We start from the raw sequence: 55,933 nt of genomic DNA on the forward strand, positions 1-55,933 counted from the left end.
CAACCGGATGGGCTTCCGTTTCGTACGTCACCTCGAGGGCTGGCCTTTTATCGACGCGGCCGGCAAGCCGACCACCCTGTCGATCATCGGAAATACGCTGGTCAGCGACGGCGAGGCGATGCGGCTGGTGGCGCTCTCTGGGGCGGGCATCGCCCGGCTGGCACGTTGGCACGTGGAAGCCGACATTGCCGCCGGCCGGCTTCTGCCGCTGCTGGAAGAGTTCAACCCCGGCGACGAGGAACTCACCCACGCCGTCTATGTCGGCCAAGGCAAGCATCTGCCGGCGCGGGTGCGGGCCTTTTTGGACTTTTTGGTCGAGACTGTCCGGCTGACCTGAGCCCAAAACGATCGGGAGCCTGCCGGCTCCCGAAGCATCAAATCGAAAGTAAGATTAACTACTTTTTCGGCACAAAGGGCGCCGGATGCCGACCGGCCGCATGACGCTCCAGCATCCAGCCGGGGTATTCGGCGGGCAGGGCACTGACTTCGTCGAGCCGAACAAGGTCATCGGCATCGAGCTGCAACTCGGTGGCCGCAAGGTTCTGTTCCAGCTGCTCCATGCGGCTGGCGCCGATGATGACGCTCATCACGAATGGCTTGGCCAGGACATAGCCGAGCGCCACCGTGGCGACGCTGACGCCGTGCTTGGCGGCGATCTCGCGCATGACGGCGACCGCTGCCCAGGCCCGGTCCTCGTTGACCGGCGGGAAATTGAAGCTGGCGCGGCGGCCCTCGCCATTGCCGGGGGCGCCCGGTCCGTATTTGCCGGAGAGCAGGCCGCCAGCCATCGGCGACCAGACCATCAACCCGAGCTTCTCCTCGTTGAGCAGCGGCACGATCTCGCGCTCGAGATCGCGGCCGGCAATCGAGTAATACGACTGGACGGTCTCGAAGCGGGCAAAGCCCTTGCGCTCGGCAATACCCAGCGCCTTGGCAATGCGCCAGGCCTGCCAGTTCGAGACGCCGACATAGCGGACCTTGCCGGCGGCAACCAGGTCGTCGAGCGCCCGCAGTGTCTCGTCGATCGGCGTCACTGTGTCGGTGCCGTGCAGTTGGTAGAGATCGATGTGATCGAGCTGTAGCCGCTCGAGGCTGCTCTCGACCGAATCCATGATGTGGCCGCGCGAGGAACCGCGCTGGTTCGGGCCGCCGCCCATGGCGCCATGAACCTTGGTGGCGATGATCACGTCCTGTCGGTTGACGCCAAGGTTCCTGAGCGACTGGCCGAGAAGCCGTTCCGAGGCGCCGAAGGAATAGACATCCGCCGTGTCGAAGAAATTGACGCCGGCGGCGAGCGAGCGGGCGACGATCTCGTCGACGCCCTTCTGGTCGAGGCTGGCGATCAGGCCCCATTGGGCATTCTCGCCAGCGGCGCCGAACGTCATCGTGCCGAGGCAAAGTTCGGAGACGAACATCCCGGTATTTCCAAGTTGATTGTAACGCATGGTGGCTCCAGACGGGTTGAGAATAACTCGACCCATATAGGAACGAAACGTTCCGTTTCTATACGCTGGCTTAGTCAATGTCGGTCTGTGGCCTAAGGCCGGCTGCGCCTCATCTGGCGCCGAAAATCGCCGATCCAACCCTGACACTGGTCGCGCCGAAGGCGATCGCGGTCTCGTAGTCGCCGGACATGCCCATCGAGAGCTTGTCGACGCCGGCCTCGGTGCTGAGCTTCTCCAGCAGCGCGAAATGTGGGCCGGGGTTCTCGTCGGCCGGTGGGATGCACATCAGGCCCTCGACGGAGAGACCATGGACATCGCGGCAGCGGGCGACGAACGCGACGGCCTCGCGCGGCTCTATGCCGGCCTTTTGCGGCTCGGAGCCGGTGTTGACCTGGACATAGAGCCTTGGTGACCGGCCCTGCCTGGCGATTTCCTTGGCGAGTTCGGCGGCGATCTTTTCCCGGTCGACGGTTTCGATGACGTCGAACAGCGCGACCGCTTCCTTTGCCTTGTTCGATTGCAGCGGACCGATCAGATGTAGCTCGATGTCGGGAAACACCGCCCTCAGGGCCGGCCATTTGGCTTGTGCTTCCTGGACGCGGTTTTCGCCGAAGACGCGCTGGCCGGCCTCGATAACCGGGCGGATATCGGTGGCATCGAAGGTCTTCGAGACCGCGACCAGTGCCACAGCTCCGGCGTCGCGTCCGGCCTCGCGCTCGGCGGCAGCGATCCTTGCCTTGATGGTGAAAAGCTGTTCGACGGCGCTCGCCATGCCTATATCCTGCCTGTGTTTGGCTTTTCGCCGGATCGCCGCAGTTGACGGGTCCGGTAATCCATGGTGAACACCGCGACGACATTTTGAGCCGCACGGGCATTGTCCGGCGGCTCGTGCATGCTTTTAAGTGAAAAACACCCGATGGCAACCGAACGATACAATCCGCGCGCGTCAGAGCCCAAATGGCAGAAGGCCTGGGACGCCAAGAAGCTGTTCGAAGCCGACAACGACGACCCGCGCCCGAAATACTACGTGCTGGAGATGTTCCCCTATCCGTCGGGGCGCATCCATATCGGCCATACCCGGAACTATACGATGGGCGACGTGGTGGCACGTTACAAGCGGGCCAAGGGTTTCAACGTGCTGCACCCGATGGGCTGGGACGCCTTTGGCATGCCAGCCGAAAACGCGGCGATGCAGAACAAGGTCCACCCCAAGGACTGGACCTATCAGAACATTGCCGCCATGCGCGAGCAGCTCAAGGTCATGGGCCTGTCGCTCGATTGGGCGCGAGAATTCGCCACCTGCGATGTCGACTATTACCACCGCCAGCAGATGCTGTTCCTCGATTTCGTCGAGAAGGGGCTGGTGACGCGAAAATCCTCCAAGGTCAACTGGGATCCGGAGGACATGACGGTGCTTGCCAACGAGCAGGTCATCGACGGTCGCGGCTGGCGCTCGGGCGCGCTGGTGGAACAGCGCGAGCTGACGCAGTGGTTTTTCAAGATCTCCGACTACGCGCAGGATCTGCTGGATTCGCTCGATCAACTCGACGACTGGCCGGAAAAAGTGAAGCTGATGCAGGCGAACTGGATCGGCCGTTCGGAAGGCCTGCTGATCCGCTGGCCGCTGGCCAAGCCAGTCGCCGGCGAGCATGAGCTCGAAGTCTATACGACCAGGCCCGACACCATCTTCGGCGCCTCCTTCATGGCGATTGCGGCCGACCATCCGCTAGCCAAAAAGGCCGCCGAAGACAATCCGGCGCTGGCAAAGTTCATCGACGAGGTCCGCCATATGGCCACCTCGGTGGCGGCATTGGAGACGGCCGAGAAGAAGGGTTTCGATACCGGCATCCGCGTCATCCATCCGTTCGACGAGAACTGGACGCTGCACGTCTACGTCGCCAATTTCGTGCTGATGGACTACGGCACCGGTGCCATTTTCGGCTGCCCGTCCGGTGACCAGCGCGACCTCGACTTCGCCAACAAATACGGCCTGCCGGTCATTCCGGTGGTGATGCCGGAAGGCGAGAATCAAGGAAGCTTCCAGATCATCGACGAGGCCTATGTCGGCGACGGCGTGATGATCAATTCGCGCTTCCTCGACGGCATGAAGCCGGATCAGGCATTCGACGAGGTGGCGAAGCTGCTCGAACAGAAGACCATCGGCAACCGGCCGATGGCCGAGCGCAAGGTGAATTTCCGCCTGCGCGACTGGGGCATTTCGCGCCAGCGCTATTGGGGCTGCCCGATCCCGATGATCCATTGCGAGGATTGCGGCGTGGTGCCGGTGCCGAAAGCCGACCTGCCGGTCAAGCTGCCGGATGACATCGAGTTCGACCGGCCTGGCAATCCGCTCGATCGCCATCCGACATGGCGGCACGTCAAATGCCCGCGTTGCGGCAAGGATGCGCGGCGCGAAACCGACACGATGGACACATTTGTCGATTCTTCGTGGTATTTCGCGCGCTTCACCGCGCCCTGGGCCAACGATCCGACCGATCCCAAGGCCGCGACTGAATGGCTGCCGGTCGACCAGTATATTGGCGGCATCGAGCACGCGATCCTGCATTTGCTCTATTCGCGCTTTTTCACCCGCGCCATGCGCGAGACCGGCCATGTCGATCTCGCCGAGCCGTTCAGGGGCCTGTTCACGCAAGGCATGGTGGTGCACGAGACCTATCGGGTCGGTGGCGCCTCGAACGGCCGCTGGCTTGCGCCAAGCGAGGTCAGGCTGGAAGACGCCGACTGCAAGCGCCGCGCCTTCGAAATCGCCACCGGCGAAGAGGCGGTGATCGGTCCGCTCGAAAAAATGTCGAAGTCGAAGAAGAATACGGTGAGCCCGGAAGAGATCACCGACGGCTACGGCGCCGATACGGCGCGCTGGTTCATGCTGTCGGACTCGCCGCCCGAGCGCGATGTCGAATGGACCGACGAGGGCGCCGCCGGCGCGCACCGCTTCATCCAGCGCATCTGGCGCCTGGTGTCGACGGCTGCCGAATCGCTCGCCGGAGTTCGGCCAGAGGCGGCGAAGGACGGCGAGGCTGGGACAGTGTCCAAGGCGGCGCACAAGATCCTGAAATCGGTCGGCGAGGATATCGAAAAGCTCGCCTTCAACCGCGCCATCGCGCGCATCTACGAGCTCGCCAATGCCTTGACCGTGCCGCTCAACGAGGCGGCAGAGGGCAAGGCCGGTCCGGCGCTGCAAGCGGCCTGCCGTGAGGCCGTCGAGATCCTGGTGCACCTGATCGCGCCGGTCATGCCGCATCTGTCCGAAGAGTGCTGGCAGACGCTCGGCGGCACCGACCTTGTCGCCGAACGGCCCTGGCCGGACTACGATCCGTCGCTTGTCGTCGACGCCGAGATCGTGCTGCCGGTCCAGGTCAACGGCAAGAAGCGCGGCGATTTGACAATTGCCCGCGACGCGGACCAAGGTGCGGTCGAAAAAGCGGTTCTGGCCCTCGACTTCGTGCAGAAAGCGCTCGAAGGTAAGGCGCCGCGCAAGGTGATCATCGTGCCGCAGAGGATCGTCAATGTTGTTGCCTGATCCGAAAAAAGCGGAGCTGACGCTGCGCCGTGTCGTGCTTTGCGGGCTGCTCGCGTCGGTGGCGCTGGTTTCCGCCTGCACGGTGCGGCCGCTCTATTCAAGCGCGCCGCTGGTCGCCGGCTCGCAGGTCGGCGCTGCTGCCGAACTGGCATCGATCTCGGTCAAGCCGGTCAAGACCCGCTACGCCCAGCAGGTCCGCAACAATTTGATCTTCGCGCTCGGCCAGGGCGCCGGCGAGCCGGCTTCGCCGGTCTATTCGCTTGATCTCGGCGTCTCCGAACTCGTCGAATCGGCGGCAATCGAGCAGGTCACGACCGACGAGGACGAGCCGACCGCCGGCACAGTGACGCTGACCGCGAACTATGTGCTCAGCGATGCCAAGACGGGCACGGTCATAGCGAGGGGCAAGCGCTCGATTCCGTCGTCGTACGACAGGCCGCGCCAGGAATTCGCGTCATACCGGGCGCAGATCGACGCCGAGAACCGTGCGGCGCGCGAACTGGCAGATGTGCTGCGGCTGTCGATCGCCCAGGATCTGATCAAGCACGGCAAAACAGTGGCGGGTTAGAACCTCGGCACGGCGGTCGTCGATAAATCTTTCAGCGGCAAGCCTTCGACATTGGCCGAAACATCTTTCGCTTCGTCATCCCAGGGTCTGCGCTCCGCTTCGCGTTCGCTTCGCCCCGGGAATGACGAAGGCGTTATGGCCGCCGCCGACCTTCGCTTCAGCCGATCGTCTGGCCAGTCTTTGCCCAATCGGCGAGGAACAGCTCCAGGCCCTTGTCGGTCAGCGGGTGCTTGACCAGCGCCTTGAGCGTCGCTGGCGGGGCGGTGATGACATCGGCACCGATCAGCGCCGCCTGCTTGACATGGTTCACAGTACGCACAGAAGCGGTCAGGATCTCGGTCTGGAAATCATAATTGTCGTAGATGGTGCGGATATCGGCAATCAGCTCCATGCCGTCCCAGCCGCTGTCGTCGATGCGGCCGACGAAGGGCGAGATGAAGGAGGCGCCGGCCTTGGCGGCGAGCAGCGCCTGGGTGGCCGAGAAGCACAGCGTGACGTTGACCATGCGGCCGTCCGACCGGATGTCCTTGCAGGCTCTCAGGCCGTCGAGCGTCAGCGGCACCTTGATGCAGACATTGTCGGCGATTCTGGCCAGGATCTTGGCCTCCGCCATCATGTCCTTGTATTCGGTGGCGACGACTTCGGCCGAGACCGGGCCCTTGACGATCTCGCAGATCTCTCTTGTGACGTCGGCGATCTTGCCGCCGGATTTCAGGATAAGCGACGGATTGGTGGTTACGCCGTCGAGCAGCCCCAAATCGTTCAGCTCGCGGATTTCCTTGACATCGGCGGTGTCGACAAAAAATTTCATGGCGGTCTCCTGAAGATTTTTCATGTGCACGTCATGCACATTTGGGGTCGGACTTTGATCTAGACCAAAGTCGGGGCAAGGTCACGCCTCATGATCGAAGATTCGCCCTTTGTCGCGGCCGCACCGGTGCTGGTGCCGATGCCCGCCGAGCGCCCCTACACCTATGCCGTGCCGGCTGGCATGCGCGTGGTGCCGGGCTCGATCGTGCGCGTTCCGCTTGGGCCCCGCCAGGTCGCCGGCATCGTCTGGGACGGCGCCGTCGAAAAGGTCGACGCGAAGAAATTGCGACCGATCGAGCAGGTTTTCGACTGCCCGCCGATCGACCGCGCGATGCGGCGTTTTGTCGATTGGGTGGCGCAATACACGCTGTCGCCGCCCGGCATGGTGGCGCGCATGCTGCTCAGGGCACCGGAGGCGTTCGACCCGGAACCGTGGATCGAAGGGCTGCAGCGCACCTTCGCCAAGCCCGACCGGATGACGGAGGCGAGGACGCGCGTGCTGGAAACGGCCGAAGGCGGCCTTGCCTGGACGCGGTCCGGCCTGGCGCATGCGGCAGGCGTGTCGTCGACGGTGGTGGACGGGCTGCGGGCGCAGGGCGTATTCGAGACGGTGATGATCCCGCCGCGGCCGGTGGTCGCAGCACCCGATCCCGGCTACGCCGTGCCGGCACTGATGCCCGACCAGAGCGATGCCGCCGAGACGCTGCGCGTCAATGTCGCGGCCGGCACATTCGGTGTCACCCTGCTCGACGGTGTGACCGGATCCGGCAAGACGGAGGTCTATTTCGAGGCGGTCGCGGCCGCGCTCGACCGTGGCACGCAGGTGTTGATCCTGCTGCCGGAAATTGCGCTGACCCACGCCTTCCTCGAACGTTTCCAGGAGCGGTTCGGCGCTAAGCCGGCGGAGTGGCACTCGGACCTGCCGCCAAGGATGCGCGAAAAGGTTTGGCGGCAAGTAACGGAAGGCGGCGTGCGGGTCGTCGCCGGCGCACGTTCGGCGCTGTTCCTGCCGTTCAGGGAACTTGGACTGATCATCGTCGACGAAGAGCACGATCCCGCCTACAAGCAGGAGGATCGCGTCTTTTACAACGCCCGCGACATGGCCGTGGTGCGCGGCCATATCGGCGGCTTTCCGGTCGTGCTCGCCTCTGCGACGCCGTCAGTCGAAAGCCGGGTCAATGCCAGCCAGGGCCGCTACAGCAGGGCGGTGCTTTCGGGGCGCTTTGCCGAGGCGGCACTTCCCGATCTCAAGACGGTCGACATGCGCCGCGCGGCGCCGGCACGCGGCGGCTTCCTGTCGCCTGTACTGCTCGGCCATATGCGGCAGACGCTGGAAAGAAAGGAACAGTCACTGCTGTTCCTCAACCGGCGCGGCTATGCGCCGCTGACGCTCTGCCGGGTCTGCGGCCACCGCTTTGGCTGTCCGGTCTGCTCGGCCTGGCTGGTCGAGCACCGCTTTCGCGGCCAGCTCGTCTGCCACCACTGCGGGCACAATGAACGCCGGCCAGAGGCCTGCCCCGAATGCGGCACGCTCGACCATCTGGTCGCCTGCGGGCCGGGCGTCGAGCGCATCGCCGAGGAGGTCGTCGCGCAGTTCCCCGATGCCCGCACCATCGTACTGTCGTCCGACCTGATGGGCGGCGTGCGGCGGCTGCGGCTCGAGCTCGAAGCCATCGCCAATGGCGAGGCCGACATCGTCATCGGCACGCAACTCGTCGCCAAGGGCCATAATTTCCCCAACATGACGCTGGTCGGTGTGGTCGATGCCGATCTCGGCCTTGCCAATGGCGATCCGCGCGCCGCCGAGCGCACGTTCCAACTGCTCAGCCAGGTGACCGGCCGCGCCGGCCGCACCGGCAAGAAGAGCCTCGGCCTGCTGCAGACCTTCCAGCCGGACCATCCGGTGATGCGCGCGATCGTCTCCGGCGATGCCGAGGCCTTCTACGAGCGCGAGATCGTCGAGCGCGAGCGGGCGGGGCTACCGCCCTTCGGCAGGCTCGCCGGCGTCATCGTCAGCGCGGCGACACGGGCCGAAGCCGAAGGGCACGCCCGTGGCCTGCGTCGCGCCGCGCCGCAAGCCACCGACCTGTTCGTGCTCGGCCCGGCCGAGGCGCCGCTGTCATTGATCGGCGGCCGCCATCGCTTTCGCCTGCTGATCCAAGGCGAACGGCGCGCCGACATGCAAGGGTTCATTCGCACCATGCTGGCCGAGGGGCCGAAGATAAGGGGTTCGGTGCGGGTCCAGGTCGATATCGACCCGCAAAGCTTTTTGTAAGGTGTCGAATTACCCTTTCGAGACGCGTTCGGTGAATGGGTTCAGGTAAGGCACGTCGAGAATCGCAAAATGCCGGGTGTTGGCCGTCAAAACTGACAGGCCGTGCAAACGGGCAGTAGCTGCGATCAGAACGTCCGCCAGCCCCGGATTGGCACCTCTGGCGATAGTGGCGTCTTCCAGTTTTCCGGCTTCTCGCGCGATTGCTAAATCGATGGGAAGGATGCGCTGGTTGAACTCTAGAAGCAACCTTTCGAACCACTCATTGATGCGCTCTGCCTTCATATGCCCGCCCGCCCGCTTCAGTTTCGCGATTCCTCGTTCCAACTCCAAGATGACGATCGATGAGAGCTGCCAAGAGCCGCGTTCTCCTTGTTCGGCAACCCAGTTCTGCACGTGTGACGGAAGCAGAGGCCGACCAGGTGCAAATGCCGAGAGAAAAGACGTATCAAGCAGATAGCCGGTCAAAACTCCACTTCCCGCGACGGCGTTTCGTTTCGCTCAAGCTCGATGCCGCCTGGATACTGAAGCAGGAAATCCACGAAGTCTTTTTGGCTGTTCTGCGGATAAAGTTTCCGTCCCTCACCGATTGGCACCACCATGACCGCGGGCTTGCCGTGCTTGGTGATAACCGTGGGCTCACCGTTCTCAGCAGCCTCCACGAGCGCGGAAAGGCTGGCCTTTGCCTCTCGTAGTTGCATCGTCTTCATGCGCGGAACCTCTTGTGGTCTCATGTAGTCACAATATAGGAATTGTGCAGAAAAAAACAGCCCGTTGTGTAACGTCCTGTTAGCCCGGTCGAGACAACGGTCGCGCTCGCGTTGGGCTGACGCGCCCTGCAAATTGCCGGCGGCCCATCTGGCGCATGTCAGTTGCTTCGCTAGAATGCCCGAAATTTTGAATATGCATTTAAGAGGGGACAAGATGGAATTTGCGTTTCCGTGGCCGATGAGCCAGGGCGAGTGGCTGGCATGGTCGAGCGCCGTGGTGACCCTGCTGTTCGGCCTGCTGCTGTTCCTGGCGCCAGGACTGGCGTTCCGGATCCTGCGGCTGCAGGTCAGACCGGAGAAGGCAGCGGCGATCGCCGAGGGGCGCGGCCGGATGTCGGGCTTCTATCTCGGCGTCAGCTTGTGCTGCATCCTCCTGGCGCAGCCGCTGCTCTACATGGCGCTCGGCTTCTCCTGGCTTTTCACCGCCTTCGGCCGGCTGCTGTCAATGATGTCGGACGGCGCCAACACGCCGTTCAACTGGGCTTCCATTGTCGTCGAGCTGGTGCTGGCAGCGCTGCCGCTTGCCTTCGCCTTCGGCTTTTTGCCCTGAATCAGGGATCAATCCGGGGTTGGTTGCTGAACTCGGCCAGCGGATGCGACAATAGTGCCTGAAAACCATGCCGGACGACGCATTGCGGTCTGAAAATGCCTGTGCTAGACGGCAATCGACTTTCGACCGGGGATAGCGGAAGCCCCGCCTCCGTGCTTGGAAAAATGCAGTAAGGTCAAAGATTTAGCCAGAGTTTTTGCTCGCGCCAACAATCTGCGGCCTGTCAGACAAAGAGAAAAGACGGTCCGTGGCCCAATCGTCATCGCCAATCTCAGGTGTCGCAGAACGCTATGCGGGTTCGCTGTTCGAACTCGCGCTGCAGACCAATTCGGTCGCCAGCGTCGAGGCCGACCTCAACAGGTTCGAAACGATGCTCGAAGGCAGCGCTGACCTTTCGCGGCTGATCAGGAGCCCTGTCTTCTCCAGCGAGGACCAGGCCAAGGCGATCGCCGCGATCGCCGACAAAGCGGGGATAACCGGCCTCACCGGCAATTTCCTGCGCGTCGTTGCCCAGAATCGCCGGCTGTTTGCCGTGCCCGGCATGATCAAGGCGTTCCGCCAGATCGCCGCCGAACACCGTGGCGAGACTGCCGCCGAGGTCACCTCGGCGCATGCGCTGACGCCTGCCCAGGAAACCGAGCTGAAAGCAGCGCTGAAAAGCGTCGCCGGCAAGGACGTTGCGATCACGGTCACCGTCGATCCGTCGCTGCTCGGCGGACTGGTGGTCAAGATCGGCTCGCGCCAGATCGATACGTCGCTCAAAACCAAACTCAATTCGCTCAAGCTTGCACTGAAAGAGGTCGGCTGATGGACATCCGCGCCGCGGAAATTTCCGCAATTCTGAAAGACCAGATCAAGAATTTCGGCAAGGAGGCCGAGGTCTCCGAAGTCGGCCAGGTGCTGTCCGTCGGTGACGGTATCGCCCGCGTCTACGGCCTCGACAATGTCCAGGCCGGCGAGATGGTCGAGTTCCCCGGCGGCATCCGCGGCATGGCGCTCAACCTCGAAGCCGACAATGTCGGCGTCGTCATCTTCGGCGCCGACCGCGACATCAAGGAAGGCGACACCGTCAAGCGCACCGGCGCCATCGTCGATGCGCCCGTCGGCATGGGCTTGCTCGGCCGCGTCGTCGACGCGCTCGGCAACCCGATCGACGGCAAGGGCCCGATCCAGGCCACCGAACGCAAGCGCGTCGACGTCAAGGCGCCCGGCATCATTCCGCGCAAATCGGTGAACGAGCCGATGTCGACCGGCCTCAAGGCCATCGACGCGCTGATCCCGGTCGGCCGCGGTCAGCGCGAGCTGGTCATCGGCGACCGCCAGACCGGCAAGACCGCGATCATCCTCGACACCATGCTCAACCAGAAATCGGTGCACGACAACGGCCCTGAGAAGGAAAAGCTGTACTGCGTCTATGTCGCCGTCGGCCAGAAGCGCTCGACGGTGGCGCAGTTCGTCAAGGTCCTGGAAGAGCGCGGCGCGCTCGACTATTCGATCATCATCGCCGCGACCGCCTCCGATCCGGCGCCAATGCAGTTCCTGGCGCCGTTCACCGCCTGCACCATGGGCGAATATTTCCGCGACAACGGCATGCACGCGCTGATCAGCTACGACGATCTATCGAAGCAGGCCGTCGCTTACCGCCAGATGTCGCTGCTGCTGCGCCGCCCGCCGGGCCGCGAAGCCTATCCCGGCGACGTTTTCTACCTGCACTCGCGCCTGCTCGAGCGCGCCGCCAAGCTCAATGACGAAAACGGCGGCGGGTCTCTGACGGCCCTGCCGATCATTGAGACGCAGGCCAACGACGTTTCGGCCTACATCCCGACCAACGTCATCTCGATCACCGACGGCCAGATCTTCCTGGAAACCAATCTGTTCTTCCAGGGCGTCCGTCCGGCGGTCAATGTCGGCCTGTCGGTGTCGCGCGTCGGCTCCTCGGCGCAGATCAAGGCGATGAAGCAGGTTGCCGGGTCGATCAAGGGCGAGCTCGCGCAGTACCGCGAAATGGCTGCTTTCGCGCAGTTCGGCTCCGATCTCGATGCCGCCACGCAACGCCTGCTCAACCGCGGCTCGCGCCTGACCGAGCTGTTGAAGCAGCCGCAATTCTCGCCGCTCAAGGTCGAGGAGCAGGTCGCGGTGATCTTCGCCGGCGTCAACGGCTATCTCGACAAGCTGGCGATCAACCAGGTCGGCAAGTTCGAGCATGGTCTGTTGTCGCATATGCGCTCGGCCGGCAAGGACGTGCTCGACGGCATCCGCAAGGAGAAGGCGCTGTCCGACGATCTGCGCGCCAGGCTAAAGGCAGAGATTGACGCCTTCGCCAAGACCTTTGCTTGAGCAGGACGGACGGGATCAGGTTTGAAGCATGCCTTCGTTAAAAGACCTTCGTAACCGTATCGCCTCGGTCAAGGCGACGCAGAAGATCACCAAGGCGATGCAGATGGTCGCCGCGGCGAAGCTGCGTCGCGCGCAGGAAGCGGCGGAAGCGGCGCGTCCCTATTCGGAGCGCATGGGCGCGGTGCTGGCCAACATCACCCAGGCGATCGGTGGCGGCGGCGACGCCCCGGCGCTGATGACCGGCACCGGCAAAGACGACGTGCATCTGCTTGTCGTCTGCACGGCCGAACGCGGCTTGTGCGGCGGCTTCAATTCGCAGATCGCCCGTTTTGCCCGCGACCACATCCGCAAGCTTCTGGCCGACGGCAAGCAGGTCAAGATCATCTGCGTCGGCAAGAAGGGATTCGACATATTGCGCCGCGACTACGGGGCGCTGATCATCGAGCGTGTCGACCTGCGCGAGGTCAAGACGCTGGGCTTCGTCAATGCCGACGCCATCGCCAAGAAGTTGATCCACCTGTTCAACGAAGGCGGCTTCGACATCTGCACGCTGTTCTATTCGCAGTTCAAGTCGGTGATCAGCCAGATCCCGACGGCGCAGCAAATTGTCCCGGCGGGCGCGCCTTCGGCTGCCGCAGAAGTGAAGGACGGCGGCAGCGCCGTCTACGAATACGAGCCGGAGCCGGGCGAAATCCTCTCCGATCTCATCCCGCGCAACATTTCCGTGCAGGTTTTTCGCGCGCTGCTCGAGAATGCTGCCGGCGAGATGGGTGCCAAGATGAGCGCCATGGACAATGCGACGCGCAACGCCGGCGACATGATCAACAAATTGTCGATCACCTACAACCGCCAGCGGCAGGCGCAGATCACCAAGGAATTGATCGAAATCATTTCGGGCGCCGAGGCGCTCTAGGCACGCTCACAAGGAGGTCATCGACCTCAAGCGTGTGAGAAACAAAGAGACGAAAAGGGTAAAGACGATGGCGAAAGCAGCGACCCCCAAGACGGCAGCCCCTAAGGCCGCGGCACCAGCGAAGGCTCCGGCGGCAGCAAAGGCCGCTCCGGCCAAGAAGGCGGCAGCAACCAAGGCCGCCGCTGTGAATACGCCGGCCGTTACCATCAAGAAAACCGGCCTGGCAGGCAAGGTTCGCCAGGTCATCGGCGCCGTTGTCGACGTCCAGTTCGGCGAACATCTGCCGGCGATCCTGAACGCGCTTGAGACGATCAATGTCGGCAATCGCCTGGTGCTCGAGGTTGCCCAGCATCTGGGTGAGAACACCGTGCGCTGCATCGCCATGGACTCGACCGAAGGTCTGGTCCGCGGCCAGGATGTCTATGATACCGGTGCACCGATTACCGTGCCGGTCGGTCCGGGCATGCTCGGCCGCATCATCAACGTCATCGGCGAGCCGGTCGACGAGGCAGGCCCGGTCAACGGCATCGAAATGCGCTCGATCCACCAGCCGGCGCCGACCTATGTCGAGCAGTCGACGGAAGCGCAGATCCTGGTCACCGGCATCAAGGTGCTCGACCTGCTGGCCCCCTATGCCCGTGGCGGCAAGATCGGCCTGTTCGGCGGCGCCGGCGTCGGCAAGACGGTGCTGATCCAGGAACTGATCAACAACGTCGCCAAGGCGCATGGCGGCTTCTCGGTGTTCGCCGGCGTCGGCGAGCGCACCCGCGAAGGCAACGACCTCTATCACGAGTTCATCGAGTCCGGCGTCAACAAGAAGGGCGGCGGCGAAGGCTCCAAGGCGGCGCTCGTCTATGGCCAGATGAACGAGCCGCCGGGCGCCCGCGCCCGCGTCGGCCTGACCGGCCTGACGGTTGCCGAATACTTCCGCGATCAGGGCCAGGACGTGCTGTTCTTCGTCGATAACATCTTCCGCTTCACGCAGGCGGGCTCGGAAGTGTCGGCGCTGCTCGGCCGCATTCCTTCGGCCGTGGGCTACCAGCCGACGCTGGCCACCGACATGGGCGCCCTGCAGGAGCGTATCACCACGACGACCAAGGGCTCGATCACCTCGGTGCAGGCGATCTATGTGCCAGCCGACGACCTGACCGACCCGGCACCGGCGACCTCGTTCGCCCACCTCGACGCGACGACCGTGCTCAACCGCGCGATTTCGGAGAAGGGCATCTATCCGGCGGTCGATCCGCTCGATTCGACTTCGCGCATGCTCGACCCGATGGTCGTCGGCGAAGAGCACTATCAGGTCGCCCGCCAGGTGCAGTCGATCCTTCAGCGCTACAAGTCGCTGCAGGATATCATCGCCATCCTGGGCATGGACGAGCTGTCGGAAGAGGACAAGCAGACGGTTGCCCGCGCCCGCAAGATCGAGCGCTTCCTGTCGCAGCCCTTCTTCGTCGCCGAAGTGTTCACCGGCGCACCGGGCAAGCTGGTCGACCTCGCCGACACCATCAAGGGCTTCAAGGGCCTTTGCAACGGCGACTACGACCATCTGCCGGAAGCCGCCTTCTACATGGTCGGCGGCATCGAGGAAGCGGTCGAGAAGGCGCAGCGCCTGGCCGCCGAAGCGGCCTGATGGTGAATGGTCAATAGTGAATTTGTGAATGGGGAGTAGCGGATAGGAAATCGGGGCTGAGTGAAGGTCATTCTTTCTGACCATTCACCATTCACCATTCACCAGTCGCTAAACTGATCATGCCTGAAGCTTTCAAATTCGAACTGGTCTCGCCGGAGCGCCTCTTGGTTTCCGAGCAGGTCGAATCCGTCGTCATTCCGGGCGCCGAGGGCGAAATGACTGTCATGGCGCATCACGCGCCGGTCATGACCACAATCAAGCCGGGCGTCGTTACGCTGAAGACCGCGCAAGGCAAGGAAGAGCGCTATGTGGTGTTCGGCGGCTTTGCCGACATCGTTCCGGCCGGTTGCACGCTGCTGGCGGAATCGGCTGTGGCCGTCGGCGACATCGATCGCGCCGACCTTGCCCGCCGCATCCAGGAGGCGAGGGAAGACGCCGCCGACGCCAAGGACGACCAGACCCGCAGCAAGGCCGAGCAGTTCCTTAGCCAACTCACCACGCTAGAAGGCGCCATCCTGCCGGCTTGAGGTTCGCTCAAATGACTGACTGAAAAAGCGGGCTTGCCCCGCTTTTTTGTTTGGTGGACAGTCTGGCTGCCTTGGCGTGGGGGTGGCCGATGACAGAACAAGCAGTGCAACAAGAAACTATCTCGCGATCCAGATGGTCGACGGCCCTGGTGTCGGCCTTTGGCGGCCCGTTTGGCGGGTTCCTCTGGATCGGCAGCGGCAAACTGGCGGTTGCCAGCCTGCTAGTGATCGGCGCCGTCGTTTTCGCGCTTGTCTATATCGGATTTCCGGTGTTACCCGGCGTCGATCTTGCCTGGCTGGCCGATCTTTCAAGTATCGGCTTGATGATCCTGTGGGCAGCGCTTGTCGTGCCGTTCGCGCGCCGATTTAAGCCGGACAGATGGTATGCGCACGGGCTTTGGGTGCTGGTGCTCGTCTTTCTGACCACGTATCCGGCCGCATTTGCCACGCGCGCGTTCCTATTCCAGCCGTTTTCGATTCCCTCCGGCAGCATGGTGCCGACGTTGCAGGAGGGCGACTATCTCTTCGTTTCCAAATCCGCATACGGTTACAGTCGCTACAGCGTGCCCTTCAACGTTCTTTCATTTGACGGGCGGCTGTTCGGCGCGGAACCCAAAAGGGGAGATGTGGTTGTCTTCAAGTTCCCGCCCGATCCGAGCGTGGACTACATCCAGCGGATCGTCGGCTTTCCGGGCGAAAGGATCCAGATCATCGACGGGGTGCTTCACATCAACGATGTCGCGGTGGGACTCGACGATATCGGCACTTTTTCGTCCGAAGAGTTCTCGAAAGCCAAACTTCAACGCGAAACTCTGCCGGGGGGCGTCACCCATTCCGTCCTCGACCTTACCGACAACTCGATTGGTGACAATACGCGCGTGTTTGAGGTGCCCGAAGGCCACTACTTCGTGCTTGGTGACAATCGCGACAATGCCTCCGACAGCCGGTTCAGTGTCGGGTTTGTTCCCTATGAAAATCTGGTCGGCAAGGCTGTGCGGTTGTTCTGGAATTCCAAGGGCACCGATTATTCATCTCGACAGACGCTGAACGGCCAGGCGAGCAGATAGCCTCAGCTCGTCAGCATTTCTACTGCGCGCATGACGCCGCGCAGTTCGGCGAGGCCCTTCAGGCGGCCGATGCAGGAATAGCCGGGGTTCACCTTCTTGCCGATGTCGTCGACAATGGCATGGCCATGGTCCGGACGCATCGGAATCTGCCAGTCCGCCCTGCCTGCCGCCTTGCGCCGCCGCTCTTCGCCAATCAGCGCCGACACGACCGCCACCATGTCGGTGTCGCCGTCGAGGTGCTCGGCTTCGTGGAAGGAGCCGTCCGGCTCCTTGGTGACATTGCGCAGATGGGCGAAATGGATGTTCTCGGCGAAAGCCTTCGCCATTGCCGGCAGATCGTTCTGCGCGCCCGCGCCATAGGAGCCGGTGCACAGCGTCAACCCGTTAGCCGGCGAAGCGATAGCGTCGAGCAGCGCGCGGGCATCATTGGCGCTGGAAACGATGCGCGGCAGGCCGAACAACGAAAAGGGCGGATCGTCGGGGTGGATCGCTATCCTGACGCCGGCCTCTTCGGCCACCGGCACGATCTCGCGCAGGAAGGCAAACAGGTTTTCGCGCAGGCCTTCGGTGGAGACGTCCTTGTAGAGGTCGAGGGCGCGGCGGAAGCTTGCCCGGTCGAAGATGAATTCGCGCGCCGGCACCCAGCCGATCAGGTTGCGCTCCAGCCTTGCCTTGTCACTTTCGCTCATCCCTTGCAGCCGCGCCCGCGCGGCCTCGACGCGGGCCGGCGGGTGATCGGCCTCCGCCCCTTCTCGCTCGAGGATGAAGACGTCATAGGCGCAGAGCTCGACGACATCGAAGCGCAGCGCCGTGCCGCCATGCGGCATCGGATAATCGAGGTCGGTTCGCGTCCAGTCGGTGATCGCCATGAAATTATAGCAGACGGTGTTGATGCCGGCGGCGGCGACGGCGCGGATCGAGGCCTTGTAATTGTCGATCAGGGTCCGCCAGTCGCCGCTGCGGGTCTTGATGTCCTCATGGACGACGATGCTCTCGACCACGTCCCAGGTCAGGCCTGCTGCCTCGATCTCGGCTTTGCGCCTGGCGATCTCGTCCGCCGGCCAGGCGCGGCCGTCATTGAGGTGATGCAGCGCGCTGACGATGCCAACGGCGCCGGCCTGATGGACATGGGCGAGCGTCACCGGATCGTCGGGCCCGAACCAGCGCCAGGTCTGTCTCATGGCTTCTCACTCCCTATGCCAAGCGCCGCGAAGGCGGCGGCAGGCCCGCCCCGCCGCAGGCGCTCGAGATGGGCTGCCGTCAGATCGATCAGTGTCATGCGATGTGAATGGTCCTTGGCGAAGCCGGCGAGATCGAACATCGCCGTCACCGTTTCGACAGCCGGCCGGCTGCCGAGCTCCGTAAGCCGAGTGTCGATCGGGTCGGTGAAATGGGCTTCCGGCAAGGTTTTGCCGCGCGCTTCGCAAGCGGCGATCCAGGCGGCCACTACCGCCATGAGATGGGCGGGCGGGTCACCGGCACCCAGCCGCTCGAGGGCCGAGGCGACGATGCGCTGCGGTAGCTTCTGGCTGCCGTCATTGGCGATCTGCGCCGTGCGATGGGCGAGCGCGGTGTTCGAGTAGCGTTCGGCGAGCTGGGCCGTGTAGCCGGCCGTATCGAGCCCGGCGTCCTGCGGCAGCGTCGGGATGGCCTCGGCCCATAGCCCGTCGACGAATTGCCGGATCGCCGGATCGGCGAAGGCGCGGTCGACCGTGTCGTAGCCGCTGAGCAGGCCTAGATAGGCGATTGCGGAATGCGAGCCGTTGAGCAGCCGCAGCTTCATGTCCTCGAAGGGCCCGACGTCGCCGACCATGGTGACGCCGAACTTTTCCCAGGCCGGCCTGCCAGCCGGGAAATCGTCTTCGACCACCCATTGGCAGAACGGCTCGGTCATCACCGGCCAGGCATCCTCGACGCCGAGCTCGACGGCGATACGCGCCCGGTCGGCATCGGTGGTCGCCGGTACGATTCGGTCGACCATGCTCGACGGAAAGGCGACGCCGTCGGCGATGTGCCCCGCGAGGCTCGGATCGCGCAGTGCTGCGAATTCGACCAGCAGGCGGTGCAGGGTGGCGCCATTGGCCGGAAGGTTGTCGCAGCAGAGCACGGTGAAAGGCTGGATGCCGGCGGCACGGCGGCGCGACAGCGCTTCGGTCAGGAAACCATGCGCCGTCCGTGGCATTTGTGGGTTAGCCAAATCATGGGCGATGTCCGGATGGGTGCTGTCCAGACCGCCGCCGGCTGCTCTCAGATAAGCCTTTTCGGTGATCGTGAGCGTGACGATGCGGGTGCGCTGATCGGTCAGGGCGGCGAGCACGGCAGCCGGATCTTCCGGCGCCACCAGCAGCGTCAGGATCGAACCGACGACGCGCAGCTCTTCGCCCATGCTGCTCCTGATCGCCAGCGTGTAGAGGCCATCCTGCGGCGCTAGTGCGTCGCGCGTGTCTGGACTGCGCAAGGACACGCCGACAATGCCCCAGTCCGCCTCTCCCGCCGCCAGGCAGTCATCGACATAGGCCGCCTGGTGGGCGCGATGGAACGCGCCGACGCCGAGATGGACGATGCCCGGTGCGATGCCGCTGCGGGCATAACGCGGAACCGCGACCGAAGCCGGCAGTGCCTTCAGCGTGCTGTTGGAAAGGCGTCTATTGGTCATTGCGCCACGCGTGTCTGACGAGATTGTTGGGTCGCTGCTGGCAGGCGGCGTAACACCCGATGCCGTCATGCACAATGGGCAATGACCGACGAAAAGTCATCATACAACAACCCAGTTTTTGTATGTTGACATTATTTCTTTCCAACCCTACCGATGTCCGGATTGGGAGGATTTACGTGGCCGCATTGACGGATCCGGATTTGCTGTTTCCCGCCGAGGCGCGCCCGCTTTCGCTGGCCCGCGATCTCTATGCCGCGGTCAAGGACCTGCCGATCGTCAGCCCGCACGGCCACACCGACCCGCGCTGGTATGCGCTCAACGAGGCGTTTCCGGATCCGGCGCAATTGCTGATCGTGCCGGACCACTACATTTTCCGCATGCTGTTCAGCCAGGGCGTTCGCCTTGAGGAGCTTGGCGTACCGACGCTTGATAGCTCGCCGGTGGAGACCGACGGCAGGACGATCTGGCGGCGCTTCGCCGAGCATTATTACCTGTTCCGCGGCACGCCGACCAGGCTGTGGTTCGACCATATTCTTGCCCATCTGTTCGGCATCGAAGAGCCGCTGACGGCCGCAACCGCCGACCGTCATTACGACACGATCTCGACCTTGCTGCAGTGGGAGAATTTTCGCCCCCGAGCGCTGTTCGAGCGCTTCAACATTGAGGTCATCGCGACGACCGAAGGTGCGCTCGACGATCTCAGATGGCACCAGATGATCCGCGACAGCGGCTGGGAGGGCCGCGTCGTCACCGCCTATCGGCCGGACGCGGTCGTCGATCCCGATTTCGAAGGGTTCTCGGCCAATCTCGACCGGCTTGGCGAGATAACCGGGTGCGATACCGGCAATTGGACCGGCTATCTCGAGGCGCACCGTCAGCGGCGCGCCTTCTTCAAGAGCTTTGGTGCGACTTCCTCCGATCACGGCCATCCGACGGCCGAAACCGCCAATCTCTCGGATGCCGCCGCCGAGGAGTTGTTCAACCGCATCCGCCGTGGCTCGGACGACGAGCGGGAGCGAAAACTGTTTCGCGCCCAGATGCTGACCGAGATGGCCAAGATGAGCCGCGACGACGGGCTGGTCCTGCAGATCCATCCCGGCTCCTGGCGCAATCATTCGCCGGCTATCTTTCAAAAGTTCGGCAGGGACAAAGGCTTCGATATTCCGACGCGGACCGATTATGTGACGGCGCTGAAGCCACTGCTCGACTGTGTCGGGCTGGAGCGCGACCTCACCATCATCCTCTTCACCCTCGACGAGACCAGCTATGCGCGCGAGCTAGCGCCGCTCGCCGGCGTCTACCCGGCATTGAAGCTCGGGCCGGCCTGGTGGTTCCACGACAGCCCCGAAGGGATGCGCCGGTTCCGTGAGATGACCACCGAAACGGCCGGTTTCTACAACACCGTCGGTTTCAACGACGACACCCGCGCCTTTCCATCCATACCGGCCCGCCATGATGTGGCGCGCCGGGTCGATTGCGCATATCTGGCGCGTCTCGTCGCCGAGCATCGACTCGGCGAAGACGAGGCGCACGAGCTGGCGCAGGAACTTGCCTATACGCTCGCGAAAAAGGCGTACCGGCTCTAACGGCGCTTGCCGCCATCGTTCAAACGGGAGGAAACCAATGCTGCATTTTTCAAGACTGGCGGGAGCTACGCTACTTGCCGCCGCACTGCTGGCCGGAACGGCAAGCGCCCAGACGGTTCTGCGCTCGTCCGACACACACCCGGACGGCTATCCGACGGTCGAGGCGGTCAAATATTTCGGCGAGCTCGTGAAAGAGCGCACGGCCGGCCGCTATGTGGTCGAGATCTATCCTTCCGCGCAACTCGGCGAGGAAAAGGACACGATCGAGCAGGTGCGCACCGGCGTGATCGATCTCAACCGCGTCTCGATGGCGCCGTTCAACGGGCTCATCCCGGAGACCACCGTGCCCTCGCTGCCCTACATCTTCCGTTCTGAAGAGCATATGCACAAGGTCATGGACGGGGCGATCGGCGACCAGATCGCGGCGGCGTTCGACCAGGTCGGGCTGGTGCTGCTCGCCTTTTACGACGGCGGCTCGCGCTCCTTCTACAATTCGAAGAAGCCGATCAACACCGTCGCCGATATGGCCGGGATGAAGTTCCGCGTCATCCAGTCCGACATCTTCGTCGACATGGTGGCGGCACTCGGCGCCAACGCGACGCCGATGCCGTATGGCGAGGTGTATTCGGCGATCGAGACCGGGGTCATCGACGGCGCGGAGAACAATTTTCCGAGCTACGACACCGCCAAGCACGCGGAAGTCGCCAAGTACTATTCGCTCGACGAGCACACGATGGTGCCGGAAGCCTTCGTCATGGCGAAGTCGAGCTGGGACAAGCTGACGCCGGAAGACCAGGCGATCTTCAAGGCGGCCGCCAAGGAAAGCGTCGCCAAGCAGCGCGAGCTGTGGACCGCCAAGGTCAAGGAATCGCGCGCCAAGGTCGAGGCGGCCGGTTCGCAGATCACGACGCCGGACAAGCAGCCCTTCATCGACGCGATGGGGCCAGTCTACGACAAGCACGTCAAGGACGACAAGCTGAAGGCCATGGTCGAAGCCATCAAGGCCGTGCAGTGATCAAGCGGCGGCGCGGACATTCCGCGCCGCCATCCTCCTGGGGAGAAAACCGGTGACTTCCAGCCCAAAACCAACACCGCTCCTGTCCGGCGTCGCGCAAGTGATGTCGCGCGTCAGCACGGCGGCACTGTCGATCGCCGGCATCGGGCTGGTGCTGATGACCGCCTTCGTCGCCTGGCAGGTGTTCGGCCGCTATGTTCTGAACCGCTCGCCGAGCTGGACCGAGCCGGGCTCGGTGATGCTGATGAGCTGGTTCATTTTCCTCGGCGCGGCCGTCGGTGTGCGCGAGAACTACCATCTTGGCTTCGACGTCCTGCTCTACGTGCTGCCGAAAGGCGGCAAGCGCTGGCTGCGGATGATTTCGGACCTCGTCGCGCTCGCCTTCGGCATCGGCATGATCTGGTATGGCAGCCAGCTGGTCGCATTGACGTGGGGCTCCGTCTTGCCGTCACTCGGCATATCGGGGGGCTGGGATTACGTCCCGCTTGTCGCCGGAGGCGCGCTCATCGTGCTCTTCACGCTGGAGCGCATCGTGCTTCGCCTCTCCGGCGCGCCGATCGACGATGCCCTCGATGAATTGCCGCCGGCCGAAGTAGCAGCCGAACTCGACACTGCCAACGTGAAGGTCTGACGCCCATGGAACTGTGGATTCTCTTCGGCGTCTTCACCCTGCTGATGCTTATCGGCACGCCGATCGCTTTCTGCCTCGGCGTCGCAAGCCTTGCCACCGTCCTCTATATGGGCCTGCCTCCGCTCATCGTATTCCAGCGCCTGAATTCCGGCATGAGCGTCTTTTCGCTGCTGGCCATTCCGTTTTTCATCTATGCCGGCGACTTGATGGTGCGCGGCGGCATCGCCAGCAAGATCGTTGCCTTCGCCGGCTCGCTCGTCGGCCATTTGCGCGGCGGCCTCGGCCAGGTCAACATCGCGACCGCTACACTGTTCGGCGGCATCTCCGGCTCAGCCGTTGCGGAGGCGGCGGCGGTAGGCGGCCTGATGATCCCGCAGATGAAGGCGCGTGGATATGGAGCGGACTACGCCGTCAACGTCACGTCGATGGCGGCACTGATCGCACTGCTGCTGCCGCCGTCGCACAACATGATCATCTACTCGATCTCGGCAGGCGGAAAGATCTCCATCGCCGATCTGTTCACGGCCGGTATCATCCCGGGCCTGCTACTGGCCCTGTCGCTGATGGTCACCGCCTATATCGTGGCGCGCTCCCGCGGCTATCCGACAGAGGCGTTTCCGGGCTTCACCGCCGTCGCGCATCTTTTCGCCGTTGCGGTGCCCGGCCTGCTGCTGATCGCGATCATCTTCGGCGGCGTGCGATCGGGCGTCTTCACCGCCACCGAGAGTTCCTGTATCGCCGTCATCTATGCGTTGCTCGTGACCGTCTTCGTTTACCGGCAGATGACCTGGGAAGGGTTCGTTCATGCCACCCATGGCGCCGTGCGCACCACGGCCATGGTGCTGCTCATCATCGGCATGGCGGCGGCGTTCTCGTGGCTGATGGCCTTCCTGAAAGTGCCGGCAGCGCTCATCGCCTCCATGAACGCGATCTCGGACGATCCGCTGGTCGTGCTTCTCCTGCTCAACCTCTTGATGCTGTTCCTCGGCACGTTCATGGACATGGGGCCGACGATCATCATTTGCACGCCGATCTTCCTGCCCGTGGCGCAGGCCTACGGCGTCGACCCGGTGCATTTCGGTGTCATCATGATCCTCAATTTCGGCATCGGGCTGAACACGCCGCCGGTGGGCGCAGTGCAGTTCGTGGCGTGTGCAGTGGGCAAGATATCCGTCTGGGAATCGATGCGCTCGATCTGGCCGTTCTATGCGGCAGGTCTCGTTGTGCTTGCGCTCGTCACTTACATTCCGGCCATTTCGCTATGGCTGCCGAGCGTCTTCAAATAGGGGGTGCGACATGGCCTCGGACACCGCAGTCGACCTCCGTGTCGAACGAAGACCGAAGCTTTCGGAAGTCGTCGTCGCGGCGATCCGCAAACAGCTGCAGGCGGGCGAGATCCAGCCGGGGCAAAAGCTGCCGACCGAGGGTCAGTTGACCGAGACCTTCGGGGTTAGCCGCACCGTAATACGCGAGGCGCTGGCCAAGCTTGCCGCGGACGGCCTGGTCGAACCGCGCCAAGGCGCGGGCGTCTTCGTCACCGAGCATATCTCGACAGCGTTCGGTGCGCTGGCAGCAGAGATGGGCAGCAAGGATTCGATCGCCCTCAACGTGCTCGAAGTCAGGTTGGCGATCGAGATCGAATCCGCCGGGCTCGCTGCCATCCGCCGCAACGCCGCGCAGGAAGCGGCGATCCAGGAAGCCTTCTTCGAATTCGAACGGCTGCTCCTCAACAGCGAGCCGACAGGACCGGCCGACCTTGCCTTCCACCGCGCAATCGCCAGCGCCACCAACAATCCATTCTATGTCGAGATGCTCGACGTGCTCGGCCGCCGCGCCATCCCTTGCGATGTGACCTCGCCCTGGTCGACCGAGATCGCCCAATCGGACGCCTATCAGCGCGGCCTGCAGCGTGAGCATCTGGTGATCCTCAATGCCATCTCGGCAGGCGATGCCGAGGCGGCCCGGGAGGCGATGCGCGCGCATCTCGGTGCCAGCCAGCAGCGCTATCGCGAGCGCCTGCACGCGCGCCAGGTTTTTTATGCCGACTCGGTCAAGGCCGCGGCAACTGAATAAGCAATTGAGGCAGCCCCATGGGACAGCAATGAATCACACTGACAATCATACGGATTTCACCTCCCGGTTCGCCGTCGATCCTGTTTCTGCCGCAGCTATGGGAACGGACGAACTGCGTCACAATTTCCTGATCGAGGACTTGTTCCAGCCCGGCCGCATCAGCCTGACCTACACCCATTACGACCGCATGATCGTCGGCGGCGCCATGCCCGCCGGCACACCGCTGCCGCTGCAGGCGATCAAGCCGACCGGGACCAAGAATTTTCTCGACCGCCGTGAGATGATCATCGTCAACATCGGCGGCGCGGGCATCGTGACAGCCGGCGGTCAATCCTACGAGCTGCAGGCGCGCGACATGCTCTATTTCGGCATGGGCACGGATGAGGTATCGTTCGCTGCGACCGATCCGGATGAGCCGGCTAAATTCTACCTGCTCAGCGCGCCGGCGCATCAGAGCCATCCCAACCGGCTGATCCGCATCGGCGATGCCAAGCGGCTCGATCTCGGCAGCCACGCAACCTCCAACGAGCGCTCGATCTTCCAGTTCATCCATGCCGACGGCGTAAAGACTTGTCAGCTTGTCGTCGGCATGACCCAGCTTGCCTCCGGTTCGGTCTGGAACACCATGCCATGCCATGTGCATGACCGGCGCATGGAGGCCTATCTCTATTTTGACCTGCCGGAGGCGGCGCGGGTGTTTCACTTCATGGGCGAACCGGACGAAACGCGCCATCTCGTCATGCGCAACGAGGAGGCGGTGCTGTCGCCGGGATGGTCGATCCATTCGGGCGCCGGCACCTCGAACTACGCCTTCATCTGGGCGATGGCCGGCGACAATGTCGATTATACCGACGTCGACCTAGTAACGATGGAGGAGCTCAAGTGAGCGACCTCTCGGCCTTCAGCCTTGCTGGCAAGCGTATCCTCGTCACCGGCGCCAATACCGGCATCGGCCAGGGCATCGCCGTGTCGATCGCGCGCGCCGGCGGCGCGGTCGTCGGCGTCGGCCGCTCGGCGATGGACGAGACGGCGGAGAAGATTGCGGCGGCCGGCGGCCGCTTCGAGGCGGTCCGCTGCGATCTTGGCGATGATGCAGCCGCCCAAGCGATGCTTGACCGCGTCTGGGACGATACGGGGCCGCTCGACGGCCTGGTCAACAATGCCGGCATCATCCGGCGTGCCGATGCGGTCGACCTCACCGAAGCCGACTGGGACGACGTCATCGACGTCAATCTCAAGACGGTATTCTTCCTCAGCCAGAGTTTTGCCAGGCGCGTGCTTGCCGATCCGGAACGGCGCGGCAAGATCGTCAACATCGCCTCGGTACTGAGTTTCCAGGGCGGCATCCGCGTTGCCTCCTACACCGCCTCCAAACATGGCGTGCTCGGCATCACCCGGCTGCTTGCCTGCGAGTGGGCGGCAAAGGGCATCAACGTCAACGGTATTGCGCCCGGTTATATCGAGACCAACAACACCGAGGCGCTGCGCGCCGATCCCGACCGCAGCGCTTCGATCCTGGCGCGTATTCCGGCCGGACGCTGGGGTGCGCCGGAAGACATCGGCGACGCAGCCGTATTCCTGCTGGCGCCGGCGTCGAACTACATGCATGGCGCGGTGGTGCCGGTGGATGGCGGCTGGCTGGCGCGATAAGCAGCAAATGATAAGAGTTTGGCGATGACCGGAACCAAAATCTTCTCGCATGCCGGCGAGGGTGCGTGGACGCCGACGCCGGATGGCAACCGCAGACGCGTGCTCCTGCACACGGATGAACTTATGATGGTCGAGTTCGGTTTCGACAAGGGCGGCGTCGGCGCGCTGCACTCACACCCGCACGTCCAGGCGAGCTACGTCGCCGAAGGTCGCTTCGAGGTCACCATCGACGGCAGGACCGAGGTCCTGGAGACCGGCAGCAGCTTCATCGTTCCTTCCAACCTTGTCCATGGCGTCAAGGCGCTGGAGGCGGGACGACTGGTCGACAGCTTTACGCCGTACCGCGCGGATTTCCTCGACTGAGCTGCGGGCCCGAAGATCAGGCAGCCGGTTCTCATAACGAAAAACCCGCGCCTCCGGAGAGACGCGGGCGTGTTGCCTGGGCGCTTGTGGCGCCGCGGTACTCAAAACATCACCGCAGAACCTGAACCTGCCGAATGATGGTGAAGATAGGATTAACCGCTCCGAGGCGGCGCGATATTCACAGTCAAGGCGAATAGGGGCTGGAACGGCGGTCCGATATCGGCCAATGAGAGAGAAGGTCGCTTCAGGCGGTGCCGAGGGCGGGACCAGAGGGGTCGATAAATGTTCGAATCTGCTGTCCAGGCAATCACCTGGCGATTCGCCGGGGAATTTCGGCAGGTCGTATCCCCGAAAGTTCTGTAATGCAGATTGCAGCGAGCATCCCGGCAGAGGATTCCAAGCGGCGCATTCTGAAGGATGTGTTCGGCTTCGATGACTTTCGTCTCGGCCAGGCGGCCGTGATGGAGGCGCTGCTGGCCGAGCGCCATGTGCTGGCTGTCATGCCGACCGGCGCCGGCAAATCGCTCTGCTACCAGGTCCCGGCGCTGGTCCTGGGCGGGCTCACCATTGTCGTTTCGCCGCTGGTGGCGCTGATGCAGGATCAGGTCGCCGCATTGCGCCTTGCCGGCGTGGCGGCCGATACGATCAATTCCTCACTCGACCGCGATGCCAATGTCGCTGCATGGCGCCGCGTCGCGGCAGGCCAGACGCGCCTGCTCTACCTTGCACCGGAGCGGCTCATGACGGTGCGAATGCTCGAGGCGTTGACCAAGCTCGATGTCCGGCTGATCGCCATCGACGAGGCACATTGCATCTCGCAATGGGGACCGGCGTTCCGGCGCGAATACGAAGAATTGTCACGGCTGCGCGGCATCTTCCCCGATGTGCCGATCATTGCGTTGACGGCGACGGCGGACGAGGCGACGCGCACCGACATTGCCGCGCAACTGTTCGACGGGCGCGTCGATACCGTGGTGCTCGGCTTCGACCGGCCGAACATCAAGCTAAGCATCGAGCCCAAGCAGGACAGCAAGCGCCAATTGCTAGGTTTCGTGCAGCGCCATGCGGGCCGCAGCGGAATCGTCTATTGCCTGTCGCGCAAAAAGACCGAAGAGATGGCGGCGTTCCTCGAGCGGAACGGCGTACGCGCGCTCGCCTATCATGCCGGCATGAGCAAGGACGCGCGTGAAGCGAATCAAAATGCTTTCATGACCTTGTCCGGCGTGGTGATGGTGGCGACCATCGCCTTCGGCATGGGGATCGACAAGCCGGATGTCGCCTATGTTTTCCACACCGACCTGCCGGGCAGCTTGGAGGCCTATTATCAGGAAATCGGGCGGGCGGGCCGCGACGGGCGGGCGGCCGAGGCACATATGCTCTTCGGTCTCGGCGATATACGCATGCGCCGGCTTTTCATCGAAGACGAGGATGCGCCGGCTGAGCACAAAAGGCGCGCGCATGGCCGGCTCGATACGCTGATCGGTTATTGCGAGACGACGCAGTGCCGCCGTCAGATCCTGCTTGGCTATTTCGGCGAAAGTGCTTCGCCTTGCGGCAATTGCGACAACTGCCTCGACCAGGCGCCGCATGCGGATGGCGAGGCGGAGGCGCGGATCATCCTGGCGGCGATCGCACAGACCGGCGAGCGCTTCGGCGCCGCCCATGTCGTCGATGTCCTGCTCGGCCATGAGACCGAGAAGGTCCTGGACAGGAACCACCACAGGCTTGCCAGCTTCGGCACCGGTGTGGTGCATAAAAAGAGTTTCTTGCTGTCGCTGCTCCGCCAACTCGTCGCGGGAGGGTTCCTGACATTGAACTCAGCCGGCCATGGCAGCCTCGCCATTGCCGAGAAGGGCCGTGCGCTGGCTCGGGGCGAGGCTTCATTCCGGTATCGCTTGGACGCGCGCCAGTCATCGCGAGGCAAGATACGTCCTGAGGATACCGCAGCAGGCACGGAAGGTCTGGATTCGGCGCTGCTGGCCGCGCTCAAGGCTGTACGGCTGCGTCTTGCCCGGGAACGCCAGGTGCCGGCCTTCGTGATCTTTTCGGATCGTACACTGATCGATATGGCTGAACGCTGCCCGCGCGATCTGGACGCCTTCGCCGCGGTCAACGGCGTCGGCGCCGCCAAGCTCAAGGATTTCGGCGAGATATTCCTCGGCGCGATCGCTGCGCATCAATCCGGTGTGGCGGGCTGAAGACCCACTTCAGTGACGCAATCAGCACCGGCTTCGTCTCGCCGCTGCAATCGCAGCCTCCTGCTGCCGCAAGCGCTCGATCTTCGCACTCTGGCGGGCAGCCACGGTCGAGGCGACACGCTGCCCTCCCAACAGCCAGCCCGGAATGTTGGTGTGGACGACTTTGCCGCGAGCAATGGCCGTTGCCGACATTTCGTCAGCGACCGCGCCCATCGCCACGTTAAGCTCGACGCAACTCATCTTGTCGTATTTCGCAGCACCAAAGGATGCCGGCAAAGGCGATGCGCAACTTCCGACAAACATCAGGCTGCATATCAGAGGCGCGGCCGTGGAGATCGCCTTCATTCCCTTATCAGGCACGTTGATGCCGGACGGGCGGATTTCCGGAGGGCTCTCGATCTCGGGCCGCGAAGCGCTCCCGAGGTTCCGCGTAACTGAAGCATGTGACCTCTACAATACTCTGTGCTGACCGTCCTGTTTGTCTTCGAAGAATTCCGAGAGAACCGCTGCGATCCTTTCGGGGTGCTCTTCCGGGAAAAAGTGCCCGCCTTGGACAGCGCGTCCTTCCACTCTGTCGGTCCATTTCCTCCAGATGGCCAGCGGCCCGCCTTCTTGCGCATACCAGTTCTCCAGGGCGCCTTCGCCACTCCATAGCGCCAGTAGCGGACACTCGATGCGACGACCGTTTGCCTGGTCCAGCGCGTCATGTTCACGATCGATCGTCGCAGCGGCGCGATACTCTTCGCAGATGGCATGAATATGCGCGGGATCGCGAAGCGCATCAACATAGGCGTTCCTGACCTCTTTGGAGACCATTTTCGCCGACGATCCCCATTGCGTTATTGCATCGTCGACGACGGCATCGGGAGCCGCGCCTATCAGACGTTCCGGCAGGGGCTCCGGCTGGGCAAGAAGGCTCCACGGCCAGAAGCCGAGAGCCAGTCTGGCATCCGCCCGATCCCATGTTGCGGCGGTGGGGATGATGTCGAGGACCGCGATTTTGAGGACTTTGTCGGGATGGTCGAGCGCCAGGCGATAGGCAAACCCGCCCGCCACGACCATGCCCGGCAACCATGAACCGCTCAAACCCCAGTTGCTTCATGGCTTGAACCATGTCGCCGGCCATGGCGCGTTTGGCGTATGGGCTATGATCGGCAGAGGAAACCGGGCATCCGCTTTGCCCATAGCCTCGAAGGTCGGCGGCGACCACCGTGAAGCGGGGCGCCAAGGCTGCGGCGACATCCCTCCACATCAGATGCGTTTCTGGAAAACCGTGAAGAAGCAGCAGCGGCGGACCGGTGCCACCGACCCTTGCGAAAATGGTCGTATCGTCCAGTCGCAAGCTGGTGGCTCTGAAACCTGCAAACACCGTCAGCCTCCTCGGGCGTCCTTAGACAAGCTCTCTAAGGGCGCTAACGGTCGCCTGAGGCGAAAACCCCGGTCGCGATGGCAAGGGTTCAAGCCGGCTAGTTGCTAGAATCGAAACCAGACCCAGGCGCGCCTGCGGAAGCACCGCCTGCGCCGATAGCCGTTTCGCCAGTAAACGCGACAGACCCTTCTCCAACCGCGCCGGCGGCGGCGACGCGGCCGGTGCCACCGGCGATGATAGACTGGTTGCAACTCTGCTTGAGTTTCGTCGTCGTCGAAGGTCTCGACATCCGGCGCCTCGAGTTCATCGAGAATGCCGCTTCTGGCAGTTGGAACGCCGGCCACTGCGTTGATTGGCCGAACTGTGCTTGCAAGGGCCGCAGCCCCGGCAATGCCAAACATTCCTGTCAAAAATAGTCGCCGATCCATGGAAACCTCCCGATCTTCAACCAGCGATAGAACAAGGCTAACGATGGGGAGATAGCGCAGTCGGTGCAAACGCCCAGAGCCGCGCGGCGATTAGCGGTGGTCCGGTCGGCCGGCGGGTGTTGCCTCGTCCTCGAAGTGGGATGGCTACCTCGATCGACAAACACCCGGAACTTTCTGAATGGATGGCGGGCCGAAAACAATGAAGATCGAATGACCGTCTACGCCATAGCCACCCAATTTCACGCTACTCGCGTCGCAAGGAGGCTTGACTGCCATCCTACCAGAAGGTAGGTAAGGGCATGAGCAACTTGTCTACCACCTCTGACGACATCCTGGCTTGTGCGCGTTCACTGATCGTCGCTGGCGGCTACAACGGTTTCAGTTATGCCGACATCGCTGATGTGGTCGGGATCCGTAAGGCGAGCATCCATCACCATTTCCCAAGCAAGGTCGATCTGGTCCGAACGCTGGTTGCGCGGTATCGGGAAGAAGCTGAAGCGGGGATGGCAAATGTCGAACTTCACGAATCCGATCCGCTCGAACAGTTGCGGATCTATGCCGGGTATTGGGAAGCCTGTATTGCGGACGCCAGCGCCCCGTTTTGTATCTGCGCGCTGTTGGCAAGCGAGCTCCCCGTGCTGCCCGAGGAAGTTGGCCTTGAGGTCCGGGCGCATTTCCGCTCCCTGTCGGCTTGGCTGACATCCGTGCTCGAGCGCGGCGCGCGGCACGGCCAATTTCAACTGATGAGTACCCCTCGTGCCGAGGCCGAAGCGTTCATGGCGACTGTTCACGGCGCGATGCTTTCGGCACGGGCCTATGGCGATCCGAAGATATTCGGCGTCGTGACAGGCTCGGCACTGGAGCGGCTCCGCGCCCCCAAGATACGGCTCTAGATCTCAAATAACCGTAATGCAATCGCTCTGCGACGTTCGTCGAGAGCCTCTACCTACTAGTCGAAAGGACGATCCAATGACGGTTCACAGTGGCGATCTTTCCCGCGCCAGCCAGGAACAATGGCTCAAGCTCTATTACTTCGCTCGGACGGCGTTCTCGGCTGTCTGGGTGGCGGCTGCCTTTACGGTGGGACAGAATTCCGGGGTGATCGCGGCGGTGTTGCTCGTGACTTATCCTGCATGGGATGCCCTCGCCAATTTTGTCGACGCATCGCGCAGCGGAGGATTGGGACGGAATCGCACGCAGACCATCAACGTCGTGGTCAGTGTGGCGACAACGCTTGCGGTCGTTGTTGCGCTGAAGATGAGCATGAATTGGGTGCTCGGGGTCTTCGGTCTATGGGCGATCCTGTCTGGCTTGCTTCAACTCGGCACCGCAGTCCGCCGTTGGAAGAGCTCTGGTGCGCAGTGGGCGATGGTCCTGAGCGGAGGGCAATCAGCACTGGCAGGCACGTTTTTCATCGCGCAGGCGCGGATGCCGATGCCGCCATCCATCACCAACGTGGCCGGCTATGCCGCAGTAGGCGCCCTCTACTTCCTGGTTTCGGCGGTTTGGCTGAGCGTGAGCCAATTGCGGCGGAAAGCTGCATAGCTCTTCATCTTGAGCCAGCACCGCGCCCGATCAGAGGTCTGTCAGCTGCTAGCATCGGTTCGCCAAACAGAACGACCCACCCTTACCCCTAAGGACTGAAAATGAGACCGATGTGTTTGGAATTTCACCACCCGGCTGGGGCTAGCCGCTCATCCAAGGCATCTCGATCGCGCCGAACGATACAGCGATCCCGAGGGCCATCAGCGCAATGCCCAAAGCAACTTCGAAGCGGCGGCCGCGCTGCAGCAGCTTCTCGACGAAGACGACCAGCGTCAACAGCAGCATCCAGGCGACGCTCAAGACGCCCACCGCGACCAGCACGGCAAACAGAGCCCAGCAGCAACCAAAGCAATAGAGTCCGTGCCGCAGCCCCATCTCGAGTGCGCCAACCCGCCCGTCGCGCCAATGCTGCGCAACGAAAGCGAGCGGCGAACGGCAATGGCTGAGGCAAATGTGCTTGAGGGTCGTGAATTGGTAGAGTCCGGCCACGCCAAGCGTCATACCGAGCGCGAGCGGCGCCCATTTCGAACGCTGAGGCGGATCGAGGCTCGACGCAAACTCGCTTCCTAGCTGGACCAGGACATACACAAGAAGGCCCGCCGCCGCCCAGACGAGCATGTAGCCGGCGACGAATATCCACGCCGGGATGGCGACGTGCTGTTCGCGCCTAGCCTGCGCCGCCGCGAACATAAAGATCATGGGCGCGGCCGCCGGCAGCATCATAGCAGCCATCATCACCGTCCATACAGCAAGAAAGGCGGCGGCGCCGGCGAGTGACCAACCGTCGGCGGCAATTCCGGCCGTCGCCATGCCGGCCATGCCTTCCATACCCTCCATCCCGCCGCGCACCGCAATGCCCATAGGCATATCCATGCTGAGGGTCAGCGCCCACGCCGCCGCTGTTAGCACGACGAGCGATGCGAGAAGGCCGAGCGGCATGCCACGCAAATTCCGGAGCCGCCACGATTTCCCGGGGAACGCGTCAGGCATCGGCACGTCCCTAGTTCGGGCCGGTCCAGTCGAACGGAATGTGTTTGCTCGAGCGGGCCGTGCCCGTCCAGTCGAGCCCGAAGCCTTTGGTGCTCACCTCGACCGAACGCCCCCAGGTGGCAACCTGGCCCGGGCCGACCTCCGAGCCCGGCGGGTTGATCGTCTGCACCCGCTTGCCGGGTGGTGTCGTGGGACCTGAAAGCGCTTCCGCATGCCCGACGACGAGGCCAGGAATCTCGACCCGCCAGGTGGCAAGGTCGCCCGCCACCTCGAAAGTGATCGGCACGAACTCCATGCCACGCATCTCGCCGATGTTGGCGGCAAAACCCGCCGGCCAGCCGCCAGCCTGCCCGCCGAAGATCGCCTGCAGGGCTTCACGTTGCCGCTCGTTCGCCTTCTCGTCGAGGTACATGCCCATCACGGCCTTTGCCTCGCCGGCCCATAGATTGCCTTCGAACTCGCCGAGCGCCACCAGCGACAGGCCGTCGAGCTTCACGTCGCCATACTGACCCTCGCGTACATGCTAGGCGAGCACGCCCTGGCAGTGATTGCCGGTCGGCCGCTGGGCGAACTCGCAAGGGCAAGGGATATCGCAGCTGCAGATGTCGAACCAGTCGCCTGCGAGCCGCCATTGAGGCACTGCATTCATGGCTCTTCCTCCCGGAATGTAGCGCCATTTATACGTCGAAGGCGGGGCGCACTCCAGCAGTTAGTGCATCGCTCGCTGATTTTGGTGGACTTGCCGCCCCAGACCGAAGTCACCGCGTTTTGATCAGCAACTGCTCGCAACAGAACCCAGCCGCCATCCAGTGCGACCACGGAGGTGGTTTCTTGCTCCGTTCCATGTGATCGATGAGGTCGTGGGTAGGTTCGCGACGGGTCGATCACCAAATACACGATCCGGCTGACACTCGCTTGACCCACACTGCGAACTGACAACCTTCCGCAACACCGCTCGGCTGCTTCGTCAACGATCTAGCGGGCCAAGGGTTAACGCCGGCTGCAATTGAGCTCCGCGGCTTCACGAGCATTTATGGCTGAGTTAGGCAGGCAAAAATCAAGAGAATGAAATTAGGATCACTGGCGGAGAGGGAGGGATTCGAACCCCCGATGGGCTTGCACCCATGCCGCATTTCGAGTGCGGTGCATTCGACCACTCTGCCACCTCTCCGCGGTCATGGTCCGCCGTTGCCGGCGCGGCGCACTAGATAACGGCTGGACAGGCAGGTTACAAGGGCCAATCTGCCCCGGCGCCGCAGGTTCCCGTTCGTGCTTTCTTCAAGGCTCCGGTAGCCGCTGTTCGATATTTGCCGGACTGGGCTCAACTCATTCGCCGCTTGCCCGCGGCGCTTGCCTTGACTCAAGCCGAACCTTCGGTTAGGGACAGCGCGCAATCGGCGTGGAGGGATCTTCCGCGCCGCTTGTTTTTTGAACCCGCAGACTGACAAAAAGACGGCCGAACCGCCTGAAGCGGTTCATCAAGGCCGACCGAACAGCGAAAGGCAAAAAATGTTCGCAGTCATCAAAACGGGCGGCAAGCAGTATCGCGTTGCCGCCAACGATCTCCTGAAGATCGAAAAACTCGAAGCCAATGTCGGCGACATCGTCGAAATCGGTAATGTGCTCGCGCATGGCGAGGGCGAGAACGTCACGTTCGGCGCGCCGTTCGTCGATGGTGCGATGGTCACCGCCGAAGTCGTCGAGCAGGGCAAGAACCGCACCGTCATCGCCTTCAAGAAGCGCCGCCGGCAGAATTCGCGCCGCAAGATCGGCCATCGCCAGCTTTTGACCACCGTCAGGATCGCCGAGATCCTGCTGGCTGGCGCCAAGCCAGCGAAGAAGGCCGCGGCCAAGACCGAAGCGAAGGCCGAGATTGCAGCCAAGACCGAGGCGAAGGCTGAAGCCGCGCCGAAGGCCGCAGCGAAGGCAGAGGCTGCGCCGAAGAAGGAAGCCAAGGCTGAGACGACCGAGGACAAGACTGCCGAAGCCGCCGCACCGTTGTTCAAGGCGCCGAAGGGCGAGCCGGACGATCTGACGGTGATCAAGGGCATCGGCCCGGTTGCCGCCGGCCAGCTCAACGAACAGGGCATCACCACCTTCGCCCAGATCGCCAAGCTGTCCGACAAGGATGTCGCCAAGATCGACGAGCACATGCCGTTCAGCGCCGACCAGATCAAGGACTGGCGCGAGCAGGCCAAGGAATTGGCGAAGAAGTAGAACGAACCGGCGCAATCGTCGCCGGATCGGACTTGAAACGGAACGCGAACGCGTTCATAAGATCGTTTAGGCGCCTCACGGCGCATCGGAGTAGTTAGATGGCACACAAGAAAGCTGGCGGATCGTCGCGCAATGGTCGCGACTCCCATTCCAAGCGGCTCGGCGTGAAGAAGTTCGGCGGCGAAGCCGTGATTCCGGGCAACATCATCATTCGTCAGCGCGGCACGACGTGGCATCCCGGCACCAATGTCGGCATTGGCACGGACCACACGCTGTTTGCGCTGGAAGCTGGCGCAGTCACCTTCAACAAAAAAGCCAATGGCCGAACCTACGTATCGGTGAACCCGATGACGAAGGCAGCGGAGTAGCCGGTTCCGCACGAGAACACCGGCACCCATCTCGGGACCGGTGTCTGGCCAAGCCAGGAAAAGGATCAGGGGAGATGGGTTTCCATCTCCCTTTTTTCTTGCCTGGAGGACTTTGACATGGTTGCCGAAGCGGAAGACTCAGACGACGAAAGTTACACGATAGATTGCCCGGTGCTCGCGACCGAGCGGCTGGTCATGCGTGCCCCGCGTGAAAGCGACATCGAGCAATTGGTGGCGCTCGCCGACAACCGCCATGTCGCGGAAATGCTGGCTCGCATGCCGCATCCCTATGGCGAGGCGGAGGCACGCGCTTTCCTGGCCATGACGGCATCGCGCCGGGCCGGAATTGCCTATGCGTTGACGCTGGCCGGCACCGAGACCTTCGTCGGCTGTGCCGGGCTCAACACCACGGATCGCGGGTTGGAGCTCGGCTACTGGATCGGCGAGCCGTACTGGAAACGCGGATACGCGACGGAAGCGGCGCACGCACTGGTCGACCTTGCGTTCCAGAGAACCACGATCCAGGTGCTGCACGCCTCGACGCGGGTGATCAATCCGGCCTCGCGCCGGGTCATCCACAAATGCGGCTTCCAGTATGCCGGCCAGGGCATGCTGAATTCGATCGTTGCCGGTCAGGTGCCGGTCGAGCGCTATCGCCTCGATCGCAAGACCTGGACCAGCCTGCGGAACTGGGTGCATTTCTGAGGCATGCCGATATTCAGGTGATGCCGGCCTGCAAATGGCGGCTTCCTGCGCTTCCGGTGCTCACGTACTTTAAGTACGCTCCGCTCCGGTTCTCGGAAGCCACCACTCTCGGCACGGTCTGACCTGAATCTCGACACACCTCGGCGCGAAAGATTGCGGACCAACGTTGACGTCACGCTATCTCGACCCAGACCGGCAAGTGGTCCGAACCGGCCGCTTGCCGGTCGACCCACAGGCGCCTCAGCGATTTGGCAAGCGAAGCGCTGGTGAAGATGTAGTCGATGCACTTGTGGCGGCTGGCATCGTCCGGCCGCTTGGGGTCGACCCAGGTGACGAGATCGGCGCCGGCAGCGCCGAGGCGCGCGGCGGCATCGACGGCGAGGTCGGCGGTCACCGGCATGCCGAATTCATGGTCAGGCTGGCCGGCGAGTTCGACATGTTCCGGCGATCCGGCCAGCATGTTGAAGTCGCCCATGACGACGAAGGCATCGGGACAAGGCAGCTCCGGCAAGCCGATCTCGGCGACGCCGGAGAGCCCGCCGCCCTCGAGCGGGTAGTTCAACAGGCGCAGGCGCAGAAAGCGGATCTGGCTCAGGCGTTCGACCGGGCTGCGATGGTCGAGATGGGTGGAATAGAAGCGGACGAAGCCAAGCGGTGTTTCGATCAGCGCCTCCAGCGCGCCGCGCTGGAAGTTCATCGCCTCGAAACTGCGGCTGCGCGGCAAAAGGAGATTGCGCGACAGGTGGATCGGCGTTCTCGACAGCACCATGTTGCCGAGCTGGAAGGTGGTCGTGATGGCGCGGCCGTTCTCCACGTGCGAGCCGGCGTCGGCCTCGAAATTACTGCCGTAGACTGAGAAGTATTCGGACAGCGCCTCGCCGAGCTCGGCCACCATGTCGCGGCCGCCATTCTTCGGGTTGGCGCGGGTGACCTCCTGCAGCGCGATCACGTCGGCGCCGCGCACGGCATCGGCGATACGGCCGACATCATAGCGGCCGTCGAGACCGACGCCGTAGTGGATATTGTAAGTTACCAGCTTCATTCCGACATCTCGCGCTTGGAAAGCCGAAGATCGATTTTCGGCAAGGGTCAACCAAATGCTACGCGTCAACCAAATGCTACGCGTCCAGAGATACGCGCGACGTTACAGTAGCAAAAACGGCCCTCGCCCTTTGACCCGCCTTGGTTTAGAGCAATCCCGCAAAGCCAATAGCAGAAACCATACAATCCGATGAAATTTCTCGATCAAGCCAAGGTCTACATCCGCTCCGGCGACGGCGGCGCCGGTTCGGTGTCGTTCCGGCGCGAAAAGTTCATCGAGTTCGGCGGCCCGGACGGCGGCGATGGCGGCCGCGGCGGCGATGTCTGGGTCGAGGCGGTCGATGGGCTGAACACGCTGATCGACTATCGCTACCAGCAGCATTTCAAGGCCAAGACCGGGACGCACGGCATGGGCCGCAACATGACCGGTGCCAAGGGTGCCGACGTGATGCTGAAAGTGCCAGCCGGAACACAGGTCTTTGCCGAGGACAATGAGACACTGATCTGCGATCTGACGGTCGTCGGCCAGCGCTTCCTGTTGGCCAAGGGCGGCAATGGCGGCTTCGGCAACCAGCATTTCAAGACCTCGACCAACCAGGCGCCGCGCCGCGCCAATCCCGGACTGCCGGGCGAAGAGCTTAATATCTGGCTCAGGCTGAAGCTGATCGCCGATGCCGGCCTGGTCGGGCTGCCCAATGCCGGCAAGTCGACCTTTCTGGCGGCGGTCACCGCGGCCAAGCCAAAGATCGCCGACTATCCCTTCACCACGCTGCATCCGGGCCTTGGCGTGGCCCGCATCGACGGTCGTGAATTCGTCATCGCCGACATTCCCGGCCTGATCGAAGGCGCGCATGAAGGTGTCGGCATCGGCGACCGCTTCCTCGGCCATGTCGAACGCACGCGCGTCCTTCTGCATCTTGTCTCGGCGCAGGAAGAAAATCCGGCCAAGGCCTACAAGACCGTGCGCGCCGAGCTCGAAGCCTACGGCAACGGGCTGACCGACAAGGTCGAAATCGTCGCGCTTTCCCAGGTCGACATACTCGATGCCGACGCACGCAAGAAAAAGACCGCCTCGCTGAAACGCGCCGCTGGCCGCGCGCCGATGCTGCTTTCGGCGGTCACCGGCGAAGGCGTCGAAGCGGTGTTGCGCGCGCTGATGTCTGTGGTGGCCGATGCGCGCGAGGCTGTCGCTGCGCCGGTCGAGACGCGCTGGAACACGTAGCCATGGCCGCGCAATCGCTGAAAAATTATCGGCGCATTGCCGTCAAGATCGGCTCGGCGCTGCTTGTCGACCGCACGACGGGCCTGAAGCGCGACTGGCTGGCCTCGCTTGCCGACGACATCGCCGTGCTGGCCAATGGCGGCGCCGAAATTCTCGTCGTGTCTTCCGGGGCGATTGCACTCGGCCGCACCATCCTCGGCCTCGGCAAGCGAGCGCTGAAGCTCGAGGAGAGCCAGGCCGCTGCTGCCGTCGGGCAGATCGCATTGGCCGGCGGCTGGTCGGATGCGCTCGGCAAGTATGGTTTGAAATCGGGCCAGATCCTGTTGACCCTCGGCGACACCGAAGAGCGCCGCCGCTACCTGAATGCGCGCGCGACGATCTCGACGCTGCTCAAGATGAAGGCAGTGCCGGTCATCAACGAGAACGACACGGTGGCGACGTCGGAAATCCGCTATGGCGACAACGACCGGCTGGCGGCGCGTGTCGCCACCATGATGGGCGCCGATCTTTTGGTGCTGCTTTCCGACATTGACGGGCTCTACACGGCACCGCCAGCGCGCGATCTGCAAGCCCGGTTCATTCCGGTCGTCGACCGCATCACCCCCGATATCGAGGCGATGGCGGGTGCTGCCGCTTCGGAATTATCTCGCGGCGGCATGCGCACCAAGCTCGACGCCGGCAAGATCGCCACCGCCGCCGGCACCGCCATGATCATCACATCGGGCACGCGGCTGTCGCCGCTGCTGGCAATCGAGCGCGGCGAGCGCGCCACGTTCTTCCGGCCGAGCGCCAATCCGGTCAAGGGCTATAAGACCTGGATCGCCGGGCAGCTCGAACCGGCGGGGCGGCTGACCGTCGACGCCGGCGCCATCGGCGCGCTGCTCTCCGGCAAGTCGCTGCTGCCGGCCGGCGTCAAACTGGTCAGCGGCAATTTTGCGCGTGGCGACACGGTGGCGATCCTGTCGCCCGAGGGCCGCGAGATAGCGCGCGGACTGGTTGCCTATGATGCCGCCGATGCCGTAAGGATCGCTGGCCTAAGGACGACCGAGATCGAAACCGTGCTCGGCTACGAGGCGCGTTCGGCGATGATCCACCGCGATGACCTTGTGGTGAGCCATGCCGGTGGCGAGCAAATAGTCGGTGACCGGCTTACATAGCGGAGGATGAGCCATGCTGACGCTGCATGAAAAATCCCGGGATGATACCGTGGCGCTGATGGCCGATATCGGCCGCCGCGCGCGTGCCGCAGCCCGACCGCTGGCCATAGCTGCGGCCGAGCGCAAGCACACGGCGCTGCTCGGCATGGCTCAGGCGATCCTTCGACATGAGCAGGATATCCTCGACGCCAATGCCATCGACATCAGAAATGGCGAGGAGGCTGGCCTATCGGCAGCGTCGATGGATCGGCTGAAGCTCGATCCCGCTCGCATCCGCGCCATGGCAGACGGCATCAGCGAGATCGCCGGGTTACGCGATCCGGTCGGCGATGTCATTGCCGCATGGGAGCGGCCGAACGGGTTGCATATCGAACGGGTGCGCACGCCACTCGGCGTCGTCGGCGTCATCTATGAGAGCCGGCCGAACGTGACCGCCGATGCCGGTGCGCTCTGCCTCAAGGCGGGCAATCCGGTGATCCTGCGCGGCGGCTCGGATTCGGTGAATTCTTCCGCGGCAATCCATGCCTGCCTGGTCGAGGGGCTCAAGGCAGCCGGGCTGCCGGAGGATGCCATACAATTGGTGCCGACCACCGATCGCGCCGCCGTCGGCGAAATGCTGAAAGGGCTTTCCGGCAATCTCGAGGTCATCATTCCGCGCGGCGGCCGCAGCCTGGTCGAGCGTGTGCAAAACGAGGCACGGGTGCCGGTCTTCGCGCATCTCGAGGGCATCTGCCATCTCTATATCGACCGATCGGCTGATCTCGACATGGCGGTCAAGATCGCGGTCAATGCCAAGATGCGGCGCACCGGGGTGTGCGGTGCTGCCGAGACGCTGCTGGTCGACCGTGCCGTCGCCGGCACGCACCTGGTGCCGATCCTCGAGGCCCTACGGGCGGCAGGCTGCGAGATCCATGCCGATGCCGGGGTGCTGAGGCTTTATGCCGATGCCCAGCCGGCGACCGATGCAGACTGGGTGACCGAATATCTCGACGCCATCATTGCGGTGAAGCTGGTCGACGGCATTGGCGGCGCCATCGAGCATATCGAGACGTTTTCCTCGCATCACACCGAGGCGATCATCGCCGAGGATGCAAAGGCCGTCGAACGGTTCTTCAACGAGATCGATTCGGCGATCCTTCTGCACAACGCCTCGACCCAGTTTGCCGATGGCGGCGAGTTCGGCATGGGCGCCGAAATCGGCATCGCCACCGGCAAGATGCATGCACGCGGGCCGGTCGGCGTCGAACAACTGACGTCCTTCAAATATCGCGTACGCGGGTCGGGACAGGTGAGGCCTTGAATCCGTTCGCAGTCAGAGCCTGAGAGGCGTGCGCCCAGCCACCCCCCTCTGTCCTGCCGGACATCCCCCCCGCAAGGGGGGAGATCGGATGTCGCATATACTTTCGCCAATTTTCGATGTCGCACTAAGGGCGCCAGGGATGAAGCTGACAATCTCCCCCCTTGAGGGGGAGATGCCCGGCAGGGCAGAGGGGGGTGCCTGACGCATGCTTGCCTTGTCCGAACATGCCATATCCTCTCATTACCTCAAGATGCCGCATGCCGGGAAAGGCGTGGCGGTCGGGCTGTTTGGCGGTTCGTTCAACCCGCCGCATGCCGGCCATGCGCTGGTCGCCGAGATCGCGCTCAGACGCCTTGCGCTCGACCAGCTGTGGTGGATGGTGACGCCCGGCAATCCGCTCAAGAATGCCGGAGACCTGGCGCCGCTGGCCGAGCGGCTGCAGCTATCCGAAAAGATCGCGAAGAACCCGAAGATCAAGGTCACCGCATTCGAGGCGGCCCACCGCGTCCGCTTCACCGCCGACACGCTGGCGCTGGTCAAGGCGCGTAACCCGGGCGTCGATTTCGTCTGGATCATGGGGGCCGACTCGCTTCGCGACTTCCACCGCTGGCAGCGCTGGCGCCGCATCGTCATGACGTTCCCGATCGCGGTGGTCGACCGGCCAGGCGCGACGCTGTCGTTCCTGTCGTCGGTGGTCGCCAAGACCTTCGACTATGCCCGCGTCGACGAAGGCGACGCACCGCGGCTCGCCCGCATGACGGCGCCGGCCTGGACCTTCATTCACGGCCCGCGTTCGTCGCTGTCGTCGAGCGCGATCCGCAAGGTGGGAAAGGGCTGAGCCAACACGGAAGGCAAGACCGGTGATGTCGCTTTTGCCGCTGCCTTGATCTGCTTGATGGGCGATCCTCGGTAATGACGATTCTCGAGCGCGACCAGGACAAGAACGGTCTAGGGCAGCCGGCGCCGTCGATCGCCATTGCCAGCATCCTCTTGTCGATGGCGCTGATCGCCGTCGGCAATGGGCTGATGTTCGCCTATATCCCAGTTCGGCTCGGCGCCGAGGGCTTCGATCCGACATGGGCGGGGCTGATCGTCACCGGCCTTTCGGCTGGCGGCCTCGCCGGCTGTATCCTGACCGGGCCGCTGGTGCGGCGTGTCGGCCATGCCCGCGTGTTCATGGTGCTGTCGGCACTGATCGTGCTGTCCAACGCCGCGGTCGGCGCCGGGCCGCACCCATTGCCATGGATCGCTGCACGGGCGCTCTACGGCTTTGCCATATGCGGCCTGTTCATCGTCGCGCAGAGCTGGCTGAACGATGTCGTTGCCAACGCCATCCGCGGCCGGGTCATGGCTATCTTCTACGTTGCCTATGTCGCCGGGCTCGGCGTCGGCTACTCGACACTGGCGTTGATCGATATCCGCGCGGCTGACGCGCCGCTGATCGGGATTGCCTTCACCGCGCTGTCGATCCTTCCCGTCGGGCTGACGCGGCTCGCGCAGCCGCCGGCGCCGCAAGCGGCGTCGGTGGCGCTCGGCAGGGCCTGGCGGATCTCACCGGTCGGCGTTGCCGGCATGCTTGCCGTCGGTGGCCTGTCGATGACCATTTCGGGTTTTGCGCCAATCCATGCCACCGCCAAGGGCTACAGCCAGGCCGACGTCGCCTTGCTGCTTTCGGCAATGCCGGTCGGCACGCTGATCCTGCAGATCCCGCTCGGCTGGATTTCCGACCGCACCGACCGGCGCTTTGTGCTGATCGCGGCGTCGGCGCTTGCCGCCGCGGCGGGCCTGTTTGCCCTCGGTTTCGACGGTGGCGCGCTGGCGGCGCTGCTCGTCATCTACGTGGTCTGGGACGGCGCCTCGGAATCGATCTACTCTCTGGCCAGCGCCCATGCCGGCGACCGCGCCGGCAAGGACGACATGGTGGCGTTGTCGAGCTCGCTTTTGTTTGCCTGGTCGCTATCCGGCTTCGTCGTGCCCGGCATTGTGACCGGGCTTTCCGCCATCTACGGCACGCAAGCCTTCATCTATGTGGCGATCGTCATTGCCGCCGCCTATTGCCTGTTCGTTCTCTGGCGCGTCGTCGTGGTGCGGCCGGTGCCCGCCACCGAGACCGGCAGTTTCGCGCCAATGACGGCGCAGGCGCCGTTGCCTGTCGATCTCGCCTTCGCGCCCGAAGATCAGCGCCGGCGCGAAGGACTTTGAACACCCTCCAGCTGGTTTCAAATGCTCTATTGCCGCGTGGCTGAGGCATCCGGCTGAGGCGCCTGCGGCGCCGGCGCTGGTATTGAAAGGCCTTCGGCATCGAATGCCTGCTTGACGCTCTTAGTGAGGTCGATCTGGGCGACGAAGAAATCGGCGGCCGCCGTCCAGTAGCGCAAGGTGATGGCGACGGTGCTGTCGCCGACGGTCGCGACAAAGGCGATCGGCGCCGGCTGCCGCCTGACGCGCCGGTCGGCGGCGGCGACGCCAAGCATGGTCTTTTGCGCGAAATCGATGTCGTTCCACGAGCCGATGTTGAGCGTGATGTCGCCGCGGCGCACGCCGTTGCGGGTGAAATTGCGGACCGGCTGGTTCCACAGGGTCGAGTTGGGTGCAAGCACGTAGACGCCTTCGACCGTCCTCAGCGTTGTGGCAAACAGCCCGATCTCCTCGACGGTACCGGATATGGCGCCGACTTCGACATATTCGCCGATGCGGAACGGCCGCAGCGCCAGGAGCATGATACCGGCGGCAATGTTCTGCAGCGTGCCTTGCAGCGCCAGGCCGATGGCCAGGCCGGCGGCACCGATAGCGGCAATGATCGAAGCCGTCTGCACGCCGAACTGGCCGAGAACCATGATCACGACAAGCCCCAGGATGGCGTAGCGGACGACCTGCGAGAAGAAATGGCGGAGCGTTTCGTCGAAGCCGTGAACGTGGCCGAGGCCGGCATAGATCGAACGCTCGGCGAGGCCGGCGACGATGTAGCCGATGACCAGCAGGATGACGGCGCCGACCGCCGAAAGCGAGTAAGAAACGATCAGCATGCTGAGCTGCGCAAGGCCGGATTGCACGGTGAGGAGAGCGTTCTGGGGATCGATTGGCATGTCGGGATTCCGGTTCGTGGATGAGCCGATAACCGCTGCGGGGCGAGGCGGTTCCGAATTTCTGGCCCGAAAAGCCGGATATTCGGCCGCTGCCGGGCGCCTGCTTGCGAGCGGTGTCTTGAAACTGCAACCTAACTCTGCCTATCTAAGCAGTGTCACCTGATTTCAGAGGTGATTTGGTTGTTCTTGCTGCGAAAGGAAATACACTGAGAACAGCACTGCGGAAGAAGGCCGACATCGTGCCTTCGCCGGCCGGGATCAGCGTAAACGACGCCGTGTCCCGCGCCATCAAGACAGTCCTTGCCAGTCTGGAAGACTCCAAGGCCGAAAACATCGTCTCAATCGACATCCAGGGAAAATCGAGCCTCGGCGACTACATGGTCGTTGCATCGGGCCGATCGCACCGTCATGTCTCGGCTGTCGCCGATCATCTCCTCAAGGCGCTCAAGGATGCCGGGCTCGGCACGGCGCGCGTCGAGGGGCTGGCTGGCGCCGACTGGGTCCTGATCGATTCGGGCGACATCATCGTCCATGTCTTCCGCCCCGAGGTCCGCGACTTCTACAATCTCGAAAAGATGTGGCAGGCGCCTGATCTCGAGGAGGAGACCCTCCACTGAGCCGTATTCGTCTTGATGCATGTCGTTGTCCGACATGCATCAGCGGCTCTTCGAGGCAGGGATGAAGATTACCGTTCATGCCGTGGGCCGAATGAAAGCCGGCCCCGAGAAGCAGTTGGCCGACCGCTATTTCGAGCGTTTTGCCAAGAGCGGCCCTGCCGTAGGCCTCGAATTCGCCGGGATCGTCGAGATTTCCGAAGGCCGCGCGCAGACGGCCAATGAGCGCCGGCGCGAGGAAGGCCAGAAGCTGCAGACGCACTTGCAACCGGGCACGGCGCTGATGCTGCTGGATGAGCGCGGCAAGAACCTTTCCTCCGAGGATTTCGCCGGCCGCATGGGCTCGCTGCGCGATGGCGGGCGCAAGGCGCTGGTGATCGCCATTGGCGGCGCCGACGGCCATGACCAGTCGCTGCGCGACCTGGCTGATCTGACGGTGTCGCTCGGCGCACAGACCTGGCCGCATCAACTGGTCCGCGTGATGCTGGGCGAGCAGCTTTACAGGGCGGCCACGATCCTTTCCGGCCACCCCTACCATCGTTCATGAAGTCGACTCGGTCGGCGAATTGACGCCAGTCGCCCGGATTTTTGCCCCAATGCTCATCGACAGTTTGGGCTCACGGGGTTTGCGGATGGCGGCCGGGGCTCGAACATGGTTGATGGTTCGTTAACGAAGCCGCGCATAGAGTTAGGCTTCAATGTCTGAAGACTGGAAATCACGAACGGGCTCCTGGCGCGTGCGCTGCGGCATCGCCGTGGCGACGATCGCGCTTTCGCTCGGCGTCGCGCGGGCCGAGAACACGCTCGACCTGGCGCCCGACCCGGACCAGAGCCGCGCCGAATACGAAAAAGTATCGAAAGAGATCACGCTGTCGTCCGAGCGGCTGGCCAAGCTCGCCGCCGACATAGCGGCGGTCAAGAAGGACCACGCCTCGATCACAGCCGCGCTGATCCAGTCGGCGATGACCGAGCAGAAGCTCGGCCAGGACATCGAGGACATTGGCGGCAAGCTCGAGGGGCTGAAGGCGCAGGAGCAGAAGATCCGCGCCTCACTGGCGGCTAGACGCGATGTTCTGGCCGAAGTGCTCGGCGCTCTGCAGCGCATGGGGCTTAACCCGCCGCCGGCGATCCTGGTCAAGCCGGAGGACGCATTGTCGTCGGTGCGCAGCGCCATCCTGCTCGGTGCCGTGGTGCCGGAACTGCGCCAGCAGACCGACATGTTGCTGGCCGACCTCAAAGAGCAGTCGCGGGTGACGGGCTCGATCGAGGCCGAGCGGGCGCGGCTGACGGCAGCGGTCGGCGAGCAGGCGGCGGAAAAAAAGCGGCTCGGCATGCTGCTCGAAGCCAAGCAGAAGCTCGCCGCCGATACGCAAACCGCGCTGGCCGCCGAAAAGCAGCGGTCCGCGACGCTGGCGGCCAAGGCCGGCAGCCTGAAAGAACTGATCGCCTCGCTCGAGGCCGATAGGGCCCGCAAGGCGGCGGATGCGGCCAAGGCAGCCGAGCAAAAGACGGCGGACGCCGACAAGGGCCCGGCATCAACCCCGGCCCCGACGGAATTGGCCTCGCTGCCGGTGCCGGAGAGCAACAGGCTCACCGCTGCCGCGCCGTTTTCCGCGCTTCAAGGGCAGATCGCGCTGCCGGTCACCGGCAGGATCAAGCGGCGCTTCGGCGCCAACGACGGTAACGGCGCGGTGATGCTCGGTGACATGGTTGCGACACAATCGGGAGCCATCGTCACAGCGCCGGCGGATGGAAATGTGCTTTATGCGGGGCCTTTCCGCTCTTACGGTCAACTCTTGATCCTGAATGCGGGTGACGGCTATCATGTCGTCCTGGCGGGGATGAGCAGAATCAGCGTCGCGTCTGGCCAGTCGGTGCTCGCAGGAGAGCCGGTCGGCGCGATGGGAGAGGCCCGGGTGGCGAGCACCTCGGCATCGAAGAATGGAAATGCCACGCCGGAGCTCTATGTCGAGTTCCGCAAGGATGGAAAACCCGTCGATCCGGCCCCATGGTGGGCGGACCGTTTTTCTGGAAGGACGTGAATGATGCGGAAACTGTCGCTTCTGTTTGCCGGTGCGCTGATGGGTGCATCGGCGATGAGCCTGGTCTATGGCGCGCCCGGCTCGACGGCGAAGGCTGCGGGCTCCGAGACCTATAAGCAACTGGCGATCTTCGGCGATATCTTCGAACGGGTGCGGGCGAATTATGTGACGCCGCCCGACGACAAGTCGCTGGTTGAAAATGCCATTAACGGCATGCTGTCCTCGCTCGACCCGCACTCCTCCTACATGAACGCCGAAGAAGCGCAGGACATGCGCGTGCAAACCAAGGGCGAGTTCGGCGGCCTCGGCATCGAGGTCACCATGGAAAACGATCTGGTCAAGGTGATCACGCCGATTGACGATACGCCGGCCGCCAAGGCTGGTGTACTCGCCGGCGACTATATCGCCAAGATCGACGGCGAGGAGGTCCGCGGCCTGACGCTCAACGACGCCGTCGAGAAGATGCGCGGGCTGGTCAACACGCCGATCAAGCTCACTATCCTGCGCCAGGGCGCCGACAAGCCGATCGAACTGACGGTGGTGCGCGACATCATCAAGGTCAAGGCGGTCAAGTTCCGGGTCGAAAACGACATCGGATACATGAAGATCACCTCCTTTACCGAAAAGACCTATGACGATCTCGAGAATGCCATCGACACCATCAAGAAGCAGGTGCCGAACGACAAGCTCAAGGGCTATGTGCTCGACCTGCGCCTCAATCCGGGCGGTTTGCTCGACCAGGCGGTGAGCGTTTCGGATGCCTTCCTCGACCGTGGCGAGATCGTCTCGACGCGCGGCCGCGATCCGAAGGACGTCACCCGCTTCGACGCGCGCGCCGGCGATGACATCGGCGGCAAGCCGCTGATCGTGCTCGTCAATGGCGGCTCGGCCAGTGCATCGGAAATCGTTGCCGGCGCGCTGCAGGATCTGCGCCGCGCCACGGTGGTCGGCACGCAATCCTTCGGCAAGGGTTCAGTGCAGACCATCATCCCACTTGGTGAGAACGGGGCGCTGCGGTTGACGACGGCGCTCTATTACACGCCGTCCGGCAAGTCGATCCAGGGCAAGGGTATCACGCCCGACATCAAGGTCGACCAACCGCTGCCGGCGGAACTGCAGGGCAGGGACCTGACGCGCGGCGAATCCGACCTCAAGGGCCACATCAAGGGCGCCGACGAAGGCACGACCGGTTCGGGTTCGGCAGCCTATGTGCCGCCGGAACCGAAGGACGATTTGCAGCTCATCTATGCCGAGCAGCTGCTGCGCGGCCAGAAGACGGATCCGGCGTTCCCGCCGAATCCGCAAAAGGCCGTGTTGAACCAGTAAGGGCGGCAAGCCGGGCCAAACAGGTCTGGCTGCCTGAGCGAAGCGATGCGATGCTGCCGGGGCCGCGAGGCTCCGGCAGTTTGATTCGGGGCTGCGGCCGGCATGCTGCGCGTCAGTGAAGCAAGGGGACGCGCCGACATTTTGGATTTTGCGCCTCCGGAGAAGGTTTACTTCGGGGATGCACGCCGGGGGTGCGGGCTTGGCTGATATCGGCAAGGACATAGAACGACCTCTCGGACAGGCGATCCGGCCGCCGCGCTCAGGCAGCGGGATCAGCGCCGGTGCGGTCGCGGCCGCGCTTGTCGTGCTGTCCGTGGTCGGCGTTTCCAGCGCGATCGCTTTGCGCGACAAGCCATTCCGCAAGCCGCAAGAAGTCGCCGTTTCGGCGCCGAAGATGCCGGCAGCGGCCGAAACCGCCGCGGCGCCGGCCAAGGCGACGCCCGCAACGGAAGCGCCAAGCAACGCAAGCGAACAAACGACAAGCGGGAAGACGGGCGGTCCGCAGATCATCCATGTCCAGACCGAAGAGGGCGACGGTCCGCCCAATGCGGCCATCGTCATCCGCGACCCTTCGACGATCGGCCAGAACCTCAGGATCGCGCACATTCCCGACAAGGCGCTGATCGAGGCCAGCGAAACCGGTTTGTTGCCGATCCGCGCCGCCGACGGCCGGCGCCCGTTCGATGTCTATGCGCGGCCGTGGTCGGGCGCACGCGGTGCACGCGTGGCCCTCGTCATCGGCGGGCTTGCCGTGTCGCAGACCGGCACGCAGGCAGCCATCGCCAAGCTGCCGGCGGAAGTGACGCTGGCCTTCGCGCCGCAAGGCAACAGCATTGGCCGCTGGATGCAGATGGCGCGGCAGAGCGGCCATGAGGTCATCATGCAGGTGCCGCTCGAGCCGTTCGACTATCCGAACGTCAATCCCGGCCGCAACACGCTGACCGTGGCTGCGACGCCGGACGAGAATTTGAAGAATCTACGCTGGGCGCTGTCGCGAACGACCAACTACACCGGCGTCATGAACTATATGGGCGCCCGCTTTTCAGCGGACGCGACGGCGATGGGGCCATTGATGGCCGAGCTTGGCAAGCGTGGTCTCGCCTATGTCGATGACGGTTCCTCGGCGCGCAGCTTGGCACCCGAACTGGCACTGAAGGACGGCGTGCCGTTCGTCGGCGGCGATACGGCGATCGACGCGGTGCAGGACCGCGGCGCCATTTTGAAGAAACTGGATGGGCTGGAAGCGACGGCGCGAGCGAAAGGCTTTGCCGTCGGCATCGGCTCGGCCTTCGACCTGACGGTGGATACCGTGTCTTCCTGGGTGACCGAGGCCAAGAAGCGCGGCATCGAGATCGTGCCGGTTTCGGCGGTGGCGATAGATCCGGAAAAAGGCTGAGATGGCAAAGAACAAGCTCGTTGACGCCGAGACACTGCCCTACCGGCCCTGCGTAGGGGTGATGGTCCTCAATGGCGACGGCCTGGTCTGGGTTGGTCACCGCATTGCCGAGCCGGACAGCGAGTTCGCCGGAACGACACAGCTCTGGCAGATGCCGCAGGGCGGCATCGACGATGGCGAGGAGCCGCTGCCCGCGGCGGCGCGTGAACTCTACGAAGAGACCGGCATGCGCTCGGTGTCGCTGCTGGCCGAGGCGCCGCACTGGATCAACTACGACCTGCCGGCCCATCTGGTCGGTGTCGCCTTCAAGGGACGATATCGCGGCCAGACGCAGAAATGGTTTGCCTTCCGCTTCCACGGCGACGAAAGCGAGATCGAGATCAATCCGCCGCCGGGTGGCCACAAGGCCGAGTTCGACCGGTGGGCGTGGCGGCCGATGCTGGAATTGCCGGGCCTGATCGTGCCGTTCAAGCGCAAGGTTTACGAAGACGTGGTGGCAGCGTTCCGGCACCTGGTGGCGTAGCCGTCGGCCTTCCGCTAAAACAGGTCGGCATGAACGATATCTCCAGCAAATCTCTTCCGCAGACCGTCTCTGTACCGCAGGCTGGCGCCCCGAGCGAGCCGATCAGCGAAGCGGCGGCGGGGGCGATCCTGACCATCGATCTCGGCGCCGTCCGTGAGAATTACCGGCGGCTGAAGGCGCGGCTGGGCGGCGTCAGCTGTGCTGGAGTGGTCAAGGCCGACGGCTACGGGATTGGCGCGGCGCCGGTGGCGGCGGCGCTGATGGCTGAAGGCTGTGACATTTTCTTTGTCGCGCATTTGGCCGGCGGCATCTTGCTGCGCAAGGCGCTCAGCTCAGACCCGGCCATCTATGTGCTGAACGGCATTCCGCCGGGTGCGGAAAGGGAAGCGGTTGCGGCAGGGCTTTGCACCGTACTCAACAGCGCCAGCCAACTCGCGGCATGGCGCGAGATGGCCGGGCGGGTGGGGCGTAAGTTGCCGGCCGCCGTCCAGGTCGACAGCGGCATGTCGCGGCTCGGCATGACGCCGGCGGAGGTGAAAGCGGTGGCGCGGGATCCGCAGGCCTTCGACGGTGTCGAACTGACCTTCGTGATGAGCCATCTCGCCTGCGCCGACGAACCCGAGCAACCGGCCAACGAACGGCAACGGCTGGAATTCGAACGGCTGCGCCGGATGCTGCCGGAAGCGCCGGCTTCCCTTGCCAATTCATCAGGCATTTTTCTCGGGCAGCGCTATCACTACGACCTCGTCCGTCCGGGTGCCGCTCTCTACGGCATCAATCCGACGCCGGCGAAGGACAATCCGATGCTGCCGGTGGTGCGATTGCAAGCCAAGGTCATCCAGACGCGGATATTGGAGGCCGGCGCCGGTGTCGGCTACGGTCACACTTTCCATGCCAAGGCTCCGCTTGCCGCGGCGACGATTTCGCTCGGCTATGGCGATGGCTGGCATCGACGCGCCGCTTCCTCCGCCTGGTTCGAAAATGTGCGGCTGCCCTTCGTCGGCCGGATTTCGATGGATACGATCATCCTCGACATTTCCGCGCTGCCGCCCGGCAGGCTGAAGGCCGGCGACCTCGTCGAACTCATCGGGCCGTCGTCGCAGACGGTGGACCAGGTAGCCGGCCATGCCGGCACCATCGGCTACGAGGTCTTGACCAGCCTCGGCCACCGTTTCCATCGGCGCTATGTGAATGGCTAGGACGCAAGCTTGTTGTCCTTACGCATGTCTTTTCCCTAAGCATCGGCACTTGGCTGACGCCGCAGAATCCGGCAGACAGAAGGCGGCGATGATCCCGGTCTCGGACCCTGACGAGACGTCGTTGCGGAGAACCAAACGATGAAGATCTTCGTGCTGGGCGGCGGCGTGATCGGGGTCACCTCCGCCTATTTTCTTGCCGAGGCCGGCCATCAGGTGACGGTGATCGATCGCCAGAAAGGCCCGGCGCTGGAAACCAGCTTTGCCAATGCCGGCGAGATCTCGCCCGGGTATGCCTCGCCCTGGGCCGGGCCCGGCGTTCCGCTGAAGGCCATCAAATGGCTTTTGATGAAGCACGGTCCGCTGGTGGTGCGGCCGGCGCTCGATCCGCATATGTGGATATGGCTGGTCAAGATGCTGCGCAATTGCACGGCTGAACGCTACGCGCTGAACAAGGCGCGCATGGTGCCGCTGGCCGAGTACAGCCGCGACACGCTGAAGGCGCTGCGCGAGGCGACCGGCATCGCCTACGACGAGCGCGCCAAGGGCACGCTGCAGCTCTTCCGAACGCAAAAGCAGCTCGACGGCGTCGGCGGCGATGTCGAGGTGCTGAAGGCCTATGGCGTCCCCTACGAGGTCCTCGACCCCGACGGCTGCATTGCGGCCGAGCCTGGGCTGGCCGGCGTGCGCGAAAAATTCGTCGGTGGCCTGCGGTTGCCCGGCGACGAAACCGGCGACTGCAAGATGTTCACCGACAGGCTTGCCGAGCTTTGCGCGGCACGCGGCGTCACCTTCGAATACGACACGGAGATACGGCGCGTCGTCAAGAAGCGTGATCGCATCACCAACATCAGCACCAGCAAGGGCTGGATGGTCGCTGATGCCTATGTGATGGCGATGGGCAGCTATTCGGCGCGGTTCATGCGCATGCTGAAGCGGCCCATCCCGGTCTATCCGGTCAAGGGCTATTCGATCACCCTGCCGATCAAGGACGCCGCCGCGGCACCGGTCTCGACCGTCATGGACGAGAGCTACAAGGTAGCGATCACCCGGCTCGGCGACCGTATCCGGGTCGGCGGCACGGCGGAGATTTCCGGCTTCGACCTGCGGCTGCACGAATCGCGGCGGCGCACGCTCGAACATTCGGTCGGCGACCTGTTTCCGGGCAGCGGCGACATGCGATCGGCGACCTTCTGGTGCGGGCTGCGGCCAATGACACCGGACGGGCCGCCGCTGATCGGCCGCACCGATTTCTCCAATCTCTATCTCAACACCGGCCATGGGACACTCGGCTGGACCATGGCCTGCGGCTCGGCCAAGGTTCTAGCCGACATCATCTCCAGCCGGGTGCCAGACGTCGGCGATCTCGGGCCGGGACGATACGCCAAGTAAGACCCCCAGCAGCTTAAGACAGCCAACGGCCGATACGCTTCACGCGAACAAACCCCTGTCCCGTTCGACGGCCTTGGTGATGAAGCTTGAGACGATCTGGACGCGGCGCAGCGGTCTGACCGATTCATGATAGACCAGCCAGTAGGCGCGGCGGATGGGTGCGACGATATCGAGAGGCACTAACTCCGGCATCGAGCGGGCAACGAAGGTGTGCAGGATGCCGATGCCGGCGCCGGAACGCACCGCTTCGGCCTGGCCGAGCGCTGAGGAAATGGCGAAGCTGGTGCGCCAGTCGGCGCTGAATTCGGCCGCGTAGTCGAGCGAGGGACTGACGATCAGGTCCGGCACGTAGCCGATCAGCGTGTGCTGCCCTAGCTCGGCGGCGGTTCCGGGCAGGCCATGCGTGTCGGCGTAGGCCCGCGACGCGAACAGGCCGAGCGTGTAGTCGACTAGCTTTCCCGCCACCAGGCGGCCTTCCGTCGGCCGTTCGACGGTGATGGCAATGTCGGCCTCGCGCCGGGATAACGAGAAGGAGCGCGGTACCGGCACCAACTGGATGGTGAGTTCACGGTGCAGAGCGGTCAGCGCGCCGAGGCGCCTGGCCAGGAAGGCGACGCCAAAACCGTCCGGCGCGCCGATCCGCACGGTGCCCGAGACGTCGTCGCCTTCGCCTGAAACAGTCGAGCGCGCGGCGATCATGTCGCCCTCCATGCGTTCGGCGATCTCGAGGAAACGCTCGCCCGCCGGCGTCAGCTCGCTGCCGGTGGTAAGCCGGCGAAACAGTTTTGTCCTGAGCGCATCCTCGAGGGCGGCAATGCGGCGCGAGACGGTGGCGTGATTGAGCTCCAGCCGCCTGGCGGCGCCGAGGATCTGGCCGGCCCGCGCCACGGCAAGGAAGATGCGAGCGTCATCCCAGTTCATGGGGATGGTCCGTTTCGATAGGGAGCGCCGCGTTCCCGCCCACCCCCCTCTGGCCTGCCGGCCATCTCCCCCGCAAGGGGGGAGATCGGATGCCGGGTCGGCTTTCGCCAATCTCCAACGTCGCAAAAAGGGCGGTAAGGCCGAAGCCGCCAATCTCCCCCCTTGCGGGGGAGATGTCCGGCAGGACAGAGGGGGGTGTGAAGAAACTCAACTCAGCAATCCAAGCGATAGGAGTACACTCCCTACCATTTGCGCCATTTGATGCACAGGCACCTCTCGCACTCTATTTTATGCACAACGGTTGCGTTTTCGCTCGCGTTGCCATCGCTCCCGCAAAGGCGGACAATGCCTCATCACGAACCAGGGAGAGAGATCATGATCGAATATGGTCATTTCATCGGCGGCAAGCGTGTCGCAGGAACCAGCGGCCGCAAGCAGGACGTCATGCAGCCGATGGACGGCACGGTGCGCGGCACGGTGGCGTTGGCTTCGCAGGCGGAATTGCGCGCGGCGGTCGAAAACGCCAAGGCGGCACAGCCCGGCTGGGCGGCGACCAACCCGCAGCGGCGCGTGCGCGTCTTGATGCGATTCCTCGAGCTGGTCGCCAAGGAGTATGACGCGCTGGCCGAGATATTGGCGCGCGAACACGGCAAGACCATCGCCGACGCCAAGGGCGACATCCAGCGTGGCCTCGAAGTGGTCGAGGTCTGCATCGGTGCGCCGCATATGATGAAGGGCGAGTTCACCGATGGCGCCGGCCCCGGCATCGACGTCTATTCGATGCGCCAGCCGCTCGGCGTCGTCGCCGGCATCACACCATTCAATTTTCCGGCGATGATCCCGTTGTGGAAGATCGCGCCGGCCATCGCCTGCGGCAATGCCTACATCCTCAAGCCGTCGGAGCGCGATCCGGGCGTGCCGATGCGGATTGCCGAACTGTTCATAGAGGCCGGCCTGCCGGCCGGCATCCTTAATGTCGTCAACGGCGACAAGGAAGTGGTCGACGCCATCCTCGACGATCCCGACATCAAGGCTATCGGTTTCGTCGGCTCGACACCGATCGCCCAGTACATCTATTCGCGCGGCTGCGCGGCCGGCAAGCGCGTGCAGTGCTTCGGCGGCGCCAAGAACCACATGATCATCATGCCCGATGCCGACATGGACCAGACCGTCGACGCGCTGATCGGCGCCGGCTACGGCTCGGCCGGCGAGCGCTGCATGGCGATCTCGGTGGCCGTCCCGGTCGGCAACGACACCGCCAACCGGCTAATGGAAAAACTGGTGCCGCGCGTCGAGAGCCTGAAGGTCGGTCCGTCGACGGATTCTTCCGCCGATTTCGGCCCGTTGGTCACGGCGCAGGCGCTGGAGCGGGTCAAGTCCTATGTCGACACCGGCGTCAAGGAAGGCGCCAAGCTGGTCGTCGACGGCCGCGGCTTTTCCATGCAGGGCTACGAGAACGGCTACTATATGGGCGGCTGCCTGTTCGACAATGTGACCGCCGACATGCGCATCTACAAGGAAGAGATTTTCGGGCCGGTGCTATCGGTGGTGCGCGCACCGACCTACGAGAACGCCATCAAGCTCGCCAACGAGCACGAGATGGGCAATGGCGTCGCCATCTTCACCCGCGACGGCGACGCGGCGCGCGACTTCGCCTCGCGGGCCCAGGTCGGCATGGTCGGCATCAACGTGCCGATCCCGGTGCCGATCGCCTACTACACCTTTGGCGGCTGGAAGGCGTCCTCCTTCGGCGACCTCAACCAGCACGGGCCGGACGCGTTCCGCTTCTACACCAAGACCAAGACGGTGACGTCGCGCTGGCCGTCCGGCGTGAAGGATGGCGCCGAGTTCGTCATTCCGACGATGAATTAGCCGGACGGTTTTCTGTCTGCGCGTCCTCGCCTTCGGCGGCGCGCGCGCGGGCCGGCGTGAAGGATGGCGCCGAGTTCGTCATCCCGACGATGAACTGATCCAGATCGCGGAAAGCAAAAGAAGGCCTGGGCTCGACCCGGGCCTTTTTTGTCGCGGTCTTCATCGGCATGAACACTAATGTGATGGAACCAAGAAGGCAGCAATCTTCTTAGGTTCCAGTCCTGCCGCGAAGGAGACGCTGGCAGATCAACCAACGGCGCTGGTGACGGCTCCGGGGCATATCGTCCGGCGCAAAGGAGGTGTCAGATGACACGTCTCATGGCGACTATAGCTTGCGCGGCAATGGCCCTTTCCGCCGCCCCGGCAACGGCTGCCGAGCAATGTGCGGCACGCGCCGATATGGTCAAGGCGCTCGGCGAGAAGTTTCATGAAAACCCGAGCGCGGTCGGCGTCGTCAATCCGAATGTGGTGCTTGAAGTTTTCGTTTCCGACAAGGGCACCTGGACCATCCTCGCCAGCGATACAAAAGGTCAAAGCTGCGTGATTTCAGTCGGCGAAGGCTGGGAGAGCGCGATGACGATAGCGGCGCTGCCCGGTATCTGAAGTAGGCCTTTCCTA

Annotated in this window: 53 protein-coding genes, 1 tRNA gene and 2 pseudogenes (1 of these 56 cut by a window edge); 40 read left to right on the plus strand and 16 right to left on the minus strand. The window is 63.6% G+C overall.

The genetic code is table 11. From position 1 onward, the window contains the following. Positions 1-337 carry the 3' end of a LysR family transcriptional regulator gene (locus NKH13_RS00255; protein WP_352909745.1) on the plus strand. Its footprint begins 572 nt before the window's first position, so the window shows 337 of its 909 coding nt (coding positions 573-909); its start codon lies off the left edge, out of view; its stop codon occupies positions 335-337. Positions 338-395: 58 nt separating this feature from the next. On the opposite strand, the gene NKH13_RS00260 is transcribed toward NKH13_RS00255, so the two are convergent. Further along, positions 396-1,445, minus strand: coding sequence for an aldo/keto reductase (locus NKH13_RS00260; protein ID WP_352909748.1), 1,050 nt, complete (start codon positions 1,443-1,445; stop codon positions 396-398). Between the two features lie 109 nt (positions 1,446-1,554). After that, positions 1,555-2,217: a YggS family pyridoxal phosphate-dependent enzyme gene (locus NKH13_RS00265; RefSeq protein WP_352718302.1), complete on the minus strand. Its 663-nt coding sequence runs from the start codon at positions 2,215-2,217 to the stop codon at positions 1,555-1,557. A gap of 144 nt (positions 2,218-2,361) precedes the next feature. On the opposite strand from NKH13_RS00265, the gene leuS reads away from it, so the two are divergent. Further along, positions 2,362-4,986, plus strand: coding sequence for a leucine--tRNA ligase (gene leuS, locus NKH13_RS00270; RefSeq protein WP_352909751.1), 2,625 nt, complete (start codon positions 2,362-2,364; stop codon positions 4,984-4,986). After that, entirely contained in the window at positions 4,973-5,554 is a 582-nt protein-coding gene (locus tag NKH13_RS00275; protein WP_352909754.1) for an LPS assembly lipoprotein LptE, read from the plus strand. The genes leuS and NKH13_RS00275 overlap by 14 nt, the downstream gene beginning before the upstream one ends. Positions 5,555-5,711: 157 nt before the next feature. On the opposite strand, the gene fsa is transcribed toward NKH13_RS00275, so the two are convergent. Further along, entirely contained in the window at positions 5,712-6,365 is a 654-nt protein-coding gene (gene fsa, locus NKH13_RS00280; protein WP_352465621.1) for a fructose-6-phosphate aldolase, read from the minus strand. A 90-nt stretch (positions 6,366-6,455) separates the two neighbouring features. Between fsa and NKH13_RS00285 the strand changes: the two genes are divergently transcribed. Then, complete coding sequence (locus tag NKH13_RS00285) at positions 6,456-8,639, plus strand: primosomal protein N' (protein WP_352909757.1); 2,184 nt, start codon at positions 6,456-6,458, stop codon at positions 8,637-8,639. A gap of 9 nt (positions 8,640-8,648) precedes the next feature. On the opposite strand, the gene NKH13_RS00290 is transcribed toward NKH13_RS00285, so the two are convergent. Together NKH13_RS00290 and NKH13_RS00295 are read right to left on the minus strand one after the other, a co-directional pair. After that, positions 8,649-9,104, minus strand: coding sequence for a type II toxin-antitoxin system VapC family toxin (locus NKH13_RS00290; RefSeq protein ID WP_352909760.1), 456 nt, complete (start codon positions 9,102-9,104; stop codon positions 8,649-8,651). Beyond that, positions 9,101-9,346, minus strand: coding sequence for a type II toxin-antitoxin system Phd/YefM family antitoxin (locus tag NKH13_RS00295; protein ID WP_352909762.1), 246 nt, complete (start codon positions 9,344-9,346; stop codon positions 9,101-9,103). The genes NKH13_RS00290 and NKH13_RS00295 overlap by 4 nt, the downstream gene beginning before the upstream one ends. A 214-nt stretch (positions 9,347-9,560) precedes the next feature. Here NKH13_RS00295 and NKH13_RS00300 point away from each other — a divergent pair, with 214 nt between their 5' ends. The 7 genes from NKH13_RS00300 (at position 9,561) to lepB (ending at position 16,433) form a co-directional block, all read left to right on the plus strand. Then, positions 9,561-9,956, plus strand: coding sequence for an AGROH133_08824 family phage infection protein (locus NKH13_RS00300; RefSeq protein ID WP_352569521.1), 396 nt, complete (start codon positions 9,561-9,563; stop codon positions 9,954-9,956). 247 nt (positions 9,957-10,203) lie between these two features. Then, positions 10,204-10,764: a F0F1 ATP synthase subunit delta gene (locus NKH13_RS00305; protein ID WP_352465625.1), complete on the plus strand. Its 561-nt coding sequence runs from the start codon at positions 10,204-10,206 to the stop codon at positions 10,762-10,764. Beyond that, the gene (gene atpA / locus NKH13_RS00310) at positions 10,764-12,293 is read left to right on the plus strand and encodes a F0F1 ATP synthase subunit alpha (RefSeq protein WP_352489181.1); all 1,530 of its coding nucleotides are present in this window, start codon (positions 10,764-10,766) and stop codon (positions 12,291-12,293) included. The genes NKH13_RS00305 and atpA overlap by 1 nt, the downstream gene beginning before the upstream one ends. A gap of 28 nt (positions 12,294-12,321) precedes the next feature. Then, the gene (locus NKH13_RS00315) at positions 12,322-13,206 is read left to right on the plus strand and encodes a F0F1 ATP synthase subunit gamma (RefSeq protein WP_352909767.1); all 885 of its coding nucleotides are present in this window, start codon (positions 12,322-12,324) and stop codon (positions 13,204-13,206) included. A gap of 67 nt (positions 13,207-13,273) precedes the next feature. Then, a complete protein-coding gene (gene atpD, locus NKH13_RS00320; RefSeq protein ID WP_352718290.1) occupies positions 13,274-14,839 on the plus strand; it encodes a F0F1 ATP synthase subunit beta in 1,566 nt (521 codons plus the stop codon). A 119-nt stretch (positions 14,840-14,958) separates the two neighbouring features. After that, positions 14,959-15,366 carry a F0F1 ATP synthase subunit epsilon gene (locus NKH13_RS00325; protein WP_352648928.1) on the plus strand — a complete coding sequence of 136 codons (408 nt, stop codon included), beginning with the start codon at positions 14,959-14,961 and terminating at the stop codon, positions 15,364-15,366. A gap of 323 nt (positions 15,367-15,689) precedes the next feature. Then, positions 15,690-16,433, plus strand: coding sequence for a signal peptidase I (gene lepB / locus NKH13_RS00330; RefSeq protein WP_352721879.1), 744 nt, complete (start codon positions 15,690-15,692; stop codon positions 16,431-16,433). Between the two features lie 2 nt (positions 16,434-16,435). On the opposite strand, the gene uxuA is transcribed toward lepB, so the two are convergent. After that, a complete protein-coding gene (gene uxuA, locus NKH13_RS00335; protein ID WP_352721849.1) occupies positions 16,436-17,614 on the minus strand; it encodes a mannonate dehydratase in 1,179 nt (392 codons plus the stop codon). Beyond that, positions 17,611-19,089, minus strand: a complete 1,479-nt coding sequence (locus tag NKH13_RS00340) for a mannitol dehydrogenase family protein (protein WP_352909771.1) — start codon at positions 19,087-19,089, stop codon at positions 17,611-17,613. Before NKH13_RS00340 ends, uxuA begins: the two co-directional genes overlap by 4 nt. 176 nt (positions 19,090-19,265) lie before the next feature. Between NKH13_RS00340 and uxaC the strand changes: the two genes are divergently transcribed. The 9 genes from uxaC to recQ all read left to right on the plus strand — a co-directional run bounded on the left by uxaC (position 19,266) and on the right by recQ (position 28,605). Beyond that, positions 19,266-20,675: a glucuronate isomerase gene (gene uxaC, locus NKH13_RS00345; RefSeq protein ID WP_352721853.1), complete on the plus strand. Its 1,410-nt coding sequence runs from the start codon at positions 19,266-19,268 to the stop codon at positions 20,673-20,675. A gap of 37 nt (positions 20,676-20,712) precedes the next feature. After that, positions 20,713-21,690 (plus strand): TRAP transporter substrate-binding protein, encoded by a 978-nt coding sequence (locus NKH13_RS00350; RefSeq protein ID WP_352909774.1) that lies wholly within the window; start codon positions 20,713-20,715, stop codon positions 21,688-21,690. Between the two features lie 103 nt (positions 21,691-21,793). After that, positions 21,794-22,321: a TRAP transporter small permease gene (locus tag NKH13_RS00355; RefSeq protein WP_023719697.1), complete on the plus strand. Its 528-nt coding sequence runs from the start codon at positions 21,794-21,796 to the stop codon at positions 22,319-22,321. A 5-nt stretch (positions 22,322-22,326) separates the two neighbouring features. Next, positions 22,327-23,607 carry a TRAP transporter large permease gene (locus NKH13_RS00360; protein ID WP_292656436.1) on the plus strand — a complete coding sequence of 427 codons (1,281 nt, stop codon included), beginning with the start codon at positions 22,327-22,329 and terminating at the stop codon, positions 23,605-23,607. A gap of 10 nt (positions 23,608-23,617) precedes the next feature. Continuing rightward, positions 23,618-24,394 (plus strand): FadR/GntR family transcriptional regulator, encoded by a 777-nt coding sequence (locus NKH13_RS00365; RefSeq protein WP_352909777.1) that lies wholly within the window; start codon positions 23,618-23,620, stop codon positions 24,392-24,394. Between the two features lie 28 nt (positions 24,395-24,422). Continuing rightward, entirely contained in the window at positions 24,423-25,280 is an 858-nt protein-coding gene (kduI, locus tag NKH13_RS00370; RefSeq protein WP_352909780.1) for a 5-dehydro-4-deoxy-D-glucuronate isomerase, read from the plus strand. After that, a complete protein-coding gene (gene kduD, locus NKH13_RS00375; RefSeq protein WP_352909782.1) occupies positions 25,277-26,044 on the plus strand; it encodes a 2-dehydro-3-deoxy-D-gluconate 5-dehydrogenase KduD in 768 nt (255 codons plus the stop codon). Before kduI ends, kduD begins: the two co-directional genes overlap by 4 nt. A 24-nt stretch (positions 26,045-26,068) precedes the next feature. Next, complete coding sequence (locus tag NKH13_RS00380; RefSeq protein ID WP_352721859.1) at positions 26,069-26,407, plus strand: cupin domain-containing protein; 339 nt, start codon at positions 26,069-26,071, stop codon at positions 26,405-26,407. Between the two features lie 362 nt (positions 26,408-26,769). After that, positions 26,770-28,605: a DNA helicase RecQ gene (gene recQ / locus NKH13_RS00385; RefSeq protein ID WP_352721861.1), complete on the plus strand. Its 1,836-nt coding sequence runs from the start codon at positions 26,770-26,772 to the stop codon at positions 28,603-28,605. 21 nt (positions 28,606-28,626) lie between these two features. Here recQ and NKH13_RS00390 read toward each other — a convergent pair whose 3' ends face one another. Together NKH13_RS00390 and NKH13_RS00395 are read right to left on the minus strand one after the other, a co-directional pair. Then, complete coding sequence (locus NKH13_RS00390; protein ID WP_352909785.1) at positions 28,627-28,881, minus strand: hypothetical protein; 255 nt, start codon at positions 28,879-28,881, stop codon at positions 28,627-28,629. Positions 28,882-29,055: 174 nt separating this feature from the next. Continuing rightward, positions 29,056-29,974, minus strand: a pseudogene (locus NKH13_RS00395) (alpha/beta fold hydrolase). Between the two features lie 727 nt (positions 29,975-30,701). On the opposite strand from NKH13_RS00395, the gene NKH13_RS00400 reads away from it, so the two are divergent. Together NKH13_RS00400 and NKH13_RS00405 are read left to right on the plus strand one after the other, a co-directional pair. Beyond that, complete coding sequence (locus NKH13_RS00400) at positions 30,702-31,295, plus strand: TetR/AcrR family transcriptional regulator (protein ID WP_352909787.1); 594 nt, start codon at positions 30,702-30,704, stop codon at positions 31,293-31,295. Between the two features lie 76 nt (positions 31,296-31,371). After that, entirely contained in the window at positions 31,372-31,947 is a 576-nt protein-coding gene (locus tag NKH13_RS00405; RefSeq protein WP_352721867.1) for a DUF308 domain-containing protein, read from the plus strand. A 141-nt stretch (positions 31,948-32,088) separates the two neighbouring features. On the opposite strand, the gene NKH13_RS00410 is transcribed toward NKH13_RS00405, so the two are convergent. From NKH13_RS00410 to NKH13_RS00420, 3 genes and pseudogenes are all read right to left on the minus strand, one after another. Further along, positions 32,089-32,886: a DUF2182 domain-containing protein gene (locus tag NKH13_RS00410; protein WP_352721868.1), complete on the minus strand. Its 798-nt coding sequence runs from the start codon at positions 32,884-32,886 to the stop codon at positions 32,089-32,091. 61 nt (positions 32,887-32,947) lie between these two features. Continuing rightward, positions 32,948-33,586 (minus strand): annotated as a pseudogene (locus NKH13_RS00415) (DUF1326 domain-containing protein). 432 nt (positions 33,587-34,018) lie between these two features. Continuing rightward, a tRNA-Ser gene (locus tag NKH13_RS00420) sits at positions 34,019-34,108 on the minus strand. A gap of 338 nt (positions 34,109-34,446) precedes the next feature. Here NKH13_RS00420 and NKH13_RS00425 point away from each other — a divergent pair. The 3 genes from NKH13_RS00425 (at position 34,447) to NKH13_RS00435 (ending at position 36,227) form a co-directional block, all read left to right on the plus strand. After that, positions 34,447-35,154, plus strand: a complete 708-nt coding sequence (locus tag NKH13_RS00425) for a 50S ribosomal protein L21 (RefSeq protein WP_352909791.1) — start codon at positions 34,447-34,449, stop codon at positions 35,152-35,154. A gap of 98 nt (positions 35,155-35,252) precedes the next feature. Beyond that, positions 35,253-35,522 (plus strand): 50S ribosomal protein L27, encoded by a 270-nt coding sequence (gene rpmA / locus NKH13_RS00430; protein WP_023678077.1) that lies wholly within the window; start codon positions 35,253-35,255, stop codon positions 35,520-35,522. Positions 35,523-35,639: 117 nt separating this feature from the next. Then, a complete protein-coding gene (locus tag NKH13_RS00435; protein ID WP_254820471.1) occupies positions 35,640-36,227 on the plus strand; it encodes a GNAT family N-acetyltransferase in 588 nt (195 codons plus the stop codon). Positions 36,228-36,399: 172 nt separating this feature from the next. On the opposite strand, the gene NKH13_RS00440 is transcribed toward NKH13_RS00435, so the two are convergent. Continuing rightward, positions 36,400-37,269, minus strand: coding sequence for an endonuclease/exonuclease/phosphatase family protein (locus NKH13_RS00440; RefSeq protein WP_352909794.1), 870 nt, complete (start codon positions 37,267-37,269; stop codon positions 36,400-36,402). 189 nt (positions 37,270-37,458) lie between these two features. Here NKH13_RS00440 and obgE point away from each other — a divergent pair, with 189 nt between their 5' ends. From obgE to NKH13_RS00465, 5 genes are all read left to right on the plus strand, one after another. Next, entirely contained in the window at positions 37,459-38,490 is a 1,032-nt protein-coding gene (obgE, locus tag NKH13_RS00445) for a GTPase ObgE (protein WP_352909797.1), read from the plus strand. Between the two features lie 2 nt (positions 38,491-38,492). After that, the gene (proB, locus tag NKH13_RS00450; RefSeq protein ID WP_352909799.1) at positions 38,493-39,647 is read left to right on the plus strand and encodes a glutamate 5-kinase; all 1,155 of its coding nucleotides are present in this window, start codon (positions 38,493-38,495) and stop codon (positions 39,645-39,647) included. Between the two features lie 13 nt (positions 39,648-39,660). Then, positions 39,661-40,947 carry a glutamate-5-semialdehyde dehydrogenase gene (locus NKH13_RS00455; RefSeq protein ID WP_352909801.1) on the plus strand — a complete coding sequence of 429 codons (1,287 nt, stop codon included), beginning with the start codon at positions 39,661-39,663 and terminating at the stop codon, positions 40,945-40,947. Between the two features lie 250 nt (positions 40,948-41,197). Next, positions 41,198-41,785, plus strand: a complete 588-nt coding sequence (locus NKH13_RS00460; RefSeq protein WP_352910771.1) for a nicotinate-nucleotide adenylyltransferase — start codon at positions 41,198-41,200, stop codon at positions 41,783-41,785. Positions 41,786-41,859: 74 nt separating this feature from the next. Continuing rightward, positions 41,860-43,149, plus strand: coding sequence for an MFS transporter (locus NKH13_RS00465; protein ID WP_352714529.1), 1,290 nt, complete (start codon positions 41,860-41,862; stop codon positions 43,147-43,149). A 26-nt stretch (positions 43,150-43,175) separates the two neighbouring features. Here NKH13_RS00465 and NKH13_RS00470 read toward each other — a convergent pair whose 3' ends face one another. After that, positions 43,176-44,033: a mechanosensitive ion channel family protein gene (locus NKH13_RS00470; protein WP_352714527.1), complete on the minus strand. Its 858-nt coding sequence runs from the start codon at positions 44,031-44,033 to the stop codon at positions 43,176-43,178. A 239-nt stretch (positions 44,034-44,272) separates the two neighbouring features. On the opposite strand from NKH13_RS00470, the gene rsfS reads away from it, so the two are divergent. The 8 genes from rsfS to NKH13_RS00510 all read left to right on the plus strand — a co-directional run bounded on the left by rsfS (position 44,273) and on the right by NKH13_RS00510 (position 52,522). Next, the gene (gene rsfS / locus NKH13_RS00475) at positions 44,273-44,650 is read left to right on the plus strand and encodes a ribosome silencing factor (protein ID WP_023678068.1); all 378 of its coding nucleotides are present in this window, start codon (positions 44,273-44,275) and stop codon (positions 44,648-44,650) included. A gap of 61 nt (positions 44,651-44,711) precedes the next feature. Continuing rightward, entirely contained in the window at positions 44,712-45,194 is a 483-nt protein-coding gene (rlmH, locus tag NKH13_RS00480) for a 23S rRNA (pseudouridine(1915)-N(3))-methyltransferase RlmH (protein ID WP_352714525.1), read from the plus strand. 151 nt (positions 45,195-45,345) lie between these two features. Then, positions 45,346-46,689, plus strand: a complete 1,344-nt coding sequence (locus NKH13_RS00485; protein WP_352909806.1) for a murein hydrolase activator EnvC family protein — start codon at positions 45,346-45,348, stop codon at positions 46,687-46,689. Continuing rightward, complete coding sequence (locus NKH13_RS00490; RefSeq protein ID WP_023719673.1) at positions 46,690-48,015, plus strand: S41 family peptidase; 1,326 nt, start codon at positions 46,690-46,692, stop codon at positions 48,013-48,015. It abuts the gene before it with no gap. A 199-nt stretch (positions 48,016-48,214) separates the two neighbouring features. Continuing rightward, positions 48,215-49,411, plus strand: a complete 1,197-nt coding sequence (locus NKH13_RS00495) for a divergent polysaccharide deacetylase family protein (RefSeq protein ID WP_352909808.1) — start codon at positions 48,215-48,217, stop codon at positions 49,409-49,411. 1 nt (position 49,412) lies between these two features. After that, complete coding sequence (locus NKH13_RS00500; protein ID WP_352714520.1) at positions 49,413-49,934, plus strand: RNA pyrophosphohydrolase; 522 nt, start codon at positions 49,413-49,415, stop codon at positions 49,932-49,934. Positions 49,935-49,963: 29 nt separating this feature from the next. Beyond that, positions 49,964-51,133, plus strand: coding sequence for an alanine racemase (gene alr / locus NKH13_RS00505; protein WP_352909811.1), 1,170 nt, complete (start codon positions 49,964-49,966; stop codon positions 51,131-51,133). A gap of 138 nt (positions 51,134-51,271) precedes the next feature. Beyond that, complete coding sequence (locus NKH13_RS00510; protein ID WP_352909814.1) at positions 51,272-52,522, plus strand: D-amino acid dehydrogenase; 1,251 nt, start codon at positions 51,272-51,274, stop codon at positions 52,520-52,522. 39 nt (positions 52,523-52,561) lie between these two features. On the opposite strand, the gene NKH13_RS00515 is transcribed toward NKH13_RS00510, so the two are convergent. Next, on the minus strand, positions 52,562-53,443 hold the full coding sequence (locus NKH13_RS00515) for a LysR family transcriptional regulator (RefSeq protein WP_352666100.1): 882 nt from the start codon (positions 53,441-53,443) through the stop codon (positions 52,562-52,564). A 375-nt stretch (positions 53,444-53,818) separates the two neighbouring features. On the opposite strand from NKH13_RS00515, the gene NKH13_RS00520 reads away from it, so the two are divergent. Beyond that, positions 53,819-55,315 (plus strand): CoA-acylating methylmalonate-semialdehyde dehydrogenase, encoded by a 1,497-nt coding sequence (locus tag NKH13_RS00520; RefSeq protein WP_352909816.1) that lies wholly within the window; start codon positions 53,819-53,821, stop codon positions 55,313-55,315. Here the strand turns inward: NKH13_RS00520 and NKH13_RS00525 are convergent. After that, positions 55,296-55,484, minus strand: a complete 189-nt coding sequence (locus NKH13_RS00525) for a hypothetical protein (protein WP_352909817.1) — start codon at positions 55,482-55,484, stop codon at positions 55,296-55,298. The genes NKH13_RS00520 and NKH13_RS00525 overlap by 20 nt on opposite strands. A gap of 137 nt (positions 55,485-55,621) precedes the next feature. Between NKH13_RS00525 and NKH13_RS00530 the strand changes: the two genes are divergently transcribed. After that, positions 55,622-55,918, plus strand: a complete 297-nt coding sequence (locus NKH13_RS00530) for a hypothetical protein (protein ID WP_352909819.1) — start codon at positions 55,622-55,624, stop codon at positions 55,916-55,918. Positions 55,919-55,933 lie beyond the last annotated feature (15 nt).

The organism is Mesorhizobium sp. M1348, from assembly GCF_040317925.1.
Lineage (GTDB): Bacteria > Pseudomonadota > Alphaproteobacteria > Rhizobiales > Rhizobiaceae > Mesorhizobium.

Excerpts from the sequence above, each read along its gene's own strand:
- NKH13_RS00490 (WP_023719673.1), top strand. The coding sequence starts at position 46,690 with ATGATGCGGAAACTGTCGCTTCTGTTTGCCGGTGCGCTGATGGGTGCA.
- NKH13_RS00520 (WP_352909816.1), top strand. The coding sequence starts at position 53,819 with ATGATCGAATATGGTCATTTCATCGGCGGCAAGCGTGTCGCAGGAACC.
- NKH13_RS00510 (WP_352909814.1), top strand. The coding sequence starts at position 51,272 with ATGAAGATCTTCGTGCTGGGCGGCGGCGTGATCGGGGTCACCTCCGCC.
- NKH13_RS00405 (WP_352721867.1), top strand. The coding sequence starts at position 31,372 with ATGACGGTTCACAGTGGCGATCTTTCCCGCGCCAGCCAGGAACAATGG.
- NKH13_RS00460 (WP_352910771.1), top strand. The coding sequence starts at position 41,198 with ATGCCGCATGCCGGGAAAGGCGTGGCGGTCGGGCTGTTTGGCGGTTCG.
- NKH13_RS00525 (WP_352909817.1), bottom strand. The coding sequence starts at position 55,484 with ATGCCGATGAAGACCGCGACAAAAAAGGCCCGGGTCGAGCCCAGGCCT.
- NKH13_RS00485 (WP_352909806.1), top strand. The coding sequence starts at position 45,346 with ATGTCTGAAGACTGGAAATCACGAACGGGCTCCTGGCGCGTGCGCTGC.
- NKH13_RS00295 (WP_352909762.1), bottom strand. The coding sequence starts at position 9,346 with ATGAAGACGATGCAACTACGAGAGGCAAAGGCCAGCCTTTCCGCGCTC.
- kduI (WP_352909780.1), top strand. The coding sequence starts at position 24,423 with ATGAATCACACTGACAATCATACGGATTTCACCTCCCGGTTCGCCGTC.
- NKH13_RS00260 (WP_352909748.1), bottom strand. The coding sequence starts at position 1,445 with ATGCGTTACAATCAACTTGGAAATACCGGGATGTTCGTCTCCGAACTT.
- NKH13_RS00275 (WP_352909754.1), top strand. The coding sequence starts at position 4,973 with ATGTTGTTGCCTGATCCGAAAAAAGCGGAGCTGACGCTGCGCCGTGTC.
- rlmH (WP_352714525.1), top strand. The coding sequence starts at position 44,712 with ATGAAGATTACCGTTCATGCCGTGGGCCGAATGAAAGCCGGCCCCGAG.
- NKH13_RS00365 (WP_352909777.1), top strand. The coding sequence starts at position 23,618 with ATGGCCTCGGACACCGCAGTCGACCTCCGTGTCGAACGAAGACCGAAG.
- rpmA (WP_023678077.1), top strand. The coding sequence starts at position 35,253 with ATGGCACACAAGAAAGCTGGCGGATCGTCGCGCAATGGTCGCGACTCC.
- NKH13_RS00265 (WP_352718302.1), bottom strand. The coding sequence starts at position 2,217 with ATGGCGAGCGCCGTCGAACAGCTTTTCACCATCAAGGCAAGGATCGCT.
- NKH13_RS00410 (WP_352721868.1), bottom strand. The coding sequence starts at position 32,886 with ATGCCGCTCGGCCTTCTCGCATCGCTCGTCGTGCTAACAGCGGCGGCG.
- NKH13_RS00355 (WP_023719697.1), top strand. The coding sequence starts at position 21,794 with ATGTCGCGCGTCAGCACGGCGGCACTGTCGATCGCCGGCATCGGGCTG.
- NKH13_RS00455 (WP_352909801.1), top strand. The coding sequence starts at position 39,661 with ATGCTGACGCTGCATGAAAAATCCCGGGATGATACCGTGGCGCTGATG.
- NKH13_RS00500 (WP_352714520.1), top strand. The coding sequence starts at position 49,413 with ATGGCAAAGAACAAGCTCGTTGACGCCGAGACACTGCCCTACCGGCCC.
- recQ (WP_352721861.1), top strand. The coding sequence starts at position 26,770 with ATGCAGATTGCAGCGAGCATCCCGGCAGAGGATTCCAAGCGGCGCATT.
- fsa (WP_352465621.1), bottom strand. The coding sequence starts at position 6,365 with ATGAAATTTTTTGTCGACACCGCCGATGTCAAGGAAATCCGCGAGCTG.
- NKH13_RS00380 (WP_352721859.1), top strand. The coding sequence starts at position 26,069 with ATGACCGGAACCAAAATCTTCTCGCATGCCGGCGAGGGTGCGTGGACG.
- NKH13_RS00425 (WP_352909791.1), top strand. The coding sequence starts at position 34,447 with ATGTTCGCAGTCATCAAAACGGGCGGCAAGCAGTATCGCGTTGCCGCC.
- NKH13_RS00435 (WP_254820471.1), top strand. The coding sequence starts at position 35,640 with ATGGTTGCCGAAGCGGAAGACTCAGACGACGAAAGTTACACGATAGAT.
- alr (WP_352909811.1), top strand. The coding sequence starts at position 49,964 with ATGAACGATATCTCCAGCAAATCTCTTCCGCAGACCGTCTCTGTACCG.
- NKH13_RS00465 (WP_352714529.1), top strand. The coding sequence starts at position 41,860 with ATGACGATTCTCGAGCGCGACCAGGACAAGAACGGTCTAGGGCAGCCG.
- NKH13_RS00315 (WP_352909767.1), top strand. The coding sequence starts at position 12,322 with ATGCCTTCGTTAAAAGACCTTCGTAACCGTATCGCCTCGGTCAAGGCG.
- leuS (WP_352909751.1), top strand. The coding sequence starts at position 2,362 with ATGGCAACCGAACGATACAATCCGCGCGCGTCAGAGCCCAAATGGCAG.
- NKH13_RS00285 (WP_352909757.1), top strand. The coding sequence starts at position 6,456 with ATGATCGAAGATTCGCCCTTTGTCGCGGCCGCACCGGTGCTGGTGCCG.
- NKH13_RS00530 (WP_352909819.1), top strand. The coding sequence starts at position 55,622 with ATGACACGTCTCATGGCGACTATAGCTTGCGCGGCAATGGCCCTTTCC.
- atpD (WP_352718290.1), top strand. The coding sequence starts at position 13,274 with ATGGCGAAAGCAGCGACCCCCAAGACGGCAGCCCCTAAGGCCGCGGCA.
- uxuA (WP_352721849.1), bottom strand. The coding sequence starts at position 17,614 with ATGAGACAGACCTGGCGCTGGTTCGGGCCCGACGATCCGGTGACGCTC.
- NKH13_RS00440 (WP_352909794.1), bottom strand. The coding sequence starts at position 37,269 with ATGAAGCTGGTAACTTACAATATCCACTACGGCGTCGGTCTCGACGGC.
- NKH13_RS00360 (WP_292656436.1), top strand. The coding sequence starts at position 22,327 with ATGGAACTGTGGATTCTCTTCGGCGTCTTCACCCTGCTGATGCTTATC.
- obgE (WP_352909797.1), top strand. The coding sequence starts at position 37,459 with ATGAAATTTCTCGATCAAGCCAAGGTCTACATCCGCTCCGGCGACGGC.
- atpA (WP_352489181.1), top strand. The coding sequence starts at position 10,764 with ATGGACATCCGCGCCGCGGAAATTTCCGCAATTCTGAAAGACCAGATC.
- proB (WP_352909799.1), top strand. The coding sequence starts at position 38,493 with ATGGCCGCGCAATCGCTGAAAAATTATCGGCGCATTGCCGTCAAGATC.
- NKH13_RS00340 (WP_352909771.1), bottom strand. The coding sequence starts at position 19,089 with ATGACCAATAGACGCCTTTCCAACAGCACGCTGAAGGCACTGCCGGCT.
- NKH13_RS00300 (WP_352569521.1), top strand. The coding sequence starts at position 9,561 with ATGGAATTTGCGTTTCCGTGGCCGATGAGCCAGGGCGAGTGGCTGGCA.
- NKH13_RS00350 (WP_352909774.1), top strand. The coding sequence starts at position 20,713 with ATGCTGCATTTTTCAAGACTGGCGGGAGCTACGCTACTTGCCGCCGCA.
- NKH13_RS00515 (WP_352666100.1), bottom strand. The coding sequence starts at position 53,443 with ATGAACTGGGATGACGCTCGCATCTTCCTTGCCGTGGCGCGGGCCGGC.
- lepB (WP_352721879.1), top strand. The coding sequence starts at position 15,690 with ATGATCCTGTGGGCAGCGCTTGTCGTGCCGTTCGCGCGCCGATTTAAG.
- NKH13_RS00470 (WP_352714527.1), bottom strand. The coding sequence starts at position 44,033 with ATGCCAATCGATCCCCAGAACGCTCTCCTCACCGTGCAATCCGGCCTT.
- NKH13_RS00325 (WP_352648928.1), top strand. The coding sequence starts at position 14,959 with ATGCCTGAAGCTTTCAAATTCGAACTGGTCTCGCCGGAGCGCCTCTTG.
- NKH13_RS00400 (WP_352909787.1), top strand. The coding sequence starts at position 30,702 with ATGAGCAACTTGTCTACCACCTCTGACGACATCCTGGCTTGTGCGCGT.